Annotated in this window: 52 protein-coding genes and 2 pseudogenes; 20 read left to right on the top strand and 34 right to left on the bottom strand. The window is 64.1% G+C overall.

Going from position 1 to position 56,678, the window contains the following annotated elements; genetic code table 11:
- Positions 1-363 precede the first annotated feature (363 nt).
- From DIE21_RS20495 to DIE21_RS20575, 17 genes are all read right to left on the bottom strand, one after another.
- Positions 364-552 (bottom strand): hypothetical protein, encoded by a 189-nt coding sequence (locus DIE21_RS20495; protein WP_124499433.1) that lies wholly within the window; start codon positions 550-552, stop codon positions 364-366.
- 61 nt (positions 553-613) lie between these two features.
- Complete coding sequence (locus DIE21_RS20500) at positions 614-1,798, bottom strand: thiolase family protein (protein WP_124499491.1); 1,185 nt, start codon at positions 1,796-1,798, stop codon at positions 614-616.
- 168 nt (positions 1,799-1,966) lie between these two features.
- Positions 1,967-2,152, bottom strand: coding sequence for a rubredoxin (locus DIE21_RS20505; RefSeq protein WP_124499434.1), 186 nt, complete (start codon positions 2,150-2,152; stop codon positions 1,967-1,969).
- Positions 2,149-3,072, bottom strand: a complete 924-nt coding sequence (locus tag DIE21_RS20510; RefSeq protein WP_124499435.1) for an alpha/beta hydrolase — start codon at positions 3,070-3,072, stop codon at positions 2,149-2,151. Before DIE21_RS20510 ends, DIE21_RS20505 begins: the two co-directional genes overlap by 4 nt.
- On the bottom strand, positions 3,072-4,169 hold the full coding sequence (locus tag DIE21_RS20515) for a fatty acid desaturase (protein ID WP_124499436.1): 1,098 nt from the start codon (positions 4,167-4,169) through the stop codon (positions 3,072-3,074). Before DIE21_RS20515 ends, DIE21_RS20510 begins: the two co-directional genes overlap by 1 nt.
- 13 nt (positions 4,170-4,182) lie before the next feature.
- Positions 4,183-4,503: an acyl carrier protein gene (locus tag DIE21_RS20520; RefSeq protein WP_124499437.1), complete on the bottom strand. Its 321-nt coding sequence runs from the start codon at positions 4,501-4,503 to the stop codon at positions 4,183-4,185.
- Positions 4,504-4,558: 55 nt separating this feature from the next.
- Entirely contained in the window at positions 4,559-5,542 is a 984-nt protein-coding gene (locus tag DIE21_RS20525; RefSeq protein ID WP_124499438.1) for an acyl-CoA desaturase, read from the bottom strand.
- Between the two features lie 26 nt (positions 5,543-5,568).
- Positions 5,569-6,528 carry an acyl-CoA desaturase gene (locus tag DIE21_RS20530; RefSeq protein WP_124499439.1) on the bottom strand — a complete coding sequence of 320 codons (960 nt, stop codon included), beginning with the start codon at positions 6,526-6,528 and terminating at the stop codon, positions 5,569-5,571.
- 60 nt (positions 6,529-6,588) lie between these two features.
- Positions 6,589-8,460, bottom strand: coding sequence for a fatty acyl-AMP ligase (locus DIE21_RS20535; RefSeq protein WP_260426585.1), 1,872 nt, complete (start codon positions 8,458-8,460; stop codon positions 6,589-6,591).
- A gap of 24 nt (positions 8,461-8,484) precedes the next feature.
- On the bottom strand, positions 8,485-9,903 hold the full coding sequence (locus DIE21_RS20540; protein ID WP_124499440.1) for a DHA2 family efflux MFS transporter permease subunit: 1,419 nt from the start codon (positions 9,901-9,903) through the stop codon (positions 8,485-8,487).
- 4 nt (positions 9,904-9,907) lie between these two features.
- Positions 9,908-10,735 (bottom strand): hypothetical protein, encoded by an 828-nt coding sequence (locus DIE21_RS20545; protein WP_260426586.1) that lies wholly within the window; start codon positions 10,733-10,735, stop codon positions 9,908-9,910.
- 68 nt (positions 10,736-10,803) lie between these two features.
- Positions 10,804-11,808, bottom strand: coding sequence for an aromatic ring-hydroxylating dioxygenase subunit alpha (locus DIE21_RS20550; RefSeq protein ID WP_124499442.1), 1,005 nt, complete (start codon positions 11,806-11,808; stop codon positions 10,804-10,806).
- Between the two features lie 80 nt (positions 11,809-11,888).
- Positions 11,889-12,971 carry a fatty acid desaturase gene (locus DIE21_RS20555; protein WP_124499443.1) on the bottom strand — a complete coding sequence of 361 codons (1,083 nt, stop codon included), beginning with the start codon at positions 12,969-12,971 and terminating at the stop codon, positions 11,889-11,891.
- Positions 12,972-13,079: 108 nt separating this feature from the next.
- Entirely contained in the window at positions 13,080-14,465 is a 1,386-nt protein-coding gene (locus DIE21_RS20560; RefSeq protein ID WP_124499444.1) for an NAD(P)/FAD-dependent oxidoreductase, read from the bottom strand.
- 163 nt (positions 14,466-14,628) lie between these two features.
- Positions 14,629-15,921 (bottom strand): beta-ketoacyl-ACP synthase II, encoded by a 1,293-nt coding sequence (fabF, locus tag DIE21_RS20565; RefSeq protein WP_124499445.1) that lies wholly within the window; start codon positions 15,919-15,921, stop codon positions 14,629-14,631.
- A 154-nt stretch (positions 15,922-16,075) separates the two neighbouring features.
- Positions 16,076-16,729: an acyl-homoserine-lactone synthase gene (locus DIE21_RS20570; protein WP_124499446.1), complete on the bottom strand. Its 654-nt coding sequence runs from the start codon at positions 16,727-16,729 to the stop codon at positions 16,076-16,078.
- Between the two features lie 402 nt (positions 16,730-17,131).
- Positions 17,132-17,515 (bottom strand): DUF4902 domain-containing protein, encoded by a 384-nt coding sequence (locus DIE21_RS20575; RefSeq protein ID WP_124499447.1) that lies wholly within the window; start codon positions 17,513-17,515, stop codon positions 17,132-17,134.
- Positions 17,516-17,944: 429 nt separating this feature from the next.
- Between DIE21_RS20575 and DIE21_RS20580 the strand changes: the two genes are divergently transcribed.
- A complete protein-coding gene (locus tag DIE21_RS20580) occupies positions 17,945-18,658 on the top strand; it encodes a LuxR family transcriptional regulator (protein WP_124499448.1) in 714 nt (237 codons plus the stop codon).
- Between the two features lie 145 nt (positions 18,659-18,803).
- Here the strand turns inward: DIE21_RS20580 and DIE21_RS37880 are convergent.
- Positions 18,804-18,944: pseudogene (locus DIE21_RS37880) on the bottom strand (ATP-dependent helicase); the annotation flags it as partial.
- A gap of 192 nt (positions 18,945-19,136) precedes the next feature.
- Between DIE21_RS37880 and DIE21_RS20590 the strand changes: the two are divergent.
- From DIE21_RS20590 to DIE21_RS20605, 4 genes are all read left to right on the top strand, one after another.
- Positions 19,137-20,483 (top strand): MFS transporter, encoded by a 1,347-nt coding sequence (locus tag DIE21_RS20590; protein ID WP_124499449.1) that lies wholly within the window; start codon positions 19,137-19,139, stop codon positions 20,481-20,483.
- 40 nt (positions 20,484-20,523) lie between these two features.
- Complete coding sequence (locus DIE21_RS20595) at positions 20,524-21,495, top strand: dipeptidase (protein ID WP_124499450.1); 972 nt, start codon at positions 20,524-20,526, stop codon at positions 21,493-21,495.
- A 28-nt stretch (positions 21,496-21,523) separates the two neighbouring features.
- Positions 21,524-22,048, top strand: coding sequence for a DUF5943 domain-containing protein (locus DIE21_RS20600; RefSeq protein ID WP_124499451.1), 525 nt, complete (start codon positions 21,524-21,526; stop codon positions 22,046-22,048).
- 92 nt (positions 22,049-22,140) lie between these two features.
- Positions 22,141-22,713 carry a PAS and helix-turn-helix domain-containing protein gene (locus DIE21_RS20605; RefSeq protein WP_124499452.1) on the top strand — a complete coding sequence of 191 codons (573 nt, stop codon included), beginning with the start codon at positions 22,141-22,143 and terminating at the stop codon, positions 22,711-22,713.
- Positions 22,714-22,975: 262 nt separating this feature from the next.
- On the opposite strand, the gene DIE21_RS20610 is transcribed toward DIE21_RS20605, so the two are convergent.
- Both DIE21_RS20610 and DIE21_RS20615 read right to left on the bottom strand, forming a co-directional pair.
- Positions 22,976-23,392 carry a cupredoxin domain-containing protein gene (locus tag DIE21_RS20610; RefSeq protein WP_124499453.1) on the bottom strand — a complete coding sequence of 139 codons (417 nt, stop codon included), beginning with the start codon at positions 23,390-23,392 and terminating at the stop codon, positions 22,976-22,978.
- 584 nt (positions 23,393-23,976) lie between these two features.
- A complete protein-coding gene (locus tag DIE21_RS20615) occupies positions 23,977-24,660 on the bottom strand; it encodes a Crp/Fnr family transcriptional regulator (protein WP_124499454.1) in 684 nt (227 codons plus the stop codon).
- 157 nt (positions 24,661-24,817) lie between these two features.
- Here DIE21_RS20615 and DIE21_RS20620 point away from each other — a divergent pair, with 157 nt between their 5' ends.
- Positions 24,818-26,338: a class I adenylate-forming enzyme family protein gene (locus DIE21_RS20620; protein ID WP_124499455.1), complete on the top strand. Its 1,521-nt coding sequence runs from the start codon at positions 24,818-24,820 to the stop codon at positions 26,336-26,338.
- A 191-nt stretch (positions 26,339-26,529) separates the two neighbouring features.
- On the opposite strand, the gene DIE21_RS20625 is transcribed toward DIE21_RS20620, so the two are convergent.
- The 3 genes from DIE21_RS20625 to DIE21_RS37885 all read right to left on the bottom strand — a co-directional run bounded on the left by DIE21_RS20625 (position 26,530) and on the right by DIE21_RS37885 (position 29,671).
- Positions 26,530-27,702 carry an FAD-binding oxidoreductase gene (locus tag DIE21_RS20625; RefSeq protein ID WP_124499456.1) on the bottom strand — a complete coding sequence of 391 codons (1,173 nt, stop codon included), beginning with the start codon at positions 27,700-27,702 and terminating at the stop codon, positions 26,530-26,532.
- Positions 27,703-27,896: 194 nt separating this feature from the next.
- A complete protein-coding gene (locus DIE21_RS20630; RefSeq protein WP_124499457.1) occupies positions 27,897-29,048 on the bottom strand; it encodes a branched-chain amino acid ABC transporter substrate-binding protein in 1,152 nt (383 codons plus the stop codon).
- 422 nt (positions 29,049-29,470) lie between these two features.
- Complete coding sequence (locus DIE21_RS37885; RefSeq protein ID WP_185642816.1) at positions 29,471-29,671, bottom strand: hypothetical protein; 201 nt, start codon at positions 29,669-29,671, stop codon at positions 29,471-29,473.
- Here DIE21_RS37885 and DIE21_RS20640 point away from each other — a divergent pair.
- The gene (locus DIE21_RS20640) at positions 29,649-30,038 is read left to right on the top strand and encodes a BON domain-containing protein (RefSeq protein WP_409364640.1); all 390 of its coding nucleotides are present in this window, start codon (positions 29,649-29,651) and stop codon (positions 30,036-30,038) included. The two genes, DIE21_RS37885 and DIE21_RS20640, sit on opposite strands and share 23 nt — an antisense overlap.
- A gap of 54 nt (positions 30,039-30,092) precedes the next feature.
- Positions 30,093-30,290: a CsbD family protein gene (locus DIE21_RS20645; RefSeq protein ID WP_124499459.1), complete on the top strand. Its 198-nt coding sequence runs from the start codon at positions 30,093-30,095 to the stop codon at positions 30,288-30,290.
- Positions 30,291-30,522: 232 nt separating this feature from the next.
- Here DIE21_RS20645 and DIE21_RS20650 read toward each other — a convergent pair whose 3' ends face one another.
- On the bottom strand, positions 30,523-31,551 hold the full coding sequence (locus DIE21_RS20650) for a DUF1338 domain-containing protein (protein ID WP_124499460.1): 1,029 nt from the start codon (positions 31,549-31,551) through the stop codon (positions 30,523-30,525).
- Positions 31,552-31,777: 226 nt separating this feature from the next.
- Here DIE21_RS20650 and DIE21_RS20655 point away from each other — a divergent pair, with 226 nt between their 5' ends.
- Positions 31,778-32,731, top strand: a complete 954-nt coding sequence (locus DIE21_RS20655; protein WP_124499461.1) for a LysR family transcriptional regulator — start codon at positions 31,778-31,780, stop codon at positions 32,729-32,731.
- 461 nt (positions 32,732-33,192) lie between these two features.
- Positions 33,193-34,821 (top strand): NADP-dependent glyceraldehyde-3-phosphate dehydrogenase, encoded by a 1,629-nt coding sequence (locus DIE21_RS20660; RefSeq protein ID WP_124499462.1) that lies wholly within the window; start codon positions 33,193-33,195, stop codon positions 34,819-34,821.
- 194 nt (positions 34,822-35,015) lie between these two features.
- Here the strand turns inward: DIE21_RS20660 and DIE21_RS20665 are convergent, their stop codons facing one another.
- Positions 35,016-35,648 carry a LysE family translocator gene (locus DIE21_RS20665; RefSeq protein WP_124499463.1) on the bottom strand — a complete coding sequence of 211 codons (633 nt, stop codon included), beginning with the start codon at positions 35,646-35,648 and terminating at the stop codon, positions 35,016-35,018.
- On the opposite strand from DIE21_RS20665, the gene DIE21_RS20670 reads away from it, so the two are divergent.
- Together DIE21_RS20670 and DIE21_RS20675 are read left to right on the top strand one after the other, a co-directional pair.
- A complete protein-coding gene (locus tag DIE21_RS20670; RefSeq protein ID WP_124499464.1) occupies positions 35,637-36,179 on the top strand; it encodes a hypothetical protein in 543 nt (180 codons plus the stop codon). The genes DIE21_RS20665 and DIE21_RS20670 overlap by 12 nt on opposite strands.
- Positions 36,180-36,272: 93 nt before the next feature.
- Positions 36,273-36,596: a hypothetical protein gene (locus DIE21_RS20675; protein WP_057925940.1), complete on the top strand. Its 324-nt coding sequence runs from the start codon at positions 36,273-36,275 to the stop codon at positions 36,594-36,596.
- A 114-nt stretch (positions 36,597-36,710) separates the two neighbouring features.
- Here the strand turns inward: DIE21_RS20675 and DIE21_RS20680 are convergent, their stop codons facing one another.
- Positions 36,711-37,952, bottom strand: coding sequence for an NADH:flavin oxidoreductase/NADH oxidase family protein (locus DIE21_RS20680; protein ID WP_124499465.1), 1,242 nt, complete (start codon positions 37,950-37,952; stop codon positions 36,711-36,713).
- Between the two features lie 75 nt (positions 37,953-38,027).
- Here DIE21_RS20680 and DIE21_RS20685 point away from each other — a divergent pair, with 75 nt between their 5' ends.
- A complete protein-coding gene (locus tag DIE21_RS20685; protein WP_124499466.1) occupies positions 38,028-38,495 on the top strand; it encodes a MerR family transcriptional regulator in 468 nt (155 codons plus the stop codon).
- Between the two features lie 145 nt (positions 38,496-38,640).
- The gene (locus DIE21_RS20690; protein ID WP_124499467.1) at positions 38,641-38,961 is read left to right on the top strand and encodes a DUF1330 domain-containing protein; all 321 of its coding nucleotides are present in this window, start codon (positions 38,641-38,643) and stop codon (positions 38,959-38,961) included.
- A 28-nt stretch (positions 38,962-38,989) separates the two neighbouring features.
- Here DIE21_RS20690 and DIE21_RS20695 read toward each other — a convergent pair whose 3' ends face one another.
- Entirely contained in the window at positions 38,990-39,826 is an 837-nt protein-coding gene (locus tag DIE21_RS20695) for an NAD(P)-dependent oxidoreductase (protein WP_124499468.1), read from the bottom strand.
- Between the two features lie 113 nt (positions 39,827-39,939).
- Between DIE21_RS20695 and DIE21_RS20700 the strand changes: the two are divergent.
- Positions 39,940-41,043, top strand: a pseudogene (locus tag DIE21_RS20700) (LacI family DNA-binding transcriptional regulator).
- A 91-nt stretch (positions 41,044-41,134) separates the two neighbouring features.
- On the opposite strand, the gene DIE21_RS20705 reads toward DIE21_RS20700, so the two are convergent.
- Positions 41,135-42,427 carry an MFS transporter gene (locus DIE21_RS20705; RefSeq protein ID WP_124499469.1) on the bottom strand — a complete coding sequence of 431 codons (1,293 nt, stop codon included), beginning with the start codon at positions 42,425-42,427 and terminating at the stop codon, positions 41,135-41,137.
- Positions 42,428-42,786: 359 nt separating this feature from the next.
- On the opposite strand from DIE21_RS20705, the gene DIE21_RS20710 reads away from it, so the two are divergent.
- Both DIE21_RS20710 and DIE21_RS20715 read left to right on the top strand, forming a co-directional pair.
- A complete protein-coding gene (locus DIE21_RS20710) occupies positions 42,787-44,241 on the top strand; it encodes a DNA-3-methyladenine glycosylase 2 family protein (protein ID WP_260432541.1) in 1,455 nt (484 codons plus the stop codon).
- Positions 44,238-44,777: a methylated-DNA--[protein]-cysteine S-methyltransferase gene (locus DIE21_RS20715; RefSeq protein WP_124499470.1), complete on the top strand. Its 540-nt coding sequence runs from the start codon at positions 44,238-44,240 to the stop codon at positions 44,775-44,777. The genes DIE21_RS20710 and DIE21_RS20715 overlap by 4 nt, the downstream gene beginning before the upstream one ends.
- 37 nt (positions 44,778-44,814) lie before the next feature.
- Here DIE21_RS20715 and DIE21_RS20720 read toward each other — a convergent pair whose 3' ends face one another.
- Positions 44,815-45,312, bottom strand: a complete 498-nt coding sequence (locus DIE21_RS20720; protein ID WP_124499471.1) for an Lrp/AsnC family transcriptional regulator — start codon at positions 45,310-45,312, stop codon at positions 44,815-44,817.
- A gap of 156 nt (positions 45,313-45,468) precedes the next feature.
- Between DIE21_RS20720 and glmS the strand changes: the two genes are divergently transcribed.
- Positions 45,469-47,298, top strand: a complete 1,830-nt coding sequence (gene glmS / locus DIE21_RS20725) for a glutamine--fructose-6-phosphate transaminase (isomerizing) (RefSeq protein ID WP_124499472.1) — start codon at positions 45,469-45,471, stop codon at positions 47,296-47,298.
- An 84-nt stretch (positions 47,299-47,382) separates the two neighbouring features.
- Here glmS and DIE21_RS38305 read toward each other — a convergent pair whose 3' ends face one another.
- The 4 genes from DIE21_RS38305 to DIE21_RS20745 form a co-directional block, all read right to left on the bottom strand.
- Positions 47,383-47,757, bottom strand: coding sequence for a DUF3331 domain-containing protein (locus tag DIE21_RS38305; protein ID WP_409364641.1), 375 nt, complete (start codon positions 47,755-47,757; stop codon positions 47,383-47,385).
- 285 nt (positions 47,758-48,042) lie between these two features.
- A complete protein-coding gene (locus DIE21_RS20735; protein ID WP_124499495.1) occupies positions 48,043-48,879 on the bottom strand; it encodes an alpha/beta fold hydrolase in 837 nt (278 codons plus the stop codon).
- 194 nt (positions 48,880-49,073) lie between these two features.
- On the bottom strand, positions 49,074-49,715 hold the full coding sequence (locus tag DIE21_RS20740) for an HD domain-containing protein (protein WP_124499474.1): 642 nt from the start codon (positions 49,713-49,715) through the stop codon (positions 49,074-49,076).
- A gap of 39 nt (positions 49,716-49,754) precedes the next feature.
- Positions 49,755-51,239 carry a catalase gene (locus DIE21_RS20745; RefSeq protein WP_124499475.1) on the bottom strand — a complete coding sequence of 495 codons (1,485 nt, stop codon included), beginning with the start codon at positions 51,237-51,239 and terminating at the stop codon, positions 49,755-49,757.
- Positions 51,240-51,856: 617 nt separating this feature from the next.
- On the opposite strand from DIE21_RS20745, the gene DIE21_RS20750 reads away from it, so the two are divergent.
- The gene (locus DIE21_RS20750) at positions 51,857-53,254 is read left to right on the top strand and encodes a winged helix-turn-helix domain-containing protein (RefSeq protein ID WP_124499476.1); all 1,398 of its coding nucleotides are present in this window, start codon (positions 51,857-51,859) and stop codon (positions 53,252-53,254) included.
- Positions 53,255-53,319: 65 nt separating this feature from the next.
- Here the strand turns inward: DIE21_RS20750 and DIE21_RS20755 are convergent, their stop codons facing one another.
- The gene (locus DIE21_RS20755) at positions 53,320-54,297 is read right to left on the bottom strand and encodes an alpha/beta fold hydrolase (protein WP_409364642.1); all 978 of its coding nucleotides are present in this window, start codon (positions 54,295-54,297) and stop codon (positions 53,320-53,322) included.
- Positions 54,298-54,884: 587 nt separating this feature from the next.
- Here DIE21_RS20755 and DIE21_RS20760 point away from each other — a divergent pair.
- Positions 54,885-56,570 (top strand): winged helix-turn-helix domain-containing protein, encoded by a 1,686-nt coding sequence (locus DIE21_RS20760; protein WP_124499477.1) that lies wholly within the window; start codon positions 54,885-54,887, stop codon positions 56,568-56,570.
- Positions 56,571-56,678 lie beyond the last annotated feature (108 nt).

The raw sequence follows: 56,678 nt of genomic DNA on the forward strand, positions 1-56,678 counted from the left end.
TGAGCTGGATCGCACGGACGGCCGGGATAGCCGACAGGTGCCGCCCGCCACCGCGCTTCTGGCGCACCGGCGGGAATTCGAGCCACGATTGTCGACAGTCATTAACGCGGCGGCAAACGATATCTGTGCACTAGGTCTTGCGGTTTGGTCATCAATTGATGAAGCGCCGCGAATGCGCGACGCGCATCGCGGCCCCGGCATTCACGCCGTCACGGCCGCGCGACGCCATCCACGCGATGACGCCGGGCGGCACGTCCGCGTGCGATCGGACCGGGCCAGACCAAGGACACGCTCCGCCGCGCCTGCGCCCCTGACCCGGCCCGTCACGCGCACCGGACACGCAACGGACGCACACGAATCGCGCTACGCGTGCGGAGGCGATACGCCCTTCCTGACGTAGCAGGCAATCGCTTCCAGCATGCCGACGTCGAGGTCCTGCACGCGCTCGGCACCGAAATGGGTCAACCACTTGCCCGCGAGCTCCGTCTGCGTTGTCGTGTGCCCGGTCGCGGCAAGGGCATGCAGGTCTTCCAGTGCTGAACGCTGGTCCATGTTTTCTCCGTGATTGCTGATGGTCGGGACGCTGCCGGTTCCTGTCGCGATCAAGACGCCGTCAGACGGCCTCCAGGGCGAGGGCGATACCCTGACCGCCGCCAATGCACAAGGTCACCATGCCGCGTTTCACGCCATCACGGCGCATGGAATGCGCAAGACGAGTCGTCAGGACCGCGCCGGTCGCGCCGATGGCGTGACCGTGCGCGATCGCGCCGCCTTCGACGTTCACCCGCTCTTCGTCGATGCCGAGTTCCCGAATGACCGCGATCGGCACGGCAGCAAAGGCCTCGTTGATCTCGAAACGCTCCACGTCGTTCAACGACCATCCGGCACGCGCGAGCGCCATCTGTACTGCCGGCACCGGCCCCAGTCCGAACATGCCTGGCTCGACCGCACCCACGCCGTAGGAAACGAGCGTCGCGATCGGCTCGATTCCACGCGCCTCGGCATACCGCCGCTCCGCCACGACCATTGCCGCCGCACCGCTGTTCAATCCCGGTGCATTGCCTGCGGTGATGGTGCCGTCGGACCGAAACGCGGGTTTCAAGCCGGCCAGCGACTCGAGCGTCGTGTCCGGCCGCGGCTGCTCGTCGCGCTCGAACCTGACGCGTTGCTTCCGCCCCTCGATATCGACCGCGACAAGCTCGGCGTCGAACGCCCCGCGTCCTTGAGCCTCCACGAAGCGCCGTTGCGAACGTTCCGCCCAACGGTCCTGCTGCTCGCGCGTCATTCCCGCCCTCGCAACGAGGTCTTCCGTATGCCATCCGGAATGCCGACTGGAAAACGCGTCGACGAGACCGTCCCCGAGCATGCTGTCGACGATCTCGGTATTGCCCATGCGATGGCCCCATCGACCGCTATCCAGCAGATACGGCGCACGGTCCATGTTTTCCATACCGCCCGCCACCGCGACCTCGCCGAATCCGAGCCAGATTTCCTGGGCCGCATTCACGATGGCCTGGGCGCCCGAGCCACAGACGCGATTCACTGTCAGCGCGGGCACGGCCACCGGAATGCCTCCGCCGACGGCTGCCTGACGCGCGGGATTCATCTTGTTGCCTGCCTGAATGACGTTGCCCATCACGACCGAAGCCAACTCCGCCGGATCAACCTTGCTGCGGCGCACCGCTTCGCGCACCGCGATGGCGCCGAGCGTCGTCGCGGCAACGTCCTTCAACGTGCCGCCAAACGCCCCGATGGGCGTTCTTACCGGACTGCAGATCACTACCTGTCGAGCCACCATTTCAACACTCCATTCAACGTTCAGTTTTTCCTGATGCGATGCCACCGCATCGTCGCGAGCCGCCTGTAGGGAGGGGATGCGGCCTCGCGTGCCCGGCACGCTCGTGAACCCGTCTCTCGTGCTTGCGGGCGCAAGATCGGGCACGCCGCGCGGCCCCCTTCCGTTGCGTCAGATCGATACCATTTCGAAATCCTCCTTGCCGACGCCGCACTCCGGACACTTCCATTTGGCCGGAATGTCTTCCCAGCGCGTGCCCGGCGCAATGCCGTCTTCCGGCGCACCCTGTTCTTCCGAGTAAATCCAGCCGCACACCAGGCACATCAACGTGCGCATCTCCACCGCCGTCGTGCTCATCTCGCCAGCTCTCCAAAATTCGACATTTGTCGCTTCACGAATTCGCGCACCTGCTCGCGTACCCTCGCATCCGACAGGATCCGCCCGTGACCCGTGCCCGGCGCCGGCCACAACGTCGCCTCCGGCAGGCCCGCCACCACCCGCTGCGCCTCGCAGTACGGCACCACGGGATCGGCCGGGTCGTGCACGACCAGCACCGGTACATCGAGCGACGCGCCCCGCGCCAGAATGTCCCAGTGGCTGACTGGCACGCCGTTGCGGCGTTGCAGCTCCGCATAGATGCGCTCGATCACCGGACGCGGCAACGCCATGTCACGGCTCGCCCAGCGCTCCAGCACCTCGGTCAGCGCGATCGTCGGCGCGATCAACACGATGCAGCGCAACGACGCGCGGCGCGATCGCTCCGCCAGCGCCGAGATCGTCGCGATCGAGCCGAGCGAATGCGCAATCACCACGTGCGCGCCTTCGATCGCATCCAGCGCCGCGCCCGTCGCCCGCGTGAACTGCGTCATCGTCGTATGCTTGCCCGGCGAACGGCCGTGCGCGGGCGCGTCGAATGCCGCCACCGAACAGCCCAGCGCCTGCATCGGCTTGACGAAGCTCAGCATGCTGCTGCTGTCGGTGCCCCAGCCGTGCACGAGCAGCACCCGCGCCGCGCCGCCATCCCAGCAATACGCGCGGTCGATGTCCGCGTTGCCCTCGATGGACGTCACCTTCGCGCCGAGCGGCACACGATCGCTGACGGGCAGCCCGTAGCCACGCGTAAAGCCGAACGCATCGGCCGCACGCCGTCCCGCCATGCGCGGCGCGAACGTGTTCAGCATCCGGAACGCGCGCCGGCCGAGCCGCACCCGCAACGATGGCGCCTTCGCCGTCCGCCGTGTGATCGGCGAGACTTCCGTGTGATTCGCGGCCACCATCACCGGCCCTCCGTCGCCGCGCGCGCACCGACGGGCACTGCCTCCCGCGACAGGTTCCGGTAATAGCCGGACTCGGTGTCGTAGAAGTGGCAGTGACGGATCACGTGCCACAGATCGCCGAAGGTGAAATCCTTTTCGCGAATCATTCCCGGAAACGCTTCCTTGAGCGCCGCCTGTGCCTTCGGCAGGTTGTAGAACGGCACGATCGGCGCGACGTGGTGCGCCGTATGCACCGAAATGTTGTGAGTCATGAAGTGCAGCCACTTCGGATACCGGTAGTCTGTCGTCACAAGCAGGCGACTTGCGTTCGGCGTCCAGTGCTGCGACGGCAGAAACGGGATGTCGTCCGACGTGTGGTGCATCAGTGTCGTGGCGCTGAACCACGCATGAATCATGAGCCACGGCACGACGAAGTACAGGAACAGGCCCGTGATGCCGGTCAAGTAGATCAGCGCGGGGAAATAGAGCATCGCGACGATCAGCACGAAGCCGATCGAGCGCTTCACGTCGCGCCGCATCTCGCGCTTCGGATAGAAGCCGGGACGGAAGCCCGATTCCTTCCAGTAGCTCACCGTACCGGCCCAGAACAGCCACTTGCGGGTACCGGCGTACTCGAGCCGCTTGAGGAGCGGCATGCGATCGTAAAGCGGCGCGGGAATCGGCCGCCAGTCGGTGTCGAGCTCGAGGTTGTTGGTGTTCGCGTGGTGCAGGTTATGCGTGTGGCGCCACGCATGGAACGGATACAGCAGCGGCAGAAGCGATAGATGCCCGATCATCAGGTTGAAGCGCCGGGAGCGGGAGAACGAGTTGTGCCCGCAATCGTGCGCGATGCAATGCAGCCCCCAGCCGCCCAGGCCCGCGAGCAGCCACAGCGGAACGTAGAACAGCCAGTGCGGCGCAAACGCGATGCCGACGATCGCGCCGATGTACGCCGCATAGCTCACCACGAAGCCGAGAACGCCACGCCACGCGCGCGGCTCGTATAGCGACTTTGGAATCGCGTCGGTCAGCCGTACGCCCTCGAGCGCCTTCGATTTCTGCAGGAATTCGTCGAAACGCGCCGGCGGCGCGCTCGGAACGGTGTAAGTGTTCGCCATGTCGATCTCCCGCTTACGCAGCCTGCAGACCGAGCTCGGTCGAGAGGTGGCGCGCCAGCTCGTCGATGCTGTTGTGTTCGAACAGCAGCGCCGGGGACAGTCGCTGCTCGACGACTTTCTCGAGATCGCCCGACACCTGCACGGCAACGATCGAATCGAGCCCATACTCGTCAAAGCGTTTGGCGGGATCGATGGCAGCCCGGTCCACCTTCAGCTGCTTCGCGAGCCGGTCGACCAGCCAGCTTCGGATCGACGCTTCCGTCAGGGGGCCGACGTCGGCGGCCACCGCTTTCTTGCGGCCGAACAGGCCACCCAGGATTCCAGCTTGAGACATGATGAATAATCCTTCTATACGAGGGAGATGAACAGATTCACGAACGCAACCTGCTTCAATACGGTTGCTTGGCCAACTTGCGGATCGCGGCCGCCCCCGGCAAGCGCAGGTCCCAGACGACACCCGCCTTGCCGAGCGTCCAGAGCACCCACGCGCTGAGATCCGGCTCGTACCACTTCACCGAATGGCGATACGACGCGGGGAACGCGTGATGGTTGTTCTGCAGACCTTCGCCGAACGTGAGTACGGCGACGGTCCAGTTGTTCGCGCTGTTGTCGTCGGTCTTGAAAGGCCGTCCGCCGAACATGTGGCAAACCGAACCGACGCACCAGGCAGCCTGATTGGCCAGGAAGACCCGTGCGAAGCCACCAAACAGCAGCCCGTTCCACGCGCCGTGCCAGGACCCGCTGATCGCGCCCCCGATTGCGGCGGGCAGCACGAGGCCGAGCACGACCCACCACGCATAGGTGCGGTGATAGAAGAACAGGCGGCGATCGCGCAAGACATCGGGGGCGAAGAACGTCCACCCCGACACGTCCGGGGCCAGCATCCACGGCATGTGCGCGTACCAGAGGCCGCGCAGCTTCGCGACCAGGCCCGCGCCGGCCAGGTTCGGCGAATGCGGATCGCCTGTCTGGTCGCTGTACAGGTGATGACGGCGATGTGTCGTCACCCAGAACATGATCGGCCCCTGCGCGGCCATCGAACCGCAGATCAGCAGCAGCCCTTCGAACCACTTCGAGGTCCGGAACGTCTTGTGCGCAAGATACCGATGGAAGCCCATCGTGATCCCGCCCATGTGCAGAAAATAGAACACCGCGAACAGCACCAGGTCGGTGACGGCGAAGTCGCCCAGCACGAGTTGACGCACCGCCAGCGCGAACCCGGCAAGCGGCACCAACATGACGGCCAGGGCGGTATAGCGTTTGACGCGCGCACCGCTGCCTTTTAGCGGCGAAACGCCGGGGATCTGGCCGTCGGCGGCCGACAGCCCGCCGGCGGCAGTCACGCCGGGGGCAACCTGAATCGACGAATTCATAGGATTCTCCAAACGCGGATAGAGGATTACGGCGAAGTTGAGGAGGACGCCGCGCGGCGCTTCGGCGCATAGCGCACCTCCGTGACAAGTCCCAGCGCGTCGAGCAGGCGGATGAGCCAGGCGGAGGGATCGATCTGCCAGAACGCGTGATCGTTGTTGGCGAACGCCGGCTGCGCATGATGGTTGTTGTGCCATGCGCCGCCCACCGAAACGATCGCGAGCAGGCCCAGGTTGCGGCTATGGTCGCGCGTCGCGTGCGGACGGGTGCCGATGGTGTGGCACAGCGAATTGACGGCCCAGGTCGACTGATCGAGCAGGAAGATCCGCGCGAGTCCGCCCCACAGGAAGCCGCCGACGGCCCCGAGCAAGGACTGCCCGGCGGGCGCGAGCAACGCGCCCGCGAGCGCGGGAATCGCGAGGCCGAGCAGCACCCACCACCCGTAGCGCAGATTGAGATTGACGATCAGGCGGTCGCGCAGCAGGTCCGCGGCATACGCGCTCCAGTTCTCGCGGCGCACGGTGAATAGCCAGCCCACGTGGCCGTGCCAGAGGCCCGCGAACCGGCTCGGCTTGCCGTGCCGGTTCGCGCGCGGGCGCGGCGAATGAGGATCGCCGTCCTGATCGGTGAACGCATGATGCATCCGGTGCGTGGCGGCCCAGAACAGGATCGGTCCCTGGGCGGCCATGCTGCCGAGCACGCCGAGCATCACGGTGACCACCGGCCGCCCCTTGAACGAGCGGTGCGAGAAATACCGGTGCATGCCGGTTTCGACACCGATCGCGGTCGAGAAATACATCACCGCCAACAGCACGAAGTCGGTTGCGCGCCACCCGTATATCCACGTGTAGGCAATCGCCAGTACGAAACCGAGCGCGGGAATGCCCACGGTCAGGTAAGCGAGCCGGCGTGCGCGCACGTCGGTATCGGCTTGCGCCTCGCGGGCGGCGGCCGGTGTTCGCGAAGACAAAGAATCCGCTTCAGCCATGACTGGCTCCGAAGAAAGACAGCGTCAATGAAGATCGGGAAGGCAGTTCGTGCGAACCGCTTATGCGCGCGTCTCGAGTGCACTCAAGCTGCCTTGCTGGAACGCCTGCTTGCACGCTTGCCGGCGCACCTTGCCGCTTGTCGTGAGCGGAATCGCGCCAGTCGGGCCCAGGTGCACCACTGCCGGCGCGACGCCGTGATCGCGCGTCACCGCCAGCGTGATCGCTGCCCGCACCTCGCTCATTTGCTCGGGCCTCAGACGGCGCGAGCGTTTGACTTCCGCGACGATGACGAGCGATTCCCCGTGCCCGCCGTCGATCGAAAAAGCCACCACGCCGTTCGTGCGAATCGCCTCGTGCGCCGCTTGCACCGATCCCTCGATGTCGGTCGGATAGAGATTGCGCCCGGCGACAATCACGACGTCCTTGATCCGGCCCGTCACGAACAGCTCGCCGCGGTTCAGAAAGCCGAGGTCGCCCGTGCGCAGGTAGCGCGCCGGATCACGGCCGTCGTCTCCGTCGTCTCCGTCGTCTCCGTCGGCGATCGTCGCGGCGAAGATGTCGTCGCTGTCCGCACGGTTCAGATAGCCGGCCGCAACGTTCGGACCACTAAACCAGATTTCGCCGACGGTCCGCTCCGGCAGCACGCGCTTCGTCGCCGGATCGACAATCAGCAGTCGATGGCCGGCCGCCACGGACCCGCACCCGACCAGCGTGGTACGTCCGTGCTCGCCACGTTCCGGGTCGTGCGGCTTGCACCGGCCCCGCACGAGCGCATCCTTGTCGACATCGATCAGCGAGACCGGTGAACGGCCCACCTTGCCGGATACATAGAGCGTCGCCTCCGCCATTCCGTAGCAGGGAACCACGGCGCCGCGCTCGAAGCCTTGCCGGCCGAAGCGCGCGAAAAAACGGTCGAGTGTCGCGTGGTTCACGGGCTCCGCGCCGCAGAATACGTGCTGCAAGGAGCGCAGATCGAGCGTGGATGCCTCTTCTTCACTGATGTTGTCGACGCACAGGTCGAACGCGAAATTCGGTGCGACGCTCGTGGTCACGCGGTAGTCGGTGATCGCCCTGAGCCAGCGATACGGACGCTGGACGAAATGCTGCGGCGACAGGATCACGAGCGGAAAGCCGCTAAACACGGCGAGCAGCAGCGCGCCCATCAGCCCCATGTCGTGATACGGCGGCAACCACGTGCAGCCGACGCGGTCCGGATCGGGGCCGAGCCGGTCGGCGATCACCGCGCAGTTGCTGACGAGATTCTCGTGCGTGACGACCACGCCCTTGGGCTCTCCCGTCGATCCCGACGTGTACTGGAGCAGCGCCGGCCGATCCAGGTCGACGCGCTGCGCCAGCAGGTTCCGGACGTCATATGCCGATGCTTCGCCATCGTCGAAGGCATCTTCGTCGATCGTCAGCAAGGCCGGCGCGGCGCGCTGGTCGCCGTAGAGCGCGTCGAGCTGCGGCTGCAGCGAGCGGTGAAGCTTGCCGGCAATGACCACGTCAGGATGGGCGTCGCGACAAATCGATGCGAACCGTGCCACTGCGCGAGAACCGGCAGGCGGAAACGAAGGCACCGCGGTGGCGCCCGCGAGCAGGATACCGAACAGCGCCGCGACGTAGCTCAGGCCGGGTTCGAGCAGCAGCAATACGCGCCGTTCGTGCAGCGAGTGCTGCAGCACCATGTTGCGCACCTGGACGGCAGCGGCGGCGAACCGGCCGTACGACCAGCTCACGACATCATCCTCGCCGTCGCGAAGAAAATGGAATGCGATCCGCTCAGGCGTTTGCTCGGCACGCTCTCGAAGGATATCGAGCAGAGACGAGGTCATGCGCTCCGCCGTCAGGGTGGAGGGGGGAATGCTACCGGCCATCATGAGACCCTCGGATAATCGGTGTTGTTTTGTTTTGATGAAAGCTTGATGCGCCAACCGGCGCTGACCGGCACGCGGCCATCAATGCGCCGTCGCGGGCGCAAGCGCGCGCGGTCGCGTATCCACCGGCGCGCACAGGATTGCGGTGGCCAGCCCGAGCGCGATCTGCAGGTAACACAGGGTGCGGAATTCGGCGAGGTGCACGATCGCGTTGCCGGTCATGGCGGCCGTCAGCGCCACGCCGAACACCGATCCCATCTGGCGTATCGCCTGGTTCACGGCCGAGCCCACGCCGAATCGGGCCGGCGGCAGATGCGCAACGGCGGCGGCCGACAGCGCGGGCATCACCATGCCCACACCCAGTCCGGTCAGCAGCGCCCCCGGAAGCCACGCGTGCACATAGTCGGGAGTGACGCCGGGCACCAGCGCGAACCAAATGCTTGCCGCCGTGGAGACCAGGCTCCCGGTCACCAGCAGAAGCCGGTGCCCCGCGCGCGCCGCGAACCGTCCGCACACGATCGCCGTGGGGACGACGAGCAGCGGCCCGGGGCTGCCAGCCAATCCCGCCTGTGTCAGCGAATACGACCAGACCCCCGTGGTAAACAGGAATGTCTGGAAAAACATCATCGCGAAGCCGATCGCGAAGCACAGCGAAGCGAGATTGATGTAGCGGTAAGTCCGATCCTGGAACAGCGAGAGATCGATTGCCGGCGCGCGTGCCGTGCGCGCCCATGCAACGAACGCTGCCAGCATGACCAGCCCACCGGCGATCGCCAGAGCCACCGCCGGGGAAGTCCAGCCGAGCGCCTCCGACTGCACGAGGCCGAAGGCAATCGAGCCGACGCCGAGGATCAGCAAGACGACGCCAACGAGATCGAGCGGCGCGCCCCGCTCGGGATCACGCGACTCGTCGAGAATGCGCCACCCATGCCACAGCGCGATGGCCCCGAGCGGCAGGTTGAGAAAGAAGGCCCACGGCCAGCCGAAGTGATCGACCAGGAACGCGCCGAGGCTCGGCCCCAACGCACCTGCCACCCCGCTGACTGCGCCCCACAGGCTCACGGCAATCGCCCGTTTGCTGACGGGGAACGCCGCCAGCAGGATCGACAGCGATGCAGGCAACAACAGCGCCGCGCCGGCTCCCTGCACGGCGCGCATCGCCCAGAGCATCTCGACATGCGTGGCGATGCCACAGCCCAGGGATCCTGCCAGGAACATCCCGAGACCGAGCAGGAACGTGCGCTTGCGCCCGCGCAGATCGGCGAGGCGGCCGGCCGGCACGAGCAACGCGGCGAACACCAGCGTGTACGCGTTCAGCACCCACGACATGCTGGCCGGGTCCGCATCGGGAAACGCCCGTCGCAACGCGGGAAATGCCGCGTAGAGCACGGTGACGTCGATCGAAACGAGGAACACCGCCACACTTGCGATCCAGAAAACCGGCCACGGCGACATCGAGCTCGACTGCGCCTGCGGAGCGGGCACGCTGGGTCCGTTCATGGGTTTATACCTCGCGCGGCTGAAACGGCGTCACGCCGTCGCCCGATTCGGATTCGAAATACGACGCGTCGAGAAACGGGAGCGTTCGCGCCCGCATCCGCGCCTGAAACAGCGCGACGACCGGCCACGGGCGCATCGCCATGGCCATGCCCTTCGCATTCCGGGCATCTTCCCAGTGAATGACGTTCGCCACTTCCAGCGGCAGCCCGCCGACCTCCCCTGTCCAGAGGCTCAGCGTCGTGGCGCCGGCCGAAAGACGCGGGCCGCTCGCACGCCCCCCGTATACCGCGATCGAGTGGCCGCACACGCGTTCGACATCGGCGCTGCCGCGGATCGGCTTGCACGCCACCGGACTCGTCAGAAACATCTCGTCGGTGATACCGAACGGCAACCTGGCGTCCAGCACTTCATCGTCGGGCGCCGGCGGCAACGCGGCATCCATCCCCGGAGGCAGCGTCCACGCGTCGACGTCGACGAGATCCCGGCTCGCGTCATACAGCGCCCGGCGGACCGGCGCGGGAAACGAGCCGAGGAAGATGTCGACCTGGATGCGCGTGCCGGACCGGCGCGCCACCGTCACGCCGCGAATCTGACGCTCCTGGAAGCGGCCGTGCCATTCGCGCCCGCCGATATCGGCGCCGCTCCACGCGTGGGTCGACTCGACCTCGGAGAAGATGCCCTCGGCGGCAGCCGCGAGGCGCTCGACCCGGCCGCGACCGACGATTTCTCCGAACGTCATGGGATGCCGCAAGCTGACCTCGTCCTGCGCCGACGTGTCGAGCTCGCGCAGCAACTCGCCGACATAGAGACCGGCGCATCCTTGGTGATTCATCATCGTTTCCTTCCCGGTGATCGTCGATTCTTCCTCTGCGCGCGACAGGCGTGCCGTCTCGCGGTGCGTCATACGGCGGCCCGAATGGACGCGTTCGCCCCCATTCGCTCCAATATCCGCCGCGCGGCAAACGCCGGTCGATCGAGCTGGATGTCGATCATCGGCGCCGTGGGGTTCCAGTTCGCCTGAAGGCTCTCCGCGACGTCCTTGTCCTCCATGACGGTGGAGAACACTTCCTTCGCGGTGAACTCGGTAAACCGTTCGTTCCCGATGTCGAAATCGCGGTGCATCCCCACGAAGACATGCGTTGTGGTGTCCGTGGCGGGCGTGAAGATCGTCGTCGTGTAGACGTGGTAGACCTGGCCGCTGGAATCGTCGCAGGCGTGAGCCCTCGTTTCGACCCGCGTGTTGCCGATGGGCCAGTAGACGACCTCCTGGAAGCGGTCGATGTAGTCGAGCTTCAGGATATGGGTGTAGAGCGGCGGCGTCTTCTCGCGGCGCAGGTAGCGGCGCACGCGGACTTCGTCGTCGTTGATCACGATTTCGGGCGGAGTCTGGACGATGTCGAGCGAACCCAGCGTCTTCGCATGCACGAACGCGGCGTGCGAGATGTCGAGGATGTTGTCGATGCCGAACAGGTAGCTGCAGGCGATGGTGCAATAGCTCATCTTCCCGGCGAGTTCGGGCGCCGAACAGACCCAATGGTCCGGGATCGTCGCCTCGTCGGCTTTGTCCGGCTCGCCGGCCCACAGCCAGATGAAGCCGTATTTCTCGACGGCGGGGAAGGTCCGCACGCGCGCGCCCTTCGGGATCGTGCTCTGGCTCGGAATGCTGACGCACGCGCCGGAGCAGTCGTACCGGAGCCCGTGGTACCAGCACTGGAGGTCGTCACCGACAACGCGCCCGCGGGATAACGGAACCTGCCGGTGCGGGCATCGGTCCTCAAGGACGACGATCTGGTTCGCCGACGTACGGTACATGACGATCTTCTGATTCAGGATCGTCCGCGCAAAGGGCTCCCGCTGGACTTCCTCGGAAAGTGCTGCTGCGTACCACGCATTCTGGATAAACATGATTCCTCTCTTTGCTACATGGGCGGCGTTGTGGCACACCGGACGCGAGTTCGAGCTGGCGTGTGCGTTCCGGATCGTTTCTACTTGCGCGCGACGGCGACCCGCGCGTCGCCGTCCCGCGCTTCGGCCGTGGCCGCTTCGCGATCGAGACGACCGTCTGCCATCCGCTCGAGGAAGTCGTCGGTCGCGGACTGCAGGTTGACGCAGGGATACTGGAAGCGACCCGTCGTATAACGCAGCGCCCCAAGGAAGGACGGCTCGACCGGCGCGCCTGCCGCCTCGAACAGCCCGTGCGACGCCAGGTACGTGTGGAGCGCCGGCAGCCGGTAACACGGGACGGCCGGATACTGGTGGTGTTCGAGGTGGAAATTGCTGCCGCAAAACAGCGCGGTATAGATCGGCGACGTGTAGCTGCGGCTGTCGCGATATCGACCCGGCACGGTATCCGTGTGCTCGATGTATGCGCGGATCGTGCTGAACACGTACACCCCGATATACGGGATCAGCATGACCGTGAAACCCAGCCACAGCGAGCGATGCCAGATGAACCCGTAGGCGGTCACCGCGCCCAGGTTCAACGCGATGTTGAGCCGGGAGATCCAGCGCATTTCGCGCTGGCTGAACGGCAGCCGCGTGTTCTCCGGCCAGGGCAGCCCCGCCGCCATGCGCAACGCGTTCTTCGTGTAGATCCGCACGCCCTTGGAGCGCGCGAGAAAGATGCGCGACCAGAACGTGCGGTGCTGCGAATAGATCTGGACATCCGGGTCGATGTCCTGGCCGGTGAAGCGATGGTGCTTCCAGTGCGTCATGCTGAAGCCGACGATCAGGAAGCCGGGCACCAGCGACGAGCAGATGAGCGCGAGCGCGGCGCTCACGTACTTGTTGCGATGCAGGTTCGTGTGCATCCCCTCGTGCCCGACGAAGGTCAGCAGGTGCATGCCATGCCCGCCGATCACGCCCAGGACGATCGCCATGGCAACACGTGCCGGCGTTGACGCCGGGATATCGACGACGGCGAACGCCACCGCGGCCGGAATCAGGAAGAATGCGAGCGCGTGCGCCAGATAGAGGATCGTGGCGACGGAACTGATCCGGTGGAAGTGTCGCGGCAGCTTGAGCCGCGAGAATGCGACATCACCGTCCAGCGTGGCTTCGATGGTCATAGCGTCTCTCCTCGATTTACGCGACGCAGGGCCGGCGATGGGCGAACGTGCCCCGCCGTGGCTTGAAATCGCGTGGCTGCAACGGCCACGCACCGATGTTCCGCGCGCTCATATCGACGCCCTGACGCGCACGTCGTGATCGCTGCCAAGCGCGCACGATTCGATCTCGTCAGGCTCGGGCGCTCGAGGCCGACCGGATTGAGCCTCCTCGGCCAGACGCTGGCGCAACGCCATCTCGGCGCGGATCGCCTCGCCTCGCCGCGACATTTCGATCAAGGGCTGGATCACGCCCGTCTCGCCGCGTGCCACGGCCTCGTCCGCCCATTGCTTGATATCGCTCGGATCGAATACCGCAAACGGCGAGCACCGGCGATTCTGCGAGGCAAGCAGGCGTGCCTGCAGCACCGGGTCGGCCACCAGCTTGCCGTACAGGATCCGGCTGAGCGGGTTGTTGTGACCGGGGTCGCCGCGACTGCGCGAGTATTCGAACAGGTCGATCGAGGTCGCGTCGCGCTGACGCCAGTAGCGCACCAGCGCGTGGTCGCCGCCCTCGACAATCGCTTGGCCGAGCGCGCGCGCGTCGCGCAGCGCATCGGTAATCCCGAACCCGGGGGACGGATCCATGAAGAGGCCCGCGTCGCCGACCAGGGCCCAGCCTGGCCCTGCCGCCTGACGGAAGAAAAAGCGCAGCTTCAACGCGCCGAGCACCTTGCTCGCCGGCTCCCCGGTAATCAGCGGAGCCGTGTGACGGTTGGCTCTCAGCGTCTCCATGAGCTTTTCGAGCACGCGCCCTTTCCACTCCGGCAACTGCGTTTTCACGAACGCCACCCCGATCAGCAACAGATCGCGGTTGGTCGGAAACACGAAGACGATATCGTCGCCGAAGATGCAGTTCATCGCCCCGCCCTGATAGCGCGGATCGTCGTCGAACCAGTCCGGCCGCGGCCAGTAGGCCCAGTACATCGCACGGGGGCAGTCGTAGTCGTGATACGCCTCGGCGCCCACCCGTTCCGCCACGGTAGAGTGCGGACCGTCCGCGCCCACCACGACCCGCGCCCGAATCTCTTCACGGGCGCCGCCATGTTCGACCACGGCGCCCGTCACCCGCTCGCCGTCGCGCAGCAGGCCGACCAGCCTTGTCCGCGTACGGACCTCGGCCCCCGATGCTCGCGCGTCCTCCAGCAAGAGCGCATCGAGATCCATGCGGCGCGGGCAGGAGCAACGTCCGCCGACCGGATACTCGACGCGGCCGGTGATCTCGTCGACGCCATACATCATGCTGGGCACCGGTGGCGCGAAGCTGCGCACCTTGTCGCCAAGAGACAGTTCGTCCAGCAGCGCCATGCCGTACGGCGAAATCCAGTGGGTGGACAACGGCTGGTCGCTCGGAAGATTGCCCGCGTCGATCGCCAGGACGCGCTTGCCGGCGCGCGCCAGATGAATCGCGAGTGTGGCGCCCGCGCAGCGGGCGCCAACGATGAGGGTGTCTAACACGGAAAGTTTTCCCTTTGGATAACGACTGGAACCCGGGTTGCACATGACGCGGCCTCGCCATCGAATGGCTCGGGCGCATGCGGACCACGACGCAGCGCCGCATGCCGACGATTCGCGATACTTGCCAAATGGCGAATGGCCTGCCGACCGCGAGCGCAGGCGTTCAATGCGCGGAGGCTGATCTATCCGGCGGGTACCGCTTGAACAGCACCGATGCATTGACGCCGCCAAAGCCGAACCCGTTCGACAGTGCGATCTCGATGGGAACGTGCCGTGCGGCAGGCCCGATCAGGTCAAGGCCGGCGGCAGCTTCGTCGGGGTGCTCGAGATTCAGCGTGCCGGGCATCACGCCATCCCGGAGGGCGAGAATGGAAAACGCCGCTTCGATGGCGCCCGCCGCCCCAAGCAAATGCCCGGTTGCCGACTTGGTCGACGAAATCGCCGGACCGGCACCCACGCCGAAGACGGTTTTCAGCGCCTCGATTTCTCCGGCGTCTCCGACTGGCGTCGATGTCGCATGCGCGTTGACGTAGCCCACCTGTTCCGGCGCGATGTCGCCCATTGCCAGTGCCAGCTTCATCGCCCGCATGGCGCCGGATCCGTCGTCGGGCCCGGCGGTCATGTGATAGGCGTCCGCCGTGGTGCCGTACCCGATGATTTCCGCGATCGGGCGGGCGCCGCGTGCGACGGCATGGTTCAGAGACTCGACCACCAGCATCGCGGCCCCCTCACCCATGACGAATCCGTCACGGTCGCGGTCGAACGGGCGCGAGGCCCGAGTCGGCTGATCGCCGAAACCGGTCGACAGCGCCCGCGCCGCCGCGAATCCGCCCAGGCTGACCTTGTCGAAGGCCGCTTCGGCGCCGCCGGCCAGCACGACATCGGCCTCGCCGTTCTGGATCAGGCGCATCGCGTCTCCGATTGCCTGCACGCTCGCCGCACAGGCCGTCACCGGACAGCCGAGAGGCCCGCGAAACCGATGCTTGATCGAAATCTGGCCAGCCGCCAGATTCGACAGAAAGAACGGAATGGTGAACGGCGACAACCGCCGCACGCCACGCGTCTCGCCGATCCGGACCGCCTCCGCCAGACCGGGAAATCCACCGATACCCGATGCCACGACCGTCGCCGTCCGCTCGCGCTCTTGCTCGGTTTGCGGCGCCCATCCGGCTTCAGCGAGCGCCTCGTCCGCGGCGACCATCGCCATCTGGATGAAGCGGTCCATCTTCCGCAGTTCCTTGTTCGGCACCGAAAGCTCCGGATCGAATCCCCCGTCGGGATCGTCGGTCTTCCCCTGTACCGTCCCGCCGACCTTGGCGGGCAGTTCACCGACGATGTCGTCGCCGAGCACGCGCAGCCCGGAGCATCCTCCGATCAAGCGCTGCCACACCAATTCCTTGCCGCAACCCAGTGGGGACACAATGCCAATACCGGTTACTACCACTCGAAGCGTCATTTCACCTTCCCCTCCCGGGCCAGGACTAGCCGAGCCACGTCGTTAAAGCTGTTCATCTTCAGGCACACCTGTTGAGATACTTCATTGCACCGGGCCGCTTCAGCGGCGAGCCGGCGGCGGCGGATCGTCGTTCTTCCCGGTGCGCATCGAGCGCTCACACCGCTTGTCCGAGCGCGTGCGACACATGCAGCGCGCGCGACAGGTTGAGCGGCACGCCGTGTTCCAGCGCGTCGATGTTCAGCGCCGCGCGCGTTTGCTCATCGAGCTCGATCCAGAACGGCAAGGTCGGCTTGCCTTCGATCATTTGTGGCGGAGCAGCGCGATGCACATTGACACCCATACGCTTCAGAAGCCGTTCGTTGCCGAGCACCGAGAATGCAATGAGACGGTTGGCGCCATGTGCGTGCGCGACACGGACGATTTCGGACATCAGGGAGCGCGTGTTTTGCCACGACTCTTCGGCGGTCAACGACTCGCCGCGCGGCATGCTCATCGCGAAGCGGGACAGTTCCCACACATTGCGTGTACAGGGAAGGGACGCGCCGCCCATCAGATCCGGAAAAACCTCACCGAGCAGATAAGGCTCATCGGTCGGCAGCAGCCGACCGCAGCCGACGATTTCACCGCTGCGGTCGCAAGCGACGACATAGAGGGTGTCCGCGTGATCGAAGTTGTCAAATTCGATGCCGTCGTCGGTGGGTAATGACCATCCGAGTTCCCGTATGAAGACCTTATGCCGAAACTCCGCAAGTCGATTCATCGTCTCGCGACTCAAATCAGCGCTTCTTCCCGACAATAAAGTCAGCATCGTAAATGCCCTCTCTCTCACCTTAGAATTGTTAGCGCGAATTGGACCCGAAATCGCCGGGACAAAAAAGCTGCCCGAATGGGCAGGGTCTGGCGTTCGGACGAGACGTGTCGCGGCGAGTGCGCCGGGATATTGCGCGGGGCAAACGGGATTCGGGATTCGGGATTCAACTGGAGCGCTACGCGAGCCGGTCGGAAAGACCGTCCGGAACGCACTGGATTATCGGCGGCTCCAGGAAAACACTACGAGCCGCCGCGTCACGGCATGGATGACCGTCGCGGTCATCGCGCCATTGCCGCGCCGATCAGGAGGATCGGCGGAAATCGGGGACAGCGCGGCACAAAAGGTGTGCCGCGAAGCATAGGGTTTCCTGCAAGATAACCTTATGCCTTGAACATAACATCAGTGACCTGCGAAAATGGCCGATTCAAGTTCGCGCTGACGGACTCCCGAGCACAGCCAACCCTGGATCAACTCCTGGCTGTATCGCGCCCCATAATCGTCACCGTTCATGTTGAGGAGCATCACATTGCTGCTGACGTCGTCCTTCCCGACCTTCACGTCAGACTGGCCCACTGCCACATACCATACGCAGCCGACGCTCACGGTCGGTCGCGTTTCGGTGCAGACCAGCTCGTAGTAGCCGGCATTGACGGCGCTAATGCCCTCGCCCCACAAGTCATGCAACAGGTTCGGGGCTGGCTGACACATATGTCGACGGAAGCGCAGCGCGTAGAACGCCGGCAAAGTCAATCGTACGTATCCATCGTTCGGTTTTTTTGGCATGTTCGTTCTCTCGACGTGGCACCTGTTAAAATCCAAGCCGCATAGTTTGGCAAGATTCGCGGCAATCGGCTAGGCGAAGGTCATTGCAATGTGCACAGCGCGCCCGCGTCGTGATTCGTGATTGCCGGTGCGATCATGCGCATGTTATTTGCGATTATTACGGACCGTCCCGATAATGCCACCGCATTATCAGGACGCACAAATGGCCGTACCCGCATGCAAACTCCACACCTCGAACGATCAATATCGAGCGCGGATACCCCCCTGAATCCGCCACCACGCAAAAAATTTGTATGCGACACCATGCCTGCCACTCGATACTTGAAACATTGAGCTTCCCTCTTGAACAACCTTTTTAAAAAACCGGTCAACGCACCAACCACGCGACATAGCTCCCTTCGTGGGCAAGATTGACCGCAAGGTAATGATATGCATACCTGGAGAGAGAAGTATCTGAATGGATACGCTGCGGCAAAATCCGAGGCCGACGTGTTTCTGGAGTTCGCGGCTGACGCGCGAGCCCTTGGATTCGAGTACTGTTCGTTCGGTCTGCGCGTTCCGTTGCCGGTGAGCAAGCCGCAGTTCATGCTGCAGTCCAACTATCCGCAGACGTGGGTCGACCGCTATGTGAGCCAGAACTATTTTGCCGTCGACCCAACGGTTCGGCATGGGCTCAGTCAGATGAACCCCTTGATCTGGCGTGCCGATAGCCAGACCCAGAGCGTCGAGTTCTGGGAGGAAGCGGAGCACCATGGCTTGCGCCACGGCTGGTGCATGCCGTCCATCAGCCGCACCGGGACGATCGGACTCGTGACCATGGTGCGATCAGGCGAGCCGATCGAAGAGCGCGAACTCGCGGAAAAGGGTTATCAAATGTCATGGCTCGCGAACACGGCCAACTACGCGATGAGCATGCATCTGCTCGCGCAGTTTGTGCCCGAATATGCCGTCGAGCTGACTGCACGCGAGCGCGAGTCGCTGCAATGGTCTGCCGCGGGGAAAACCTACTCCGAGATCGGCAAGATCATGCATATCGACGAACGCACCGTCAAATTTCACCTCGTCAATGCAATGCGCAAGTTGAACGCGACCAACAAGACCGAAGCCGCGGTCAAGGCAGCGATGCTGGGGCTCTTGTTCTGACGCCATTCTCTTCATCGACCGTATACGAACTTTTCTGCCGTCCTTAGGCTCGCTCATCGCCCCCCAGAGGCGCAACGGCACATGGCGTCAGGCCAACCGCTCCGCGGGCGCGGCTTTTTGCCTGGCGCCTTCACACGCCGCTCGGCATGCTCAATCCGCCGCAGGCGGCCAGAGATCGCAAATCGAGGCCTTTGCCGTACTCGACAAGGCATTGCCACACCGGTTCAGCCAGTTAGCGCGTGGGCACCGGCACCCGGACGCGCGCCCGGTTGCCGGATATCACGGGTTGCATGACGAACGTGCAGTCCGGCTTCCACGATTCCGGATGCCAATCCGACAGTCGCTCCGATCGGCCGTCCCGCCCTCCTCCCCGCCCCCGATTACCTAGGTAATTGACACGTATGGACCTAGGTAATTGGCGTCCCTACCATGGGTTTCGACGCGACCCAAAGCGCCCCCACACCAAGAGGACACGACCATGACCACCCAGGACGTCGACACCGGAACCCTTCGGCGCGTGATCGCCGCAGCGTCGATCGGCAATTTCGTCGAATGGTTCGATTTCGCCGCATACGGCTTTCTCGCCACCATCCTGACGCGCGAATTCTTCCCGAGCGGCGACCCGACGATCGGACTCCTGAAGACGTTCGCCGTCTTCGCGGTGGCCTTCGCATTCCGCCCGCTCGGCGGCCTCATCTTCGGCGTCATCGGCGACCGGATCGGCCGCAAGCGCACGCTGGCGCTGACGATCCTGATGATGGCCGGCTCGACGACGTTGATCGGTCTTCTCCCGACCTACGCGAGCATCGGCTACCTGGCACCGTTTCTGCTCACGATCATCCGCTGCGTCCAGGGCTTTTCCGCGGGCGGCGAATACGCCGGCGCATGCGCCTACGTGATGGAACATGCCCCGCGCCGCCGCCGCGCATTCTTCGGCAGCTTCGTGCCGGTGTCGACCTTCTCGTCGTTCGCTTGCGCGGCGGTGGTGGCCTATCTGCTCGAGTCGTCGCTGTCGTCGCAGGCGATGATCGACTGGGGCTGGCGCGTGCCGTTCCTGATCGCGGCACCGGTCGGCCTCATCGGCGTCTACCTGCGTGTCAACCTGAATGAAACGCCCGCGTTCCAGGCGCTCGAAGGCAAGCACGACGTTGCACATGCCCCGCTGATGGAAACGCTGCATTCGCAGTCGTGGAATATCCTGAAGCTCGGCGCGTTCGTGTCCGTGACGGCGCTGTCGTTCTACACGTTCACGACGTATTTCTCGACTTACCTGCAAGTGGCCGGGCACCTGTCCCGCGGCACGTCGCTTCTCGTGACGGTGCTCGCCCTGCTCTTCGCAGCGGCGTTGTGCCCGCTCGCCGGCCTGTTCTCCGACCTCGTCGGCCGCCGCGCGACGATCGCGACGACCGGCGTCTTCATCATCGTGTCGGTTTATCCGGCGTTCTCGCTGGGCGGCTCGGGCGTGTTGTCTCAATCGCTGATCGGCGTCGCGCTGCTCGCCATCGGCGCGGTGTTCTCGGGCGTGGTGACGGCACCGCTGATGTCGGAAGTGTTCGCGACGAAAACCCGCTATACGGCGTCCGCGATCACCTACAACCTCGCCTACACGATCTTCGGCGGCACCGCCCCGCTCGTCGCCACGTGGCTGATCTCCGCGACCGGAACGAACCTGTCGCCCGCGTACTACCTGATCGCCGTGTCGATCTTCGCGATGATCGGCGGCCTGGCACTGCCGGAAACGTCGAAGACGGCACTCGAGGAAGCCGGTCCGGCAACCGCGAGAACCGCCCAGTCCGCCAAGCGCGGCGTCGAACGCGCCGTCTGAGCGCCTGTCACGCAAGAAGATCAACGCATAGAGGGACACCATGACCAGCCTTCACGACGCCAGCATCATCATCGACGGCCTGAACATTTCCAGATTCGAGCGCTCGGTGTTCGAAGACATGCGCAAGGGCGGCGTCACCGCCGTCAACTGCACGGTCTCCGTGTGGGAAGACTTCCAGAAGACGATCGACAACATCGCGGAAATGAAGCAGCAGATCCGCGAATACAGTGAGATCCTCACGCTGGTGCGCACGACGGACGACATCCTGCGCGCGAAGCAGGAGAACAAGACCGGCATCATCCTCGGCTTCCAGAATTCGTATGCGTTCGAGGACAACCTCGGCTACATCGAAGTGTTCAAGGAACTCGGCGTGAATGTGGTGCAGCTCTGCTACAACACGCAGAACCTCGTCGGCACGGGTTCCTACGAACCGGACGGCGGCTTGTCCGGATACGGCCGCGAAGTGATTCAGGAGATGAACCGCGTCGGCATCATGGTGGATCTCTCGCACGTCGGCGCGAAGACATCGTCCGACGCGATCGCCTGTTCGAAGAAGCCGGTCACCTACTCGCACTGCTGCCCGTCCGGCTTGAAAGAACATCCGCGCAACAAGACGGACGATCAACTGCGCGAGATCGCCGAAGCAAACGGCTTCGTGGGCGTCACGATGTTCATGCCGTTCCTGCGACGCGGCGCCGACGCAACCATCGACGATTATCTCGAAGCGATCGAGTACGTGATCGACCTGATCGGCGAGGACAAGGTCGGCATCGGCACGGACTTCACGCAGGGCTACAGCACCGAGTTCTTCGACTGGATCACGCACGACAAGGGCCGCTATCGTCGCCTGACGGACTTCGGCAAGGTCGTCAATCCGGAAGGCATCCGCACGATCGGCGAATTCCCGAACCTCACGGCCGCGATGCAGCGCGCCGGCTGGAGCGAGTCGCGCATCAAGAAGGTGATGGGCGAAAACTGGCTGCGGGTATTCGGCGAAGTCTGGAACGGTTGAACCACCGCACGACACCTGCGCACCCGCCATGCAGCCACAATTGCCCATCGACGTCGATCCGGATACCGGTGTCTGGACCACCGACGCGCTGCCGATGCTGTACGTGCCGCGCCACTTCTTCACGAACAATCATGTCGCCGTCGAAGAGGCGCTCGGCCGCGAAGCCTATGCGTCGATTCTCTACAAGGCTGGCTACAAGTCGGCCTATCACTGGTGCGACGAGGAGGCGAAGCAGCACGGCATCGGCGGCATGGCCGTATTCGAGCATTATCTGAAGCGGCTGTCGCAGCGCGGCTGGGGCGTGTTCACCCTCGCCGAAGCCGACCCGGCGACATCGCATGCGCGCATCCATCTGCACCATTCGTCCTTCGTTCTGGCGCAGCCCGACAAGCACGGCAAGCTGTGCTACATGTTCGCGGGCTGGTTCGCCGGTGCGATGGACTGGGTCAACGACACCGCGGCCGATACGGCGAGCAAAGGCCCGCGCGCGCATTCGGCGGAAGTCCGGTGTGCGGGCGAAGGGCACGATTGCTGCGTCTTTCACGTCCGATGAGTTTCTTGCAAGCGCTACCGCTACAATCAGGCAGGCGCAACCCTGCCCGATAGATAGCCCGGGTCCGAACCCGGTTCGGCCCCGTCGACAAGATGCCGAACATGACCGACTCGATGCCCAGCCTCGACTACGAAGATCTCTTCAGGCATCTGCCCGTCGCGGCGATCGTGGCCAGGGAGCGCATCATGGTCGACTGCAACGAGAAGGCGCTGCAACTGTTCAGGGCGACCCGCGACGACATCGTCGACCAGTCGTTCGCGAAGCTGTATCCGCAGCAGAAGGACTTCGCGACGACCGGCCGCCGCCTTGCGCCGCTGCTCGCGAAACATGCCGGGTTCAGCGACGACCGCATCATGCGCCGTGTCGACGGCAGCCATTTCTGGGTCACCGTGTGCGGCTTCGGATACAACCCGAAGCGGCCGTTCGAGCTGGCCATCTGGACCTTCACCGACCTGTCGGGCGACGCCAAGCATCCCGACGTCGCCAGCACGTTGACCGATCGCGAGCGCGACGTCGCCGCATTCCTGGTTCACGGCCTGACCAGCAAGGAAATCGGCAAGGAGCTGAGCATCAGTCCACGCACCGTCGATATCCATCGCGCGAGCTTGCTGCGGAAGTACGAAGTCCGCACGACCCACGATCTCATTGCGTGCCTGCTGGCGTGAGTCGCGCGCGCATCAAAAGCACCGCCTGCATCCACGCGCCGACAAACAAGGTTCTTCGTGGATTTCCATGGGCGTCGCTTGCCGGCCCATTGCAGCCGGTGGATATTCTCCCGCCGAATGACCGATCATCGTTGCGGATTCAACCCGTCGATGCAACAGATTGATGAAATCGCTCGACCGGGGCCTTTCCCACAGGCGTTCGCAAAAGTAGCGCTACTGTCGCTATCGATCCGCTGCAAAGGCGGGACAGGCGTGCCTCGGCTCAGCGCGCAACGACGAACGATGTGTGCATGCCCATCTCATAGTGCCCCGGCCGGTTGCAAATCAGCACGTAGCGTCCTGGCGCAAGCTTCAATGACAGGCGCTTGGTCGAACCCTGCTCCAGGTCCTCCACCTCGCCCATTTTCTTGAACCGGCTTTCCGTGACCTGGCCTTTTTGGACGGGCAGATGCGCGTCGTCCATGTCTGTCCTCAGCACCACAAGCTCATGTTCGGTACTGCCGTTCGCTGCGTTGTTCACCTCGAACGTGACCCGCCCGGCCTTCACTGTGCCGGCATCGAGTTGAATCGCGTTGTCCGTGAGCTTGACATGGATCATCTCGTCCGCATGACTGCTCAGCGGCGCGACGCCGAGCGCAACCGCCGCCAGCACGAACGCAGTACGGCTTCTGTTGATCATGATGTTTCTCCTCGAAAGTGCCGTGTTGCCGCAAGACGCGGCGAACCACGGTGCCGGATTCGCCGGCCCCGCAGGCTCGTGGATCAACTGTTCTCTCGATGACCGTCGCGCGTCAGTAGGCACGTTCGCCAATATGCATGGGTAGGAACCCTCGTCATCGTCGTGGCCGCCGGGGACCACTTTTCGCGGCGCACATGGCCGGATATCGAACGGCCAACAAAGCAGCATTCGTTGTCGCGAATCGAATGGCCGCTTGCTGCACGGAACCGCCGCCTGAGCTTCCGAAGACTGGTGCCGGCGAATGCCCCTTCATGGGCCGTAAGCGAACATTCGGCGAACGTGCTTGAACTTCCGCTGATGGCCGGTTGCCGGCGGACACAACCGGCCGTTGCCACCCGAAGCGGCCGTTCGACTGTTCGTGGAGTATGTGACTGCCTCATGGACGAAAGCAGTCGTTCGCGAGCGAGGCTGGCACGGGGGCTCGGGCACCAGAGCGGACAATGGCATCCGTCTGTTTTGGCGAACGGTCCACTTTGGATCTTCTAGAGCGGAAACGCGGCACAATCTGCGGCGCAAGCCTGCGCTCAGGGCGTGCGCGTCGCGAAACGGCGCAATCCGGCCAGGTCGGTGACCGTGACGCGGCCATAGCTGACGCTCAGCAGGCCGAGCGTTTCCATCCGGCGAACGGCGAGATTGACCTTCTGGCGCGTGACGCCGCAGAGATAGCCGATTTCTTCCTGCGTGAGCTGGATCTCGACGTTGCCCAGCGGATACAGGCGCGCATTGAACATCACGAGCAGGCAGTTGGCGACCCGCAATGCCGGTTCGGTGAGCCGATCGCTCTGCAGCGTCGCCATGAACTGTCCGAGCCGCTCGTTGACGTGTTCGAGCAGGAAGCGCGTGAACGCGATGTCTTCGTCGAGCAACCGGAAGAACGACGCGGATGGCAGGCAGGCAATCCGGGACGGACGCAGCGCAATGGCGTCGTAGTGCCAGGGTTCAGACTTCAGGACCGTCCCCTCCCCGAACCACGCACCCGGCGGCAGGCCGGCAAACGTCATCAGCCGCCCGTCGCTCGACGTGTTGCACACCTTGATCAGGCCATCCACCACGCCGAACCAGCAGCGGCTCGCGTCGCCGCGCCGACAGACGTAACCGCCGGCCTCCACGATCATCAGGCGTACGTCGTTGCGAATCCCGTCCTGCAGGCGTTGCGGCAGTGCCGGGAACCACGGCGTGGTCAGGAGCAGTTCGTCGGACGTCTTCATGGTCGTGCGGATGAATGCGGGCTCGTTCGCGAGATTGTTCCATACGAGACAGACTTCCCGCCAGCTTGCCGATTAAAGTGACTTCCGGCCGCCGTCCATACGAGCAGCCGGAACCGCACGGCGCGGGCGCCGTCGCGAAACCTATCGGAGAACGGGAATGGAGACTTCAATCGGTGCGCTGATCGCCGGCGCCGCCGCGCGCTTTGGCGAAAAAACGGCGCTGGTGACGGATGACCGGCACTTCACTTTCGTCGATCTCGATCGCTTGTCCTCCGGTGTCGCGACGCGCCTGCAGCGCCGCGGCTACGGCCCGGGCACCACCATCTCCCTCCTTGCGCCGAACTCCGCGGAATGGATCGTGGCCTACTATGGAATCCTCAAGGCGGGTTGCACGGTCAATCCGCTCAACCCGATGCTGACGGGGCCGGAGGCCGCGTTCATCGTGCGGGATTGCGCAGCGGCGGTGGTATTCGGGCTGCGCGACAAGCTGCTGGCCCTTCGGGCAGCGCTTGGGGAGGAAACCGGACCCGTCCTGGTGTCGTTCGAAGGCGACGGCGAAGCGGTCGAGACGTTCGCGGACTGGACCGCAACGCCGGCCGAGCCGATTTCCGGCGTCGATCCGGACCGGCTCGACGAGGTCGGCACGATCGCCTACACGTCCGGCACGACCGGCAAGCCGAAAGGCGCGATGCTGACCCATCGCGCTATCCTGCTGAACGTAGCGATGACGGCAACGCTGCATCGGCGCACCGATGCCGACACCGTCGTAAGCGCGCTGCCGCTGTCGCACGTCTACGGCAACGTCGTGATGCAATGCGCCATCACCTACGGGATGACCCTGATACTCCACACGACATTCGAGTCGGAAGCCATCCTGCGCAGCATCGAGACGTATCGCGCAACCCTTTTCGAGGGCGTGCCGACCATGTATCTGTACCTGCTCGATTGTCCCGAGTTCGACACGTACGATCTCTCCAGCCTGACGCGCTGCACCGTCGGCGGCCAGACCATGCCGGTCGCGAAGATGCGCGAGGTGGAGGCGCGCTTCGGCACCCCGCTGCTGGAGCTTTGGGGGATGACCGAGCTGGGCGGGCTGGGGACCACGCACGCGCTGCTCGGGGAGCGGCGCCTTGGTTCCATCGGCGTCCCGCTGCCGCCGATGCAGGCCCGCATCGTCGCGCCGGACGACCCGACAAAAGCGCTGCCGCACGGCGAAACCGGACAATTGGCGCTGCGGGGGCCGTTGACGATGAAAGGCTACCTGAACCGCGCGGACGCAACCGCGGAAGCCATCGACGCCGACGGGTTCCTGCTCACCGGCGACCTGGGCTACATGGACGCCGACGGCTATCTCTACGTGGTCGATCGCCTTAAGGACATGATCATCACCGGCGGTTTCAATATCTACCCCGCCGAGCTGGAAAGCGCGCTGTGCGAGCATCCCGCCGTGGCAATGGCGGCCGTGGTCGGCGTCGCGGATCCGCTGAAGGGAGAACTGGCGAAAGCCTTCGTCGTCGTCGCGCACGGCAAGACGGTGACCGAGCAGGAACTGCTGGATTTTTGCCGGACGCGCCTTGCCGCCTACAAGATTCCGCGGCTCGTTTCGTTCGTCGCCGACCTGCCGAAGACCGGCTCGGGAAAGATCCTGCGGCGAGCACTGCGCGACCACGTCGCATGACGCCGCGCGGCCCGGAAAACATCCGATCGCATCGCCGGCTGATCACCGTCCGAACAGGGTGGGGAATTTTTCCTCGACCCTTCGGAGGTCCGGACGATAACTTGGATAAAAAAATGCCCGGCAAAGCCGGGCCAATCAGATTGAGACACAAGGAGAATCCCGCCCACGCCACACCGGGCGGTCACGCCGCGCTACACGACGTTCTTTTCGACGATCGGCCGGTTTTCGAGCACACGCGCCCAGCCGAGCGACGACAGGTCGAGCGTTTCATATCGCCCGCCCAGAATCAGTTCACTGACGCCACGCCCCGTCGCGGGCCCTTGCTGCAGTCCGTGCCCGCTGTACCCGTTCGCGAACACGACGTTGTCGAGCCCGGGGTGATGCCCGATGATCGCGTTGTGATCGAACACGTTGTACTCGTAGTACCCGGACCAGCAGTTCTCGACACGCAGCGCCTCGAACTCCGGCACGCGATTCGCGAGCGTCGGCCAGATCACTTCATCGAACAGGTCGTGATCGACCTCGTCGAGCGGCAGGTCGTCGGGATCGCGATCGGGGCTCGGCGATGTCCCGCAAATATACGTGCGCCCTTCCGGCCGGAAATACACGCCCGTCGGATCGATCAGCAGCGGACAATCGGCGAGCTTCGCCGGCGACGACACGTTGAAGATGCTGCGACGCCGCGCATGCACGGGAAGGTCGATGCCCATCATCGACGACAGCGTGCGCGCCCATGCACCGGCCGCGTTGACGAGCGTGTCGCACGCGTAACGCTCGCCGTCGCTCGTCACCACGTGCGTCACCTTGCGACCGTCGCGAACGACGCCGGCCACATCGGCCGGCACGTAGCGCGCGCCCAGCGCCTGCGCCTTCTTGCGCAGCGCCTGCACGAGCCCGTAGCCGTCGAACCAGCCTTCGCCGCTCACGCCATACGCGCCCGACACGAGATCGTCGACATTCAGCCAGGGAAACTTCGCACGCAGCGCATCGCGATCCATCAAGCGGATATCGGCCCCGAGCCTCGTCTGCAGCGCGTGGTTCTCGCGCAGCGTCGCATCGCCTGCCGGCGTCGCGAGGAACAGGTAACCGCCTTCATGCAGATCGATCGACGGCCGGTTGCCGTCGACCTCGAGCCGTTCGCCGATCGTGCGCAGGAAGTCGATCCCGAACAGCGACATCTCGATCGACAGCGGCGTCGAGAACTGCTGGCGAATCGACGCGGCCGACAGCGCCGACGACGACTTCGCATAGGTGGGATCGCGTTCGATGACGGTCACGGACACCGTCGGATCGGTAGCACGCAGGAAATAGGCGATCGAGCTGCCGATCACACCACCGCCGACGATGACGACTTGAGAACTCACGACTGACTCCAGTTGCACGTGAAAGGCGCGGCCAGCCGGCCGCACCCGAAGGTTGTTCGTGCCGCGTCGCGCGCGGCGCCGTGCGGGCGGACCGCCCGGCGAATCGCCCCGACATGCGCCGCGATCGCATCCGATCGCCCTGGGTATTTCAGCACGTCCGGCGTCGCCGCGAAAGTCCGCGCGCGTTCGGCGATTCAGTCCGCCGTCTGCGTGGTGACGGGCTGCCACGCGGCGTTCTTCACTTCATACAGCGTCGAGCTCGGGTTCTTCAGGTCGCCCGTGTTCGTGAACGCGATCGTGCCGGTGATGCCGTCGTAGCGCGTGGTCTTCAGCGCGCCGTTGAAATCGGCCGGCTTGGTCGAATTCGCCTTCTGCATCGCGTTGATCGCGATCCACGTCGCGTCGTACGCGAACGGCGCATACGCGAGCATGTCGACGCCGTACTTCTGCTTGAATCGGGTTTCGAACTGCTTGCCCTTCGCGAGACGCGACAGCGGCTGCCCGTATTCCCACACGGCGGCGCCCTCGGCCGCATTGCCCGCGAGCCTGATGAAGTTCACGTTCATCACGCCGCCGCCCGCCAGGAACTGCGCGCGGATGCCGAGCTGGCGCATGCGCTTGACCAGCATCGCGGACTGCGCGTCGAGGCCGCCGAAGAACACCAGGTCGGCATTCGTGCTCTTGATCTTGGTGAGCTGCGCGCTGAAGTCGACGGCCTTGTCATTCGTGAATTCGCGCGCGACGATCGTGCCGCCGTTCGCCTTCGCGGCCTTCTCGAATTCGTCGGCTTCGCCCTGGCCGAACGCCGTGCGGTCGTCGATGATCGCGATGCGCTTCGCCTTGGTCACGCTCGCCGCATACGCACCGGCATTGCCGGCGTTCTGCGCGTCGGTGGCGATCACGCGGTACACGGTGCCGAGCCCGGCGCGCGTGATGTCGGGATTGGTCGCCGACGGCGTGATCATCGGAATGCCGGCCTTCGCGTAGAGCTTCGACGCGGGCAGCGTCGTGCCCGAATTGAAGTGGCCGATCACGACGGCCACCTGCGCGTCGGTCAGCTGCTGCGCGGCCTGCACGCCGATGCGCGGATCGCTCTGGTCGTCCTGTGACGCGACGACGAACTTCACCGGCTTGCCGCCGATCGTCGTATGCGCCGCGTTCGCCTCGTCGACGGCCATGCGCACGCCGTTCTCGATGTCCTTGCCGTAGGCGGCGCCGCCGCCGGTCAGCGGCACGGCCACGCCGACCTTGACGACCGTCTCCTGCGCGTGGGCCGCGCCCGTCTGGAACGCGAAGATCGCGGCGGTCAGTGCGATGCCGGAAAGCGAACGAATGCGGAACGTCATCGGCCAATCCTTCTTGTGTGGGTCGGGATGCGACGCGCGACCATCGCGCGCCGGCGACCTCCCGCGTGCCCGGCGAATGTTCCTGCCGGCGGGGCGTCGCCAATGGCGCGTCGCCTGCCGGTCGATCACCGCGGTTCTGTCTCCGGGGAACCTGTCGGCGCGAAAGAGGTGAACCGATTGTGGGTAGCCAATACGCGTGCAGCAAACGAAATATCGGAACTACGTTGTGAGGAATTGTCATCAAGTGCCGTCATGACCGACGGCACGCGGCCCGCGCGACGGCGGGCCGGGACGGAGAAACATCAGGCTGATTGCGCGCCAGTGCCGTTGCCTCGGGGCCGCGCCCGGTAATGCCGATGATGCATCATCGCTGTGTCAGGCAGCCGCGACGCGTGCACATCGCGCGATTCGGTCAATGGCGCTCAGTGCCGGTCGATATGGGTGTCGGTGCCCGTATGCTTGCGCACCACATCGGCCGCCTCGCCGGCCTTCTCCTGGAGCTTGCCGGCCTGCTTGCGCGGCTCGAGATCCATGAACGTGAACAGCATGCCCGCTTCGCCGTTCATGTCGATCGGCTGACCGGCGACGACGACCGCCTTCGTGCCGCCGTCCGCGCACTTCAACACGGCCTCCATCTGCGGGATCTCGCACCTTTCGACGCTGCTCGCCGTCAGCACCGCCTGTCTGCTCGCCGCCGCACCGCTCACGCATGCGGCGCAGGCAAAGTCGTCGTCGCCGGCCGACAACGGCATGGCGACCGAATCGAACCAGCCCGTCACCGATACGTGGATCACGACCAAGGTGAAGAGCGAACTCGCGACCGCCGAAGGCCTGAAGAGCACGCACGTCAGCGTGAAGACGGTCGACGGCGTCGTCACGCTGACGGGCGTGCTGCCGTCGAGGATCGCGGTGAAGAAGGCCGTCGCCGTGACGCGCGCGATCAAGGGCTTGAAGCACGTCGACGCATCCGGCTTGAAAGCGAAGGCCTGAACTGTCGCGCGGCCGCGCGCCGCGCTTTTCTCCCCCTTACTCCAGGAGCGAACGATGAACGAAGACAAGATCAAGGGTCAATGGAAGCAGTTGACCGGCAAGCTGAAAGCCAAGTGGGGCAAGCTGACCGACGACGATCTCGCCGTCGCCGAAGGCAACCGCGACTATCTGGTCGGCAGGATCCAGGAGCGTTACGGGATCGCGCGCGACGAAGCCGAGCAGCAGTTGAAGGATTTCGATCGCGCGCTGTAACGCGCCAGTCGTCTCACCCCGCCGCGCCGCATCCCGCGACGCGGCCACGCGAAGGACAACGACATGGGCAAGTATCTGATCGCATGGCTGCTCGGCGTGCCGGTCGGCGTGCTGGTGTCGTTCCATCTGGTCACGCACCTGTTCTGACGATCACGGCGCCCATGCAACGCAAACGGGCCGGCGGCTGTCATCAGCCGCCGGCCCGTCCATTATCGTGCGTCGCTTACTTCGTTTACTTCGCCGCGTTCGCCGTCATCTTGAAGATGCCCTGCGCGTTGCCCGCATCGAAACGCAGGTCCGTCACCCAGCGGCGCGCCGCCTGGTCGAACGTGCGACGGCGCGTGATGAATTCGTAGAACGAGCCCGGCACGTTGCGCTTCACCGTGTCGCCGTCGCGCGTGCGGAACTCGCGCTCGACGATGTCCGCGCGATACGCGGTCTGGAACACGCGGCCCGAACGCGAGCGCTCGACTTCCGGCTTCATCGGCCGGCCCTTCGCCTTCTCGTCGTCGGACAGCTTGAACACGTCGGTTACGCGATCAGTCGCATGGTTGAATGCGTTGCCTTCCGTCGCGATCCACGCCATCTCGGCCGATTCAAGCAGCAGCGTTTCGTAATCGAGTTCGTTCGGCAGGTCGTGCTGGCGGGCGAACGCGCCGACGATCTCGGGCAGCAGCGCATGCGCGGCGTCGAGCGGCAACCCGCCTTCGCGCTCGATTTCCCACAGCAGCGCGACGGCCGCGGGCGACAGCGGATCGCGCGACGAGCTCACGACGTTCGTCACGGCCTGCTGGAATTCCTTCGAGAAACGTTCCGGATGCAGTTCGCTGACGAAGAATTGCGCGATCTCGTCCGGCGCGTCTTCATGGGCGTAGGCGCGGCCGGTCATGCCGAGCTTGTCGAGCGGATAACGGCCGTTCAGGCGGAAGCCGAGCGGACGCAGGATGCGCGTGAACGCGGCTTCGCCCGGCGGCAGCGCGCCCGTGTGCGGCCAGCGCACCGTGCGCAGCGCGCCGTGGTCGAAGTAGACCGAGCCGCCGTTCTCGATGGCATCGGCCGTGTACGCGCGGCCGTTCGCCGAACGTTCGAGCAGCCCTTCGAATAGCGCCATGTTCATCGCCTGGGCGATTTCCGCGCGCGTGACGACGTCGGTTTCCCATTCGTCGAGGATGGCCGGCATGTTCAGGGTCGCGAACAGGGCGTCGGTCTTCGCCTGTCCCAGCAGCTTCGTCAGCAAGCTCTCGATATTCGGATTGCGCATCAGGATTCTCGTGTCGGAGGACCGCCGGCACACGTGCCGGCAACTCGGGTGGCCGGCCGCCCAGCGGGCGCCATGCCTTGCGTGGGATGCATTATTCAAAGGGTTGCAGCGGGGCGTAAAGCGAGATTAAATTGACATGTGATGAGTTTTTGGAATTATTCGCGGTCCCCGCACTGGTCCGCCGGCCCGCCGCGGGCCGGTCCGTTCGTCAGATGAAACGAGCATCATGCGCAAATTCAAGATCCCCAACATGGGTGCGCTCGTGGCTTTCGAAGCCGCGGCGCGCCACGAGAGCTTCACGCACGCGGCGAAGGAGCTGTTCCTGACCGAAAGCGCGGTATCGCGGCAGATCGCGACGCTCGAGGCGAGCCTCGGCGTGCGGCTGTTCGCGCGCGTGAAGCAGCGCGTCGTGCTGACGCGCGCCGGCAAGCTGTACGGCACGCAGGTGCGGCGCGCACTGGAGTCGCTCGATCGCGACACGCTGTCGATCATCGCGCACGGCAGCGGCGGCGGCTACCTGGAGCTCGCCGTGCTGCCGACCTTCGCGTCGCACTGGCTGATCCCGCGCATCAAGAGCTTCTACGACCGCACGCCGGACGTGCGCGTGAACATGGGCAGCCGCACCGACCTGTTCTCGTTCGAGGACACGCACTTCGAGGCCGCGATCCACTACGGCAAACCGACCTGGCCCGGCACGTCGTCCGACTATCTGTTCGGCGAGGAAGTCGTGCCGATCTGCTCGCCCGCGCTGCTCGACGGGCCGGTCAAACGCGTGGAGGATCTGCTCGCGTATCCGCTGCTGCACTCGACCACACGCCCCGGCGCATGGGCGCAATGGTTCGAGACGCACGGCGTCGAGGACATCCGCACGATGCAGGGCGTGCGCTACGAACTGCATACGATGCTGATCAGCGCGGCCGCGGCCGGGCTCGGGATCGCGCTGGTGCCGAAGTTCTTCGTCGAGGAACAGCTGCAGCAGCTCGGCCTCGTCGTGCCGTGCGACGCGACGACGGTCGGCGATTCGGCGTACTACCTCGTGTATCCGACGGAGTTCAGCCACAGCAAGCCGCTGGAGTCGTTTCGCGCGTGGCTGCTGGAACAGGCAAGCGCGTATGCGGCGCCGGGAAGGGACGAGGATGGAGACGATCTCGATGCGGTGGACGACGAAGACGTCGAGTGATCGCGGCGTACCGCGGGAGGTCCGGTGCGCGCCGGGCGGGCAACCCCGACCCGGCGCTCCGGGCAGCCGACCTCGCTTCGGCAGCGCGGCGGACCTTCTCTCATTTCTTCACTGCGTCTGTTTTCTCTCAGGTTCCGGGGCATTTTTTACTTCACCGCGCCAAGCCATTATCCGCCCAAACCGGTCGCAGTGAAACGTTTGCGCATGCGCCGAGCGACTTATTCCCGGCATTCGGAAACAGTCCTTCAAAACGCTTACGGATTGCGCGATCGCATTCGGCAAATCTTGCAATCGACCCGGCGTTCTTTTCTAATGGAACTGGTTCCATTCCGCGCTTCGGCCACGCCGCCGCGTGACGCTTCGACGTCCGCGCGTCATGATGCCGATTCAGGATCGAGGATCATTCAGCTCAGGATTCCGCATTGCCCGTCCTTCCCGGACACCTGTCAAACGAGACCGTCATGCCCGATTCCGCTTCCCTGCAGCAGCTGTTTCCCGCCTATCAGGACATCCCCGCCGAGTTCCGGCTCGCCGCGCCGATCCACCAGCGCGTGTCGCTCGTCGACGGCGAGTTGCGCGCGTGGGACGGCACGACCAAGACCGTGCTGTCGCCCGTATGCGTGCGCCAGCAGGACGGCAGCGTCGCGCAGATGGAGATCGGCAGCTACCCGGTGATGGGCGAGACGGAAAGCGACGCGGCGCTCGACGCCGCGGTGCGCGCGTACGACTCGGGCCGCGGCGAGTGGCCGACGATGAAGGTCGAGCAGCGCATCGCGTGCATGCAGGACTTCATCAAGCGGATGGTCACGCAGCGCGAGCGGGTCGTGAACCTGATCATGTGGGAGATCGGCAAGAGCCTCGCCGATTCGCAGAAGGAGTTCGACCGCACCGTCACGTACATGACGCAGACGATCGACGCGCTGAAGGAGCTCGACAACGCGAACTCGCGCTTCGTGATCGCGGAAGGCACGATCGGCCAGATCCGCCGCACGCCGCTCGGCGTCGTGCTGTGCATGGGGCCGTACAACTATCCGCTGAACGAAACCTTCGCGACGCTGATCCCCGCGCTGCTGATGGGCAACACCGTGGTGTTCAAGCCGCCGCAGTACGGCACGCTGCTGTTCGAGCCGCTGCTCGAGGCGTTCCGCGACGCGTTCCCGAAAGGCGTGATCAACACGATCTACGCGCCGGGCGCGGTGGTCGTGCCGCACATGCTCGCGTCGGGCAAGATCAACGTGCTCGCGCTGATCGGGTCGAGCAAGGTCGCCGATCACCTGAAGAAGCAGCATCCGAAGTCGCACCGGCTGCGCGCGATCCTCGGCCTCGACGCGAAGAACGCGGCGATCGTGCTGCCGGACGCCGATCTCGACCTCACCGTGAAGGAGTGCCTGCTCGGCGCGCTGTCGTTCAACGGCCAGCGCTGTACCGCGCTGAAGATGCTGCTCGTGCATCGGTCGATCGTCGACGAATTCCTGAAGCGCTTCACCGCCGCGCTCGAACAGCTGAAGATCGGCATGCCGTGGGAAAAAGGCGTCAGCATCACGCCGCTGCCGGGCATGCATCGCACCGCATACATGACCGACGCGATCGACGACGCGAAGGCCAGGGGCGCGCAGGTCGTCAACCACTCGGGCGGCGAGTTCAGCAAGACGCTGTTCTATCCGGCCGTCGTGTATCCGGTGACCGAAGGAATGAAGCTGTACCGCGAGGAGCAGTTCGGGCCGATCATCCCGGTCGCGCCGTTCGACGACGTGGACACCGCGCTCGACTACGTGACCACGTCGGAGCACGGCCAGCAGGTCAGCATCTTCGGTTCCGATCCGGCACAGATCGGCGCGCTCGTCGATCCGCTCGTCAACCAGGTGTGCCGAGTGAACATCAACTGCCAGTGCCAGCGCGGGCCCGACGTGTTCCCGTTCGCGGGACGCAAGGACTCGGCGGAAGGCACGCTGTCGGTGACCGATGCGCTGCGCGCGTTCTCGATCCGCTCGATGGTCGCGGCGAAGCAGACCGACGGCAGCAAGCAGCTGCTCGATTCGATCGTGTCGGATCACCACTCGAAGTTCATCAACACGGGCTTCATTTTCTGAAGCGGGGCGCGGGCGTCGCCGCGCCCGCCCGGCGTGTCGCGCCCGCGTTGTCCGTCGCGAGTCGGCGGACTACCGCGCGAGCGCGGCCGGCACTTCCTTCCGGTCGTCCGGATCCTTTTCGTGGATCGCGAGTACGACACGCGTCGCGTCGATGTGCGCGAGCACGGAATATGCGCGGATGCCGGACATCGCGATTACACGTTCGACGCCAGCAACCGGATCCCCGCCACGCCGAACACCACCGCGAGACACGCCTCCATCGCGCGCCGGCCGCGCACGTACAGCCGGCGCGCGCCGTCCGTCGAGAACACCAGCGCATAGCTGCCGAACACCAGGCATCCGATTACGATGCAGCCCGGCACGACGGCGCCTCGCGCCGCGCCCGCGCCGTTCGACGACAGCGCGACGATCGACACCCACACCAGGATGGCTTTCGGATTCGTCAGGTGCAGCATCGCGCCGCGTGCATAGAAGCGCGACAGCTTCCGCTCGGGCGCAGCCTTCAGCGTCGTGGCCGCCCTGGCCGACCATGCGGTGCGGCCCGACTTGAACGCGAGCCACAGCAGATACACGCCGCCGAACAGCTTGATCGCGACCAGCAGCTTCGACCACGCGAGCAGCGCCGCCGATACGCCGAGCGCGGCCACCGTCGCCCAGAACATCGCGCCCGAGATGACGCCGAGCGCGAACGCGAGCGCCGCCTTGCGGCCATGGTTCGCGGCAACCGACATGATCGCGAGATTGCTCGGGCCGGGGCTGGCCGAGCCGACGAAATAGGCCGCGTAGGCCAGCAGCAGGTTGGCCGAGAAGAAGGTGTGAACGCTCATGTCGAACCTCGCAGGGATGATGCGGAGATTGTTCGCAATCGCGGCTCGGCTGCCCATGGACAGTTGTCCGGTTATTCGCTGGGCCAGTTGGATGGCGTGGGCGACGTCGGTTGCATGCGCATCCGGATCGCCGCGCGCAAAAACGTCTCGGTTATGAAACATCCGGCGCATGCGTCGCGGCATTTTTTCGTGCGGCGGGTGTCGTCGCGGTTCGCCGCGCGCAACCCGCCCGACGCGCACGGACACCGACCGGACGCCGTCGACGCACGCGAGCCGCGACATGCCACCTGTTCGTCGAGGCAACATGAGCCGGTTTTGGCGCGGCGTTACGTTACATCGCTGAAGCATTTCATCCGTCCGGCCCGTGTCGCGCAGCCGATCGCAACCGCGCGCAGCGTATGGGCGCCCTCTTCGATTTTCCGCGCGAGCCAGTATCGGCGGGACGGGATGGCCGCTGCCGCGCCCCGCGTCAACCATGCTCAACAACCGGATCGCGATGCTGGTACGGAACCTGCATTCGCATTGCAGTGACAGCCGCGCCGCCGATCGGCGCGGAGATGAACCCGGATCGCGATTCGTCCCCCGGATACGCCCGAACGATCCACGCACGCAACGAGGCTCCTCATGGATGCGCTGCCCAACTCGTCGGATACGTCGTTCCAGCTCTTTCTCGCGAAACTGCTCGAACAGCCTCAGCCCGAATGGACCGAGAAACAGCAGATGGAACTCGAGATGGCGCGCGCGCTGTCGACCCAGATGGTCCACTTCGCGGAAGGCATGCGCGGCGGCAACGCGGATCTCGCGCGCTGCCTCGTGCTGCTGCGCTACGCGAAGGTCCTCGACTTCATGCTGACGTCGCTCGCCGCGCGCCGCGACATTCATCCGCAGACGCTGCGCACGCTGTTCCGGCTCGCGAATCTGAAGGTCGACGATGCGTATCCGGTCTGAGCCGGTGTCGGGCCGCACCACACACCGACCTCACCGGTCTGAGCCGGTGTCGGGCCGCACCGCACACCGACCTCACCGGTCTGAGCCGGTGTCGGGCCGCACCACACACCGCCCTCACGACTGGCGCGCCGCCCGCCCCGCCATCCACTTGCGGTAACGCCGCGTCTGGCACTGCGCGGCCACCTGCTGCGACACCAGCGCGCGCAGCGGCGACACGCCCGGATGCGTGCGCCGCCCGGCGCTCAACCGGGCGAGCTGGAACTTCACGACGGCCATGTTCGCCAGCGCGCCCAGCGCCTTGTTCTTCCACCGGATCGGCTGCAGCGCCGGCGCGCTGTCCTTGCCGGCCTGCCAGTCGCGCGGCAGGTTCGGCTCGATCGACAGCGCGGTCGCGATGCCGACCATCGCCACGCCGCTGGCGACCACCTGCTCGGCCACCGCGCGGCGCCGGATCCCGCCCGTGACCATCAGCGGCATGCGTGCGGCCGCCGCGATGTCCCGCGCGAATTCGAGGAAATACGCTTCGCGGGCCAGCGTGCGTCCGTCGCGCGCCTCGCCCTGCATCGCCGGCACTTCGTAGCTGCCGCCCGACAGTTCGACGAGATCGACGCCGAGCGGATTCAGCAGTTCGACGACGCGCTTCGCATCGTCCGCGCTGAAGCCGCCGCGCTGGAAGTCGGCCGAATTCAGCTTGACCGACACGACGAACGCCGGCGACACCGTCGCCCGCACGGCGCGGACGATGTCGAGCAGCAGCCGCGCGCGGTGCTCGATGCTGCCGCCCCACGCGTCCTGCCGGCGGTTCGTCAGCGGCGACAGGAACTGGCTCAGCAGGTAGCCGTGCGCCGCGTGGATCTGCACGCCGGTGAAGCCGCCTTGCTCGGCGAGCTGCGCGGCGCGCACGAAGCGCTGCCGCACGTCGTCGATGTCGGCTTCCGTCATCTCCTTCGGCACCGGAAACTGCTTCGACAGCGCGCCGAGCGCGAGCGGCACGGCCGACGGCGCGAGCGTCGTCTGGCCGAGCGCCGCCTGCATCTGGCGCCCCGGATGGTTGATCTGCATCCACACGTGCGCGCCGCCGGAGCGCGCGACCTGCGCCCACCGGCGGAAGCGGTCGAGATGCGCGTCGCTGTCGAGCACGACGCCGTTCGGCCCCGTCATCGCGCGGCCGTCCACCATCACGTTGCCGGTCAGGATCAGGCCGGCCCGGCCGTCGGCCCACGCCTGGTACAGGCGCAGCAACGCGTCGGACGGCGCGTGATCCGCATCGGCCATGTTCTCTTCCATCGCGGCCTTGGCGAGCCGGTTCGGAATGACGGCGCCATTGGGCAGGGTGAGGGGGGCAAACAGGTTCATGGTGGGCATCCTCGATTGACGATGCCCAACCATAACTTTAAAGTCAACTTCAAGGTCAAGCCCCAGGAGCACACCATGAAAATCGGCGAGCTGGCGCGCGCCAGCGGCATCGCGGCGTCGCGCATCCGGTTCTACGAAGCGAGCGGCCTGCTCGAACCGGCACGCCGGCAGGCGAACGGCTATCGGGAATACGGGCCGGAAGCGCTGACGCGGCTCGCGATCATCGACCGCGCGCAGTGCGCGGGTTTCGCGCTAGACGAAATCCGCGCCGTGCTGCCGCCCAATCTCGGCGCGTGGCCGCGCGACGAGCTGCTGCATGCGCTGCGGCACAAGGTCGACGAAATCGTGCTGCTCGAACAGCGGCTCGCGCAGAACCGGCGCAACCTGCAGGCGCTGATCGACGAGATCGCGAACAAGCCCGCCGGCGAGGATTGCGCGGGCGCCGCGCAACGCATGCTCGACAAGCTGTGCAAGGAAGAGGCCGAGGCGGTATCGGCGCCTGCGCCGGTGCCGCACCCGCGGCCGGTACGCAAGCGTGCGTGAGCGCGCGTGCCGCATGTAGGCGCCGGCTGTGCGCGGCGCACGGCCACGTGGATTGGCTTACGTCGCAGGTAATCGACGCGCGTCGCCCGCGCGCCGATCATGGCCGCACCGATCGACGCATCGTATCGACACCCCGGAGCCCGCCATGACCGCCTACGCCATCGCCCACCTGCACGATGTCGAAATGTGCGACGACATCGTCGAATACCTCGAACGCATCGACGGCACGCTCGCGCCGTTCGACGGCCATTTCGTCATTCACGGCGCGCGGCCCGACGTGTGCGAAGGCGTGTGGCGCGGCGACCTGATCGCGATTGCGTTTCCCGATCTCGCCGCGGCGCGCGCATGGTACGAATCGGATGCGTACCGGTGGATCCAGCCGCTGCGCGCCCGGCACGCAAGCGGCCCGTTGATCCTGATCGACGGCGTGGACGCGTCACACAAGGCGACCGACATCCTGCGCTGAGCCGCGATGCCGGCGACGCGTGCGACGCCTACTTCGCGTTGCGCTCCATCGGCTCGCCGACGACGAAACCGCCGCCCTGGTAGCGCTGCGCCGGATCGTCGTACTCGGCCGTCGGCGCCGTCGGCGGGAACAGCCCCGCGAACTGCTCGGAGCTGTCCTGCGGCCGGAAGCCGAGGAAGCCGGCCTTCATGTTGTCCCACCACTTCACCGGGTTGTCCGACACGCCGTAGACAATCGCGTGCCCGACGCGGTTCGTCAGCAGCGAGCAGCGCACGAGCTCGATGAAGTCGCGATAGCTGAGAAACGTCACGAGCATGCGCGGATTCTTCGGCGCCTCGAACGACGAGCCGATCCGCAGGCACACCGTCTCGATCCCGAAGCGGTCGAAGTAGTAGCGCGACAGCGACTCGCCGAAGCATTTCGTCACGCCATAGAGACTGTCCGGGCGCAGCGGCGAATCGGCGTCGAGCACCTCCGTGACCGGATGAAAACCAATCGCATGGTTCGAGCTCGCGAACACGATCCGCTTCACGCCGTGCTTGCGCGCGGCTTCGTACAGGTTGTACGTGCCGGTGATGTTCGCATCGACGAGATCGTCGAACGGCGCGTCGACCGAAATGCCGCCGAGGTGGACGATCGCGTCGACGCCGTCGACGAGTTCCATCACCGCCGGCCGGTCGGCCAGGTCGACGACACGGGTTTCTTCGTGCGGGGCGGCGTCGTCCAGCGCGGCGATGTCGCTCACGCGCACGACGTCGGCCCAGTTCGCCAGCGCGCCGCGCACCTGACGGCCGAGGTTGCCGGCCGCGCCGGTCAGCAGCAGGCGCCCGAACGGCTTGCGTGCGCCGGTGGATGAGGCGTTCATCGAGTCTCCTTGAATCTGTCCTGAGGGTGTCCTGGAAGTTGCCCGAAATCGGTGGAATCGGTCGAAGTCGGAAAACGTTTTCCAACTATACGCGTGACAAAAGCCGAACGTCAATGTCCAAACCCGTTCGCAGTCGTCCGCACTTTCCCGATATCGGCCAGCGGCCGGACGCGGGCTTTTTCTGCCACAATCCGGCGTAAGCTGACGAAAACGTTACCCTTCCAATGAAAAAAGTTTCCCCGACGATCCGCGACGTGGCGGCGGAAGCCGGCGTGTCGGTCGCGACGGTGTCCAAGTACGTGAACGGCACGCAGCGCTTTTCGCCGGCCGTCGAGGCGCGGCTCAAGGAAGCGATCGAGCGGCTCGGCTACCGTTCGAACCCGCTCGCGCGCTCGATGATCACCGGGCGCACGCGCACCATCGGCCTCGTGATCCTCGACATCAGCAACCCGTACTTCACGAACGTCGTCAAAGGCGCGAACCGCGTCGCGCTCGAGCATGACTACACGCTGCTGCTCGTCGATACCGAGGAGAGCCAGGCGCGCGAACGCTCGCTGATCGAGGCGCTCGCGCAGCGCGTCGACGGGCTGATCGTCAGCACGCGGATGCCCGACGAGGAAGCCGGCTGGATGCTCGACCTGCACAAGCCGCTCGTGCTGCTGCGGCGCAGCCCCGGCCTGCCGATTCCGAGCGTCGGCATCGACAACCGGCTCGCCACCTACATGCTCGCGCGGCATCTGCTCAATCTCGGTCATACGCGCATCGCGTATCTCGGCTTCGGGACCGCGCGCGTGAACGACGAACGGATCCTGGGCGCGCGCGACTGCCTCGCCGAAGCGGGGCTCACGCTCGACGTGCACGACGCGCATGCGCCGACCGCCGAGGCCGGCGAGCGCGCGTGCTCGCGCGTGATGCTCGGGCCGCAGCGTCCGCAGGCGGTGATCTGCTACAACGACCTGATCGCGCTCGGCTTCATGAAGGAAGCCGCGTCGCTCGGCTTCCGGCTGCCGCAGGACGTGTCCGTCACCGGCATCGACAACGTGCCGTACGGCGAATATGCGGCGCCCGCGCTGACCACCATCGACATCCAGAGCGAGAACATGGGCGAGCTCGCGATGCAGAAGCTGATCGACGCGCTCGCCGGACGCACCGACGCGAGCTATTCGACGTTCGAGCCGCGGCTGATCATGCGCGCGTCGACGGCCGCCGCCGGTTGAAGCGCGCGCCCGCTCCGGCACCCATCGCTGCCGCGCATCGCAAACAGGAACGCGCCGCCTCCGGGCGGCGCGTTCGTTTGCCGGCACGCGATCACGCGTCGAGCTTCGCGGGCTTCATCTTCGGCGTGAGCACGTGCATGACCGCCAGCGCGAGCAGGTAGGCCAGCGCGCCGATCGCGAACAGCACCCAGTAGTGGCCCGTGCGCTGCAGCACCTGGCCGATCACTTCCGAGAACAGCACGCCGCCGATCGAGCCGGCCATCCCGCCGATGCCGACCACCGACGCGACCGCACGGCGCGGGAACAGGTCGGACGCCGTCGTGAACAGGTTCGCCGACCAGCCCTGGTGCGCGGCGGCGGCGAGGCCGACGATCAGCACCGCGATCCACAGGCTCTGCACCTGCGACACGAACGCGATCGGCAGCACGCAGCACGCGCAGATCAGCATCGCCGTCTTGCGCGCGCCGTTCACGCTCCAGCCCGCGCGCAGCAGCGCCGACGACAGCCAGCCGCCGCCGATGCTGCCGACCGTCGTCAGCGCATAGATGCACACGAGCGGCAGGCCGATATGCTGCATGTCCATCCCGCGCGACTCGTTGAGCCACTTCGGCAGCCAGAACAGGTAGAACCACCACACCGGGTCGGTCAGGAACTTGCCGACCACGAACGCCCATGTCTCGCGCTTGCGGATCAGTTCGCCCCAGCGCGGCGCGCCGGCGTCCGCGTTCGCCGCGTCGAGCGCTTCGGCTTCGTCGCGCGGCTCGTCGTATTCCGCGGCGAGCGCGCGCGTGTCGGCCGGGCGATAGAGCACCAGCCACACCGCGAGCCACACGATGCCGATCGCGCCGACGATCACGAATGCCGCGCGCCACCCGTAGGCCACCGCGATCGCCGGGATGATCGCCGGCGCGAACACCGCGCCGATGTTCGCGCCCGAGTTGAAGATGCCGGTTGCGAGCGCGCGTTCGCGGCGCGGAAACCATTCGGCCGTGGTCTTGATCGCGGCCGGGAAGTTGCCGCCCTCGCCGATCCCGAGCAGCGCGCGCACGGCCGCGAAGCCCATCACGGAGCCGACCATCGCGTGCAGCATCGCCGCGATGCTCCACACCAGCATCGCGACCGCATACGAGATCCGCGTGCCGAGCCAGTCGACGATGCGCCCGAAGCCGAGCAGGCCGATCGCGTAGAACGCGGAAAACGCCATCACGATGCGGCCGTACTGCACCTGGCTCCAGCCGATGTCGTGCTGGAGCATCGGCGCGAGCAGGCCGAGGATCTGGCGATCCATGTAGTTGATGACGGTCGCGAAAAACAGCAGCGCACAGACGGTCCAGCGGTAGCGGCTGGCCGCGGCGCGCACCGCGCCGACGACGGCAGATTGCATGAGTGTCTCCGATGCGCGGTCGCGCCCGTCGCGCCGCATGTCGATGCCTGTCCGTGACCGGCGACGGGCGCCGGGGCGGGCAGCGGCTCGCCCTTGCATGGCGCGGCCGATTGCCCGTCGAGTTCGGGAAAACGTTTTTCCAAAGGATAGGGCTTGGCCCGGTGCCGTGTCAGTCGGGGATTTCGATGAGTCATCTCAAATTTGGCCGCGCAAAAGAGATGACTGTTTCGCGGGTTCGCATTAACCGTTTTTCGAGGATTGTCCTGCGTGCGAAACGGGGCCACGACGCGGACCGGCGCGTCGATACACAGGTCCGATTCCAGCCAGAACCGGCGGCGAGGATCGTTTACAGTCGTCGCATGCGCCTCGATCCCGACACCTGCTACGACGCCCTGCTTTCGCGGAACCGCCGCTTCGACGGCTGGTTCTTCGTCGGCGTGTCGACGACGGGCGTGTATTGCCGCCCCGTCTGCCCGGTGAAACCGCCGAAGGCGCGGAACTGCAGTTATTACGCGAGCGCCGCCGCCGCGGAGAAAGCCGGCTTTCGGCCATGCATGCGCTGCCGGCCCGAACTCGCGCCCGGCCACGGGCTGCTCGACCTGTCCGGCAATCTCGCCGACGCGGCCGCCGCGCTGATCGAGGACGGTTTCCTGAACGAGCGCTCCGTCGATGCGCTCGCGCAGCGGGTCGGCGTGACCGAGCGCCATCTGCGCCGGATCTTCGCCGCGCGGTTCGGCGTGTCGCCGGTCGAGTTCGCGCAGACGCACCGGCTGCTGATGGCCAAGCGCCTCCTGACCGATACCGCGCTGCCGGTGGCCGTCGTCGCGTCGACCGCCGGGTTCGGCAGCGTGCGGCGCTTCAACGATTTGTTCCGGCAACGCTATGGCCTCAATCCGCTGCGCTTGCGCAAGGGCGCCGGCGCCTCCGCCGGCGGCGACATGACGTTCCCGCTGCCGTACCGGCCGCCGTTCGCGTGGTCCGAATTGATGCGCTTTCTCGCGCAGCGGCGGATCGACGGCGTCGAGCGGATCGACGCACAAGGCTATGCGCGCGCCGTCGCACTGCCCAACGGCAATGGTCATGTGACGGGCTGGCTGTCCGTCGCGCACGTGCCGCAGCGGTTCGCGCTCGCCGTCACCGTGTCGCCCGCGCTGACGCCCGTCGTGCCGGCCGTGCTCGCGCGCGTGCGGCGGCTGTTCGATCTCGACAGCCGCCCCGACGTGATCGACGCGCATCTGGGCGAACTCGCGGACGGCTCGCCCGGCCTGCGCGTACCCGGTGCGTTCGACGGGCTCGAGATCGCGATCCGCGCGATCGCGGGTGAACACCTGGCGGCAACGCAGGCGAGTACGGTGCTCGCGCGCGTGGCCGAACGCTTCGGCACGCCTCTGCCGGTGGACCACGCGCCGCCCGGGCTCACGCATGCGTTGCCTTCGGCTGCCACGCTGGCGGTCGCGCCGCCTGCGGCGCTCGAGGCAATCGGCGTCACGCGCGATGCCGCACGGGCGATCGTGTCGCTGGCACGCGCAGTCGCCGACGGCACGCTCGCGCTCGAACCGATGGCGCCGCTCGATGCGACGCTCGCCGCGTTGCGCGCGCTGCCCGGCTTCGACGAGCGCGCGGTGCAGTACGTCGCGATGCGTGCGATGGCCTGGCCGAATGCGCTCCCCGCCGACGACGCGTGGCTCGCGCCGCGCGTCGCCGCCGATCGCCCATTCGTCGCATCATCCGCGTCGCATGCGGCGCGCTGGGCGCCGTGGCGCGCGTATGCCGCACTGCATGTGTGGCGCCTTCAAGGAGAAGCCTCGCGATGACTCCCGCTCACCTGATTCCGAGCCCGCTGGGCGACATCGCCATCCGTATCGAGAATGACGCGCTGACCGGCCTGTTCTTCGTCGGCCAGAAATACTATCCGTCGCTGGCGATTGTTGCGGACACGGGCACGGACGCACGCGTCGCGACGCCGCTCGTGCGTAGGGTCGCAGAAGAAGTCGCCGAATATTTCGCCGGCACGCGCGAAACCTTTTCGGTGCCGATTCACCTGCGCGGCACCGCGTTTCAACGCAGCGTATGGAAGGAACTGCTTGCGATTCCGTTCGGCGAGCGCGTGTCGTACGGCGACATCACCGAACGCGTCGGGTTGCCGATGAGTGCCGCGCGCGCCGTCGGCGGTGCGGTCGGCCGCAACCCCGTGTCGATCATGGTGCCGTGCCATCGCGTGATCGGCGCGTCGGGCAGCCTGACCGGTTATGCGGGCGGGATCGAACGGAAACGCGCGTTGTTGTCGCTCGAAGGCGCCGGGTTCGCGGGCGGCGAGCGCAATCCGGTGCAGCAGTCGCTCGCGTTCTGACGTCGCACGTTTGCCTGTTCCGCGTGCATCGTACGGCCTAGCTGCCGCCGCGCTTGCGCATCGCATGTGCAACCCGCGCGTTCGCCTCGAACTTCGCACGATGCGTCGAGAAGAACGTCCGCACGTTGCGCACGTTCGATGCGCCGGTGAACAGCCGTCGCGCGAACGCGTCGTATTCGGCGACGTCGGCCAGATCGGCCACCACCACGAAATCCGGCCCCGGCGACACGCGATAGCACTGCGTGACCGCCGGCTCCGCACACACGTAGGCTTCGAACGCGTCGTAATCTTCGGCCGTCTGCCGGTCGAGGCCGATCTCGATCAGCGCCGTGACGGCCGTGCCGATCGCAACCGGATCGAGCACCGCGACCTGGCGGCGGATCACGCCCGCTTCCGTCAGCCGACGCACGCGCCGCATGCAGGTCGGCGGCGACGACAGCGCACGCTCGGCCAGTTGCAGGTTCGACACCGATGCGTCGTCCTGCAGGATCGCGAGAATCCGCTGGTCGAGATCGTCGAGCGTGATGCCGGCCATCGTCGGTTCCTTTTGATCAGAGTGTGAAATTTAATTCCACCATGATAGTCGATTGCTAGTTTGCTTCATTTGTTCGTTAATTTTGAAATTTAATTCCATTTCACCGCCTCTACCATCGCTGTCACGGATCCAGACAGGACATTTACGGAGCGCGATATGTGTGGAATTGTCGGGGCGGTTGCCCAGCGGGACATCCTGCCGAACCTCGTCGACGGGCTGAAGCGGCTCGAATACCGCGGCTACGACTCGTGCGGCGTCGTGGTCTATCGCGACCGTGCGCTGGCACGCGCGCGCAGCGTCGACCGCGTCGCCAACCTGCAGCGCGAGATCGCCGCGCACGCGCTGTCGGGTTATACCGGCATCGCGCATACGCGCTGGGCGACGCACGGCGCGCCCGTCACGCTCAACGCACATCCGCACTTCTCGCCGAGCGACGACAACGCGCGCATCGCGCTGTCGCACAACGGGATCATCGAGAACTGCGATCAGTTGCGCGCCGAACTGCAGGCGCACGGCTACGTGTTCGCGAGCCAGACCGACAGCGAGGCGATCGCGCACTTGATCGACCATCTGTACGACGGCGACCTGTTTGACGCGGTGCGCCGCGCGGTTGCACGACTGCGCGGCAGCTATGCGATCGCGGTGATGTGCCGCGACGAGCCGCACCGGATCGTCGGCGCGCGCGACGGGATGCCGCTCGTCGTCGGTGTCGGCGATGGCGAGAATTTCCTGGCGTCGGATGCGATCGCGTTGGCGGGCATCACCGATCGCATCGCTTACCTCGAGAACGGTGATGTCGCCGATATCCAGTTGCATCGCTACTGGATCGTCGATGCGGCCGGCCAGCGTGTCGAGCGCGCGGTGCAGCGGGTGGCCGCTCACAGCGGCGCGGCCGATCTCGGGTCGTATCGCTACTACATGCAGAAGGAAATCTTCGAGCAGCCGCAAGCGGTGGCCGATACGCTGCTCGATGTCGCGTCGATCATGCCCGAGCTGTTCGGCGACGGCGCGTGGCGCGTGTTCAACGACGTCGATTCGGTGCTGCTGCTCGCGTGCGGCGGCAGTTATCACGCGGCGCTGACCGCGAAGTACTGGATCGAGAGCATCGCGAAGCTGCCGGCGAGCGTGGAGATCGCGAGCGAGTTTCGTTATCGCGACAGCGTGCCGAATCCGCGCACGCTCGTCGTCGCGGTGTCGCAGAGCGGCGAGACGGCCGACGTGCTCGGCGCCGTGCATGTCGCGAAACAGCGCGGGATGATGCATACGCTCGCGATCTGCAATGTCGCGACGAGCGCGCTGATGCGCGAATGCGCGCTGCAGTTCGTCACGCGCGCGGGGATCGAGATCGGGGTGGCTTCGACGAAGGCTTTTACGACGCAGCTCGTGGCGTTGTTCTTGCTGACTTTGTCATTGGCGCAGGAGCGTGGACGGTTGAGCGACGACGAAGAAAAGGAACATCTGCGCGCGCTGCGGCATCTGCCCGATGCGATGTCGAAGGTGCTCGCGCTGGAGCCGCAGATCATGGGTTGGTCGGAACTGCTCGCGCGACGCGACAACATGCTGTTTCTCGGGCGAGGGATGCATTATCCGATCGCGCTCGAAGGGGCGCTGAAGATGAAGGAGATTTCTTATATCCATGCGGAGGCTTATCCCGCAGGGGAGTTGAAGCACGGGCCGCTGGCGTTGGTCAGCAATGAAATGCCGGTGATTGCGGTGGCGCCGAATGATGCGCTGCTGGAAAAGCTCCGGTCGAACATGCATGAGGTCAGTGCGCGCAATGGCAGGCTTTTCGTGTTCGCGGATGTGGATTGCGGGTTGGTGCCGAGCGAAGGGATCGAGGTGATTCGGCTCAATGAGTACTACGGACCGCTTTCGCCGATTCTGCATACGATGCCGATGCAACTGCTGGCTTATCACGCAGCGTTGGCAAGGGGGACGGATATCGATAAGCCGCGGAATCTGGCGAAGTCGGTGACGGTGGAGTGATGATAGAGCGATACGCTGCTTTCTCTGGCTGCTTGAGAGGGCTTGAGAAACACGGCTACCGCGTGCCGCCAATAGTAACGATTACTACATCGTGTCGCCACATTCCAGAATGGCGTCGACGTGGCGCGCCAGCAATACTTCGTTTATTCGACGGGCACCACTTGCGGACCGGGCAAGCTTGTAAATCTGCTCGCCCTGCAACACCCTCTCTCCAGTCAACGAGCAGATTCCGCACTTCCTCGCCGTTGTGCGGTGCCACGTCTGGCAGCCGAAGTATCCACGGCAAGGATGGCCCCAGGCCAACGAGATGGTGTGGTCGGACAATCGCTCAAGAATGCGAATTTGCACGTCCTCCGGCCAACGTATATCAAGACCTCGGCGTGCATTGCGCCTATCACGGCCCGCGGAAACCTGCGCGCGGGGACTGCCATTCGCTGACAGGAGAGTGACGACATGCATCCACGAAGCATTTCCATCGAACTCACCCACCGTCGCCTCCGCTCTCTCAAAGACAGCTCACACACAAATCAGTACTGCCAAGGTATCTTTCCAGTCAAATTTTCCGCGAACGCCCGCGACGCCGATTACCGACGTCGCAGGCGTTCTCGCGAGAATCGCAGTACATTGCCGCCGAAGCAACGCCGATAGCCATCAGGCGAGACACAAAGTCCGGTAGAAACAATCAGAGACTCGGTTGAGGAAAGGGCAGTATCTTCCTATCCTGCACTTTCCTCGAAGGCAGGATCAGCGTTGAACGAATGCCAGCAACTCGGCGTTGAGGACATCCGCATTAACCGTCAGCATGCCGTGGGAGAAGCCCGGATATGTCTTCAGCGTTCCTTTTTGAAGCAGCTTGATGGCCTTCAGCGCTGCGTCGCCGATTGGAACAATCTGGTCGTCTTCACCGTGAAGCACGAGCGTCGGCACCGAAATTTCCTTCAAGTCGGCTGTTTGGTCCGTTTCGGAGAACGCCTTGATGCCCTCGTAGTGCGCCTTCGCGCTACCCATCATTCCTTGACGCCACCAATTCTGGATAACGCCTTGATGCACGGTCGCGCCCTCCCTGTTGAATCCATAAAACGGACCAGCCGGCAAGTCGATAAAGAATTGCGCTCGGTTCGCCGCCAGTGCGGCGCGAAGGCCGTCGAACACGTCGATCGGAAGCCCCTCTGCGTTCGACTCTGTCTTCAGCATCAAAGGCGGAACTGCACTGACCAGTACAGCCTTTGCAACACGCCCGGCTGGCTCACCGTGCCTCGCGACGTACCGCGCGACTTCGCCGCCGCCAGTCGAGTGGCCGATATGAATGGCGTTCTTCAGATCGAGCGCTTCCACGACTGCGAACGCGTCGGCTGCATAATGGTCCATATCGTGACCTTCCGAGACCTGCGACGAACGTCCATGACCTCGGCGGTCGTGTGCCACAACACGATATCCCCGCTGAACAAAGAACAGCAACTGGGCGTCCCAATCGTCCGACGACAAAGGCCAGCCGTGATGGAAAACGATGGGCTGCGCGTCCTTCGGCCCCCAATCCTTGTAGAAAATCTCTACCCTGTCTTTGGTTGTGACGAACGGCATGGTAATCCTCTCTCGATTGAACAGTTTTAACTTTCGTCCGCACCTTGCGGCTAAGGCGGCCACCTTCAAACGCTCCGGCGAGCCGAAGGCTTCAAGCACTTCGGCTCGCCAAGGACCATCCGAAGGACAGCGCCCACGGCACACTCCCAACTCTGCCCCCTCTCCGGTCATCGCCAGGGCAGGTTTCACCGAAGTCAAGCAGACCACGCCGAATTGCGTATTACGCTGCAGAAATTACCTGGACAGAAGGTCGGGTCCTTGTCTGCAATGACATCAGCCTTGACGTTCCCGAACGTTGTAGCGGGTTTGTGCTTGATTCCGTCATAGAACGCTTGAATGATGTCTTCCTTGAAATTTTCGGTTCGGGGATGTTGCCGCACGACGGACTCACGCTCCGCATCACTGTACTCTGGATAGGTCAAGCCAAGCACGTCCATTTCAACGCCGGCAGTGACGAGCGCGATGACCGGACTCATATGCTGCGGGATACCGGGCGTGGTATGCAGCGCAATCGCCGTCCAGACCGTATCGATATCGGCCTGCGCAATGCCGTTACGCTTCAGGAAGTCCCGTGCCGCATTGGCACCATCGACTTCGAACCGTTCGTTGCTGCTGCTGTGTTTTTTCGTCAACCCCATGTCGTGGAACATGCAACCACAATAGAGCAGTTCAGGGTCGAATTTGAGCCCACGGTGCTTGCCGGCGAGCGCACCGAAGTAGAAGACTCGGCTCGAGTGGTGGAACAGGAGCGGCGGCGCAGTTTCCCTCACCATTTCAGTTATCTCGCGAGCCATCTTGCTATCCGGGATAGCAACATTGTTTACGCTGAAAGTCATTCGAGTATCTCCGGTTGTCCTGCTCCCAAAAGCTCAGCCTCACTTGGTGACTTCAGGCTCCGACCGCACTGCACTGGAGACTTTCGCATCGAGAGATTCGAGTGCCGCCGAAACACCAGCGCCATATGCCGGGTCGGCCTTCGTACAGTGCTCGATGTGCAGGTCACGGACCGGCTTGGATACGCCATACATCGCCCGAGCCGTGTTATCGAACAGCGCCTGCTGCTGGGCCTTCGTCATCAAACGGAACAGGTCACCGGGCTGTGAGTAATAGTCATCGTCGACTCGATGGTTCCAGTGGTCAGCCGCCCCCTCGATCGACAGCGGCGGCTCGCTGAAATCCGGCTGGTCAAGCCATGCTCCCTTCGTATTCGGATTGTATGGAGTCGTGCCGCCCTGATTGCCGTCGACACGCAGAACACCGTCACGGTGATAGCTGTTGGTGTGCGTGGCAGCGCGCGGCGCGTTTACAGGAATCTGAAAGTGATTGACCGTCAATCGGTATCGCTGCGCGTCACCGTAGGAAAAAAGGCGCCCCTGCAGCATCTTGTCCGGAGAAAAGCTGATTCCTGGGACGACGTTCGCGGGATTGAAGGCAACCTGCTCTACGTCTGCGAACCAATTCTCCGCGTTACGGTTCAGTTCGAAGTACCCAACCTCGATGAGCGGATAATCCTTCTTCGACCAGACCTTGGTCAGGTCGAATGGGTTCACCTTGTATGCGGAAGCCTCTTTCTCGGGCATGACCTGAAAGTACATCTTCCACCTCGGAAACTGTCGAGCCTCGATGCTCTCGTAGAGGTCACGGTGGTGGCTCTCACGGTCGGAGCCCATAATCTGCATGGCCTCCTCGTCGGTCAGGTTTTCGATTCCCTGTTCGCTTCGCATATGGAACTTCACCCAGAACCGTTCGTTGCTCGCATTGATGAGGCTGAACGTATGGCTTCCAAAGCCATGCATATGCCGGTACGAGCGCGGAATACCCCGGTCGCTCATCACGACTGTGACCTGATGCAACGCCTCCGGTAACTGCGTCCAGAAGTCCCAGTTGCTTTCGGCATTTCGCAGGCCGGTTCTCGGGTCACGCTTGATGGCATGGTTAAGGTCAGGGAACTTCAGAGGGTCTCTCAAGAAAAAGACCGGCGTATTGTTCCCCACCAAATCCCAGTTCCCCTCTTCCGTATAAAACTTCAACGCGAAGCCGCGAATATCTCTCTCGGCGTCTGCTGCCCCTCTCTCTCCGGCAACCGTCGAGAAACGGGCAAACATCTCAGTCGCTTTCCCGATGTTCGAAAATATTTTCGCCCGCGTATATCGCGTGACGTCATGTGTCACTGTAAAGGTGCCGAAGGCGCCCGACCCTTTCGCATGCATGCGGCGCTCCGGGATTACCTCTCGGTCGAAATGAGCCAGCTTTTCGAGAAACCACACATCTTGTAGAAGCGCGGGACCACGGGGTCCGGCGGTTTGAGTGTTTTGGTTGTCGGGAACCGGTGCACCAAAAGCTGTAGTGAGCTTGCTCATCATGAACCTCGTCAGATTGTTACCGTTGAGTTGTTCGCGCCGAATGTCATCGGCTATCGCGCAGCCCCCGTCACCGCGGTCTTACCTGACGACCTCGCCGGGGTCGCGCGTTGCCTCAGACAAGAGAGATGACTGGATTCGGCAATGGCAAATTTCTTGATCGCAATCACGATATCGAAAATCTGAAAACGAGTCCTGCATGCAAGCTGACGCATCCTGAAAAAAGGCAGGCAGACTATTCGATTCAACCTGACACGGCAGGATTCAGAGGGAGACCAGCACTTGATCATGGGTATCAAGCAGGGTGGCGCATGTGTCGACACCTATGCCCCGTAAACACGCCCGATTCTTTAAAAATGAGCACACCGATAACCCACCCGCAGCCAATATTTCGAATGCGTGCCACATTGAAAGCTTTGTTAAAATTACACGCCTTTCATTTATCGAAAATTAACATCTTATAACTAGATATTCCGGCTTTCAGGTCTAACAATCGGTTCTTGCTGCGCCGCACACAGGAGCGCCTTACAACGACACCGGCGGCAGCGTCGGCATCCCGGTCTTCGAGCAATCACCCAAAAAACACTTGTGCGCTGCGCACGTTGTGGAGCATTGCGATGGTCACGCTACCTGATAGCCATTACGAGTTCGGTAAGACCGTCGTCTCAGCTCATCGGCGCGAGCTCGTGCATGGAGGCAAGAGGGTCGAGATTGGCAACAGAGCATTCGACCTCCTTTTGCTGTTGCTCGAAGAACGCGGCATGGCGGTCAGCAAGAATAGAATCATGGAGGCGGTGTGGCGCGGGCGTATCGTCGGGGAGAACGCCTTGGAAGCGCAAATTTCATCGCTGCGGCGTGCATTGTCTGAAGACCGGAAAGCGATTCTCACCGTCGCGGGACGAGGGTATCAATTCGTAGGTCAATTGCGCGAAGAATCCGAACCCGCTCCTGGTCCGGCTTTTACTTTCACCTCGCCTTATCGAGACGGCCGCAAACCCCAGATCCCCCAATACACCTCTCGCTGGTTCGGACGCGAAGCCGACAAAAAGGCGATTGCAGGTCGACTGGAAACTTCACGCCTGGTGACGCTGGTAGGCGCAGGAGGGGTCGGAAAAACCAGACTTGCAGTTGAAGCGGCGAGTCAGCTTGCGCATCGCTTTCCGGACGGCGTTTGCATCGTCCAGGTCGGTTCGATTACCACCCCGGACGAGCTTCCTTCTCTCATTGCATCGGCGCTGATTCCGTACGTTCCGGACGGGGCGACCCAGCTGCGGTTTCAGTGCATTGAAGGCAAGCACATCCTGATACTACTCGACAACTGCGAACATCTTCTCGGTCCGATTTCTGAACTTTCCGAGACGCTTTTGGAGGCGACCTCAACGGTTCGTCTACTGGCTACGAGTCGTGAGGCACTACGTGTTCGGAACGAATCCGTTTTGCCGGTTTCTCCTCTCGAGCTTCCCCCTGATGAAGCAATCGATGACGTAGAACGCTATCCTTCCGTGGCCCTGCTTCTTGACCGCGTTGGGGATGCATTTTTCACATCCGACCGCCGAGCCATGAGGGCCGCCGCCAGAATCTGCAAAGCGCTCGATGGCGTGCCACTTGCTATCGAGTTGTCCGCAGAATGCGTACCGGCGTTGGGATTCGATGGCGTCGCCAAGCAATTGAAGAATCGATTCGATCTCCTGACGCACGGTTTCCGTACGTCTCCATCTCGACACAAGACGCTTCGCGCATCAATCGATTGGAGTTACGAGCCCCTTTCTCAATCCTGCAAGACCGTTTTGAACGCGCTGAGCGTATTCGAAGAACCATTCACGTTGACTGCCGCGCATCGCACGGTCAGCTGTGGCGAGATGTCCGAATTGAAGGTCACATCTTCGATCATTGAGTTGGTCGAAAAATCACTCTTGACCCCCGTCCCCCAGTCCAACCCTGTCGCATATCAACTGTCGAATACCGTACGAGCCTATGCAGACGAGAAACTGCGGGCGGGCTGTACGGAGCAATAATACGGCGGTCAAGGTCCCGACAGCACCGCCCTCCCAACTTGGGGAGGGCGGTGCCTGGACGTACGTCAAGCCTTGATGAACTGAAGCAGGTCGGCGTTGATTTGATCGGGATTCGTCGACGCCATCCCGTGCGGAAATCCGGGGTACACCTTGAGCGTCGCGTTCGGCAGCAACTTCGATGAAAGCAATGCGGAATCCGCGATAGGCACGACCTGGTCATCATCGCCATGCATTACCAGGGTGGGCACTTGAATGCGCTTGAGGTCGGCTGTAAAGTCCGTCTCGGAAAACGCCTTGATACAGTCGTACTGAGCTTTGGCGCCGCCCATCATCCCTTGCCTGAACCAGTTGTCGATCAGGCCCTGGGAGACCTTCGCGCCAGCACGATTGAAGCCGTAGAACGGACCAGAAGGTACATCGCGATAGAGTTGGGCTCGATTGGCCAAAAGCGCCTGCCGGAAAGAATCGAAGACCTCGACTGGCGTTCCGTTCGGGTTCGACTCACTTTTCACCATAATGGGTGGAACAGCGCCGATGAGAACGGCTTTGGCCACCCTACCTTTGCCGTGCTGGGCGACATAGCGGGTGACTTCGCCGCCTCCGGTCGAATGCCCGATGTGTATCGCATTTCTCAAATTCAACGCAGTAGTCAGCTCTGCGACGTCTGCGGCATAAGTGTCCATCTCGTTGCCGCTCAGCGTTTGAGTCGAACGCCCGTGTCCTCGTCGGTCGTGGGCAATCACGCGGTATCCGTGGGCAAGGAAGAACAGCATCTGTGCATCCCAGTCATCAGCAGAAAGTGGCCATCCATGATGAAACACGATTGGCTGACCGCGTCCCCAATCCTTATAGAAGATCGTGGTTCCATCCTTCGTCCTGATGCTTTTCGATGCTCCCCCGGGATACGAAGCCGTCAACGCCTCCGCTGCTTTGGCCACCGTTACAGGCAACGCACTGGCGGCGACGACTGTTCCGATTGCCTTCAGGAACCCACGTCGAGGCAAAGATGTAGAAATCCCGGTTCCCACAACAACGTTTTCCATTTTTTCGTCACCTGTGTCGTTCAGAGAGGATGAGCGCTCGCGCCTGGTAACCCCACCATTGGTCAGGTTCAAAAGCACGAGCGCCGCGTGAGCTGTTCGCACCCATTTGACGATACCCAGTCTCGTCGGCTCTGTCCTTCTGCTGCCCTGACCGGACCTGAAAATGCTGCGAGGGGTGTCGAGATCCGATACACAGTTGAGCGGCGCGGGAACTTCAGTGTCGTTCAGGAACCGGTGAGTTTGTCGCGACAGGTCCCCGTCGACCTTGATCGCGTAGCCGGCTCGAAGTCAGCCATCGATGGCAGGACACGACCTCTCCCTCAATTTCAGCGATGCCGTGTTGACGCTTTCGGGAATCCCGCCTCATCAAATTTGCTCGTCGGGTATCGTCGAGCAGTGCGAAGCTATGGTCGCGCGACGAATTCAGGCGACCACGGTATTAAATCAGGCAAGAATCCGACGACGTGAGCTACGATGGAAGAGCGGTCGATAAGACAGGAGGCAGCAATGGCCGGTCATCTCATTGGCACCCCGCTCAAGCCCATGCATCGCATCCATCTCCGCACGACCCAAAGCAGAATGGCGCCATGACCGTACCATCGGACCTTCCAGAGGCATTCTCCTTTGGCCACACTGTCGTGGTGCGTTCACGCCGCGAGCTGACACATGCAGGTACGCGGGTCGAGATTGGCGGACGCGCCTTCGACCTTTTGATCGCGCTGGTAGAAGCGCGAGGCATGCCTGTCAGCCGGGATGCGCTGCGAGCGAATGTCTGGGCGGGCCGAGTCATCGAGGGAAACACGGTAGAAGCGCGGATATCAATTATTCGAAGAGCGCTTGGAGGTGACAAAGACGCAATTGCGACAATCGAAGGTTTCGGCTATCAGTTCGTCGCAGAGATCACGCCGGTAGATGCGAACTTCTTCGGGCTCTCGCAGCCCTCTTTGCATCGCGCAGCATCCGGGAAGCGCTCCGTGCCACCTCCGGCGTCGAAATTGATTGGTAGAGAGCGTGAGCTGGCCGCCGCTACTGCGATAGTCGGAAATCATCGCATCGTCACTTTCGTAGGTCCAGGCGGAGTGGGAAAGACCAAGCTCGCCTTCGAGGTTGCCCGACATTTGACCTCAAAGTATGCGGGCGGCGTCTTGTATTCGGAACTCGGCGCGATATCCGAGGCTACAACGCAACTATTCGAGGGCATCGAGCGGGACTTCAGCTCGAACCCTCAGCTACTGGTACTGGATAGTTGTGAACACCTCATCGATAGCGTCGCACATGCGATAGAACGCTTTCTAAACGTCGCCCCATCCCTGACTATCATTGCGACCAGCCGGGAAACGCTTCGTATAAACGGCGAGTACGTGTTTAGAGTTACCCCGTTCGAAGCTCCGACACGTCACAATCTTGCCGACGCGCGCTCCTTGGGTTCGATACAGATACTTGAACACTTCATTTCTTCAGGGATAGAGGAAGCAGACCTCCCCGCTGCGGTTGAAATATGCCGGCGCCTCGACGGCATTCCCCTCGCGCTCGAGTTGGCGTCCGCGTGTGTCCCGGCACTCGGACTTGGCGGTGTCGCGGAACAGCTCGACGACCGTTTTACGCTTCTTACACGCGGGACACGCACAGCGGTGCCACGTCATCGAACATTATTGGCGAGCCTCGACTGGAGTTACAAACTGCTCGACGAAAAGCAGAAGATCGTTCTGGAACGTCTCAGTCTTTTTGCAGGCCAGTTCACTCTGGATGCCGCACAGGACATTGCCGCGGACGGCACCATGACCACCCAGGACGTGCTCACCGGAATTCTGGACCTCGAGAAGAAATCGCTAATACGCGTAGGCACATGTGATACGAGAAGATTGTTCGAATTACTCGAATCGGTGCGTGTATATGCACAACCCAAACTCCGCGAGCGTGATGATTATCCGATCTTCGCCCGAGCGCATGCGCGATACGTGCTTGCGGCCCTGCCATCGGCAGACTCACCAGATGATGAAATTTCCATCCTCGACGACTTGAGGGCGGCGGTCAATTGGGGACTCGCCCCCGGTGGCGACACGGCCATGGCAGTCGATTTGATCGTTGCGAGCACGGCAGTGTTGATACGCGCTTCGCTGCTCGATGAATGCATCGAGCAAATCGAACGAGCGCTAGAAGCCATCGCTACGCGTCCCGATAGTCAGGAGCTGGCCCAAAAACTCGGCACGGCCCGGGAAATTTGCCAAGCCCGGCAAGTTGCGGCCCGTAGCCGCATCCATCGCCCGATTTAGCGAATCACCTCACATCAAGTGGGCCGCAACCAGACAACTGCCATGATCTTTTATCACTCGAATGCGGCGCCCAAGTGCAAATCGATTCAAGCATGGAACGCTACTAAT

The organism is Burkholderia sp. Bp9140, assembly GCF_003853425.1.
Lineage (GTDB): Bacteria > Pseudomonadota > Gammaproteobacteria > Burkholderiales > Burkholderiaceae > Burkholderia.

What these genes read in the sequence shown, in the direction of transcription:
- DIE21_RS20495 (WP_124499433.1), bottom strand. Translation starts at nt 552, where the DNA reads ATGGACCAGCGTTCAGCACTGGAAGACCTGCATGCCCTTGCCGCGACC.
- DIE21_RS20500 (WP_124499491.1), bottom strand. Translation starts at nt 1,798, where the DNA reads ATGGTGGCTCGACAGGTAGTGATCTGCAGTCCGGTAAGAACGCCCATC.
- DIE21_RS20505 (WP_124499434.1), bottom strand. Translation starts at nt 2,152, where the DNA reads ATGAGCACGACGGCGGTGGAGATGCGCACGTTGATGTGCCTGGTGTGC.
- DIE21_RS20510 (WP_124499435.1), bottom strand. Translation starts at nt 3,072, where the DNA reads ATGGTGGCCGCGAATCACACGGAAGTCTCGCCGATCACACGGCGGACG.
- DIE21_RS20515 (WP_124499436.1), bottom strand. Translation starts at nt 4,169, where the DNA reads ATGGCGAACACTTACACCGTTCCGAGCGCGCCGCCGGCGCGTTTCGAC.
- DIE21_RS20520 (WP_124499437.1), bottom strand. Translation starts at nt 4,503, where the DNA reads ATGTCTCAAGCTGGAATCCTGGGTGGCCTGTTCGGCCGCAAGAAAGCG.
- DIE21_RS20525 (WP_124499438.1), bottom strand. Translation starts at nt 5,542, where the DNA reads ATGAATTCGTCGATTCAGGTTGCCCCCGGCGTGACTGCCGCCGGCGGG.
- DIE21_RS20530 (WP_124499439.1), bottom strand. Translation starts at nt 6,528, where the DNA reads ATGGCTGAAGCGGATTCTTTGTCTTCGCGAACACCGGCCGCCGCCCGC.
- DIE21_RS20540 (WP_124499440.1), bottom strand. Translation starts at nt 9,903, where the DNA reads ATGAACGGACCCAGCGTGCCCGCTCCGCAGGCGCAGTCGAGCTCGATG.
- DIE21_RS20545 (WP_260426586.1), bottom strand. Translation starts at nt 10,735, where the DNA reads ATGAATCACCAAGGATGCGCCGGTCTCTATGTCGGCGAGTTGCTGCGC.
- DIE21_RS20550 (WP_124499442.1), bottom strand. Translation starts at nt 11,808, where the DNA reads ATGTTTATCCAGAATGCGTGGTACGCAGCAGCACTTTCCGAGGAAGTC.
- DIE21_RS20555 (WP_124499443.1), bottom strand. Translation starts at nt 12,971, where the DNA reads ATGACCATCGAAGCCACGCTGGACGGTGATGTCGCATTCTCGCGGCTC.
- fabF (WP_124499445.1), bottom strand. Translation starts at nt 15,921, where the DNA reads ATGACGCTTCGAGTGGTAGTAACCGGTATTGGCATTGTGTCCCCACTG.
- DIE21_RS20570 (WP_124499446.1), bottom strand. Translation starts at nt 16,729, where the DNA reads ATGCTGACTTTATTGTCGGGAAGAAGCGCTGATTTGAGTCGCGAGACG.
- DIE21_RS20575 (WP_124499447.1), bottom strand. Translation starts at nt 17,515, where the DNA reads ATGCCAAAAAAACCGAACGATGGATACGTACGATTGACTTTGCCGGCG.
- DIE21_RS20580 (WP_124499448.1), top strand. Translation starts at nt 17,945, where the DNA reads ATGCATACCTGGAGAGAGAAGTATCTGAATGGATACGCTGCGGCAAAA.
- DIE21_RS20590 (WP_124499449.1), top strand. Translation starts at nt 19,137, where the DNA reads ATGACCACCCAGGACGTCGACACCGGAACCCTTCGGCGCGTGATCGCC.
- DIE21_RS20595 (WP_124499450.1), top strand. Translation starts at nt 20,524, where the DNA reads ATGACCAGCCTTCACGACGCCAGCATCATCATCGACGGCCTGAACATT.
- DIE21_RS20600 (WP_124499451.1), top strand. Translation starts at nt 21,524, where the DNA reads ATGCAGCCACAATTGCCCATCGACGTCGATCCGGATACCGGTGTCTGG.
- DIE21_RS20605 (WP_124499452.1), top strand. Translation starts at nt 22,141, where the DNA reads ATGCCGAACATGACCGACTCGATGCCCAGCCTCGACTACGAAGATCTC.
- DIE21_RS20610 (WP_124499453.1), bottom strand. Translation starts at nt 23,392, where the DNA reads ATGATCAACAGAAGCCGTACTGCGTTCGTGCTGGCGGCGGTTGCGCTC.
- DIE21_RS20615 (WP_124499454.1), bottom strand. Translation starts at nt 24,660, where the DNA reads ATGAAGACGTCCGACGAACTGCTCCTGACCACGCCGTGGTTCCCGGCA.
- DIE21_RS20620 (WP_124499455.1), top strand. Translation starts at nt 24,818, where the DNA reads ATGGAGACTTCAATCGGTGCGCTGATCGCCGGCGCCGCCGCGCGCTTT.
- DIE21_RS20630 (WP_124499457.1), bottom strand. Translation starts at nt 29,048, where the DNA reads ATGACGTTCCGCATTCGTTCGCTTTCCGGCATCGCACTGACCGCCGCG.
- DIE21_RS20645 (WP_124499459.1), top strand. Translation starts at nt 30,093, where the DNA reads ATGAACGAAGACAAGATCAAGGGTCAATGGAAGCAGTTGACCGGCAAG.
- DIE21_RS20650 (WP_124499460.1), bottom strand. Translation starts at nt 31,551, where the DNA reads ATGCGCAATCCGAATATCGAGAGCTTGCTGACGAAGCTGCTGGGACAG.
- DIE21_RS20655 (WP_124499461.1), top strand. Translation starts at nt 31,778, where the DNA reads ATGCGCAAATTCAAGATCCCCAACATGGGTGCGCTCGTGGCTTTCGAA.
- DIE21_RS20660 (WP_124499462.1), top strand. Translation starts at nt 33,193, where the DNA reads ATGCCCGATTCCGCTTCCCTGCAGCAGCTGTTTCCCGCCTATCAGGAC.
- DIE21_RS20665 (WP_124499463.1), bottom strand. Translation starts at nt 35,648, where the DNA reads ATGAGCGTTCACACCTTCTTCTCGGCCAACCTGCTGCTGGCCTACGCG.
- DIE21_RS20675 (WP_057925940.1), top strand. Translation starts at nt 36,273, where the DNA reads ATGGATGCGCTGCCCAACTCGTCGGATACGTCGTTCCAGCTCTTTCTC.
- DIE21_RS20680 (WP_124499465.1), bottom strand. Translation starts at nt 37,952, where the DNA reads ATGAACCTGTTTGCCCCCCTCACCCTGCCCAATGGCGCCGTCATTCCG.
- DIE21_RS20685 (WP_124499466.1), top strand. Translation starts at nt 38,028, where the DNA reads ATGAAAATCGGCGAGCTGGCGCGCGCCAGCGGCATCGCGGCGTCGCGC.
- DIE21_RS20690 (WP_124499467.1), top strand. Translation starts at nt 38,641, where the DNA reads ATGACCGCCTACGCCATCGCCCACCTGCACGATGTCGAAATGTGCGAC.
- DIE21_RS20695 (WP_124499468.1), bottom strand. Translation starts at nt 39,826, where the DNA reads ATGAACGCCTCATCCACCGGCGCACGCAAGCCGTTCGGGCGCCTGCTG.
- DIE21_RS20705 (WP_124499469.1), bottom strand. Translation starts at nt 42,427, where the DNA reads ATGCAATCTGCCGTCGTCGGCGCGGTGCGCGCCGCGGCCAGCCGCTAC.
- DIE21_RS20710 (WP_260432541.1), top strand. Translation starts at nt 42,787, where the DNA reads ATGCGCCTCGATCCCGACACCTGCTACGACGCCCTGCTTTCGCGGAAC.
- DIE21_RS20715 (WP_124499470.1), top strand. Translation starts at nt 44,238, where the DNA reads ATGACTCCCGCTCACCTGATTCCGAGCCCGCTGGGCGACATCGCCATC.
- DIE21_RS20720 (WP_124499471.1), bottom strand. Translation starts at nt 45,312, where the DNA reads ATGGCCGGCATCACGCTCGACGATCTCGACCAGCGGATTCTCGCGATC.
- glmS (WP_124499472.1), top strand. Translation starts at nt 45,469, where the DNA reads ATGTGTGGAATTGTCGGGGCGGTTGCCCAGCGGGACATCCTGCCGAAC.
- DIE21_RS38305 (WP_409364641.1), bottom strand. Translation starts at nt 47,757, where the DNA reads ATGCATGTCGTCACTCTCCTGTCAGCGAATGGCAGTCCCCGCGCGCAG.
- DIE21_RS20735 (WP_124499495.1), bottom strand. Translation starts at nt 48,879, where the DNA reads ATGCCGTTCGTCACAACCAAAGACAGGGTAGAGATTTTCTACAAGGAT.
- DIE21_RS20740 (WP_124499474.1), bottom strand. Translation starts at nt 49,715, where the DNA reads ATGACTTTCAGCGTAAACAATGTTGCTATCCCGGATAGCAAGATGGCT.
- DIE21_RS20745 (WP_124499475.1), bottom strand. Translation starts at nt 51,239, where the DNA reads ATGAGCAAGCTCACTACAGCTTTTGGTGCACCGGTTCCCGACAACCAA.
- DIE21_RS20750 (WP_124499476.1), top strand. Translation starts at nt 51,857, where the DNA reads ATGGTCACGCTACCTGATAGCCATTACGAGTTCGGTAAGACCGTCGTC.
- DIE21_RS20755 (WP_409364642.1), bottom strand. Translation starts at nt 54,297, where the DNA reads ATGGAAAACGTTGTTGTGGGAACCGGGATTTCTACATCTTTGCCTCGA.
- DIE21_RS20760 (WP_124499477.1), top strand. Translation starts at nt 54,885, where the DNA reads ATGACCGTACCATCGGACCTTCCAGAGGCATTCTCCTTTGGCCACACT.